The following is a 57,671-nucleotide window of genomic DNA, read 5'->3' on the forward strand; positions in this document are numbered from 1 at the left end:
GGCGCGGATCCCCGCGCCCGCCACCGCGCTCACCCCTTCACCAGGTCCTGGTAGTCGGGGTGCTTCTCGATCCACTTCTTGATGAACGGGCAGAGCGGCACGACCGGGTCGCCCTTGGCGCGGACGTCGTCCAGCGCCCCGCGGGCGAGGGCGCTGCCGACGCCCTTGCCCTCGAAGGCGGGATCGACCTCGGTGTGGGTGAACACGACCGCGCCGTCGCGCCGCTCGTACTCGGCGAACCCGGCGAGCCCGCCGTCCACCCGGATCTCGTAGCGGCCTTCCCCGGCATTGTCGGTGATCTCGGTGCTCATCCCCCGATCATGCCCCACGCCGGACGGGTTAGCCCGCTTCGTATCCCGCGTGCAGGAGGCAGTAGGTGACGGCCTCTTCGAGGGCCTGCCAGGACGCCGCGATGACGTTGTCCTCGACGCCGACCGTGCCCCACTCGCGCTCGCCGTCGGCGGACTCGATCAGCACGCGGGTGCGGGCGTCGGTGCCGTGCGCGCCCTCCAGGATGCGGACCTTGTAGTCGACGAGCTCCAGCCGCGCCAGCTCCGGGTACAGCCGGCCGAGCGCGATGCGCAGCGCGTTGTCCAGGGCGTTGACGGGGCCGTTGCCCTCGCCGGTCGCGATGATCCGCTCGCCCTTGGCGTGCAGCTTGACGGTGGCCTCGCTGACCATGGAGCCGTCCGGGCGGCGCTCCACGATGGACCGCCACGACTCGACCTCGAAGTGCCGCTGCCGGACGCCGGTCAGCTCCTCGCGCAGCAGCAGCTCGAACGAGGCGTCCGCGGCCTCGAAGGTGTAGCCGGTGGACTCCAGCTCCTTGACCTTGTCCACGACGGCCTTGGCCTTCTCCCCAGACAGGTCGTAGCCCAGCTCGCGGCCCTTCAGCTCGACGGACGCGCGGCCCGCCATGCTGGAGACCAGCATCCGCATGTCGTTGCCGACGGCGGCCGGGTCGATGTGCTGGTAGAGGTCCGGGTCGACCTTGACGGCGGAGGCGTGCAGCCCCGCCTTGTGCGCGAACGCCGACAGGCCCACGTAGGGCTGCTGGGAGCTCGGCGCGACGTTGGTGACCTCGGAGACCGCATGCGCGATCCGGGTCATCTCGGCCAGCTGCGCGTCCGATACCAGGTCCATGCCGCGCTTGAGCTGCAGGTTCCCGATGACGGTGAACAGGTTGGCGTTGCCGCTGCGCTCGCCGTAGCCGTTCGCGCAGCCCTGCACGTGGGTGGCGCCGGCCTTCACGGCGGCGAGCGAGTTCGCGACCGCGCAGCCGGAGTCGTCGTGGCAGTGGATCCCGACGCGGACGCCGAGCCCGACGACCTCGTCGACGACGTCGGCCAGCTCGTCGGGCAGCATGCCGCCGTTGGTGTCGCAGAGCGCGACGACGTCGGCGCCCGCCTCGGCGGCGGTCCGGACGGCCTCCAGCGCGTAGGCGCGGTTGGCCTTGTAGCCGTCGAAGAAGTGCTCGGCGTCCAGGAAGACTCGTTGGCCCTCCGCACGCAGGTGGGAGACCGTGTCGCGGATCATCGCGAGGTTCTCCTCCAGGGTCGTGCGGAGGGCCAGCTCGACGTGCCTGTCGTGACTCTTGGCGACCAGGGTCACGACGGACGCGCCGGATTCGCGCAGGGCGGCGACCTGGGGGTCGTCGGCCGCCTTCACCCCGGCCCGGCGGGTCGCGCCGAACGCGGTGAGCCGCGCGTGCCTCAGGTCGAGCTCTGTTCGGGCCCGCCTGAAGAACTCGGTGTCCTTGGGATTGGCTCCGGGCCAGCCGCCCTCGATGAAGCCGACGCCCAGGTCGTCCAGGTGGCGTGCGACGACGAGCTTGTCGGCCACGGAGAGGTTCAGCCCCTCCTGCTGCGAGCCGTCGCGGAGCGTGGTGTCGTAGACGTGGAAGTCGTCGCCGTGCATGGTGTGGGTCCCCCCAGGGATGGGCGATCAGCGCCAGGGCACAAAAAAGACCCCTCACGGACGTGAGAGGTCTGCGCGCCGGCGGTGTCCCGTTAGTTGCCGGCGCGCCAGCCGATAATGACGAGGCTGAGGCGCATGATGCGGTCCAGTCTGCCACACCCTCCGCCATGCATGGACACCCGTCTCGGATGCTGAGACGACCGGCCCGTGACCGCGGCCGCCGCCCCCCAATGCCGCGCACATCGTGAAGTCCACCGCCATTTCCCCCGAAAACGCTTTTTGGAAATGGGAGAAATGATCTCCCAAGGTTAAGTAAGGTTTTCATCGCGTAAACGCGCTTGCGCAAGGCTCGGTAAATGCCAGAGGATCGCGCTGTCCGCCGGAGGAGGGGATTGCGATGAGCGGTGATCCGGTTCGCGGAACGGTCGCGTCCTGGGACGACGAGAGCGGCTGGGGAGTCCTCGTCTCGCCGGACGTCCCGGGCGAGGTCTGGGCGCACTTCTCCGCCGTCCGCACCGTGCCCGGCGGCTTCGCCTCCCTGGATCCCGGTGAGAGCGTGCTGTTCACCTGGGAGGAAGCCGAGCAGGACGGCTACGCCTACCGCGCGCTGGACGTGCGGCGGGCCGAGCGGGACTGAGGGCCCGGGCCGGCGGACCCGGCACGGCCGCCCGCCGCTCCCGGCGGACGGCGACCATTTCCGAAGGGAATGCCTGTCATGCGCATGCACACATTCGGCCGGACGGCCGTGATCTCCGGAACGGCTCTGGCAATGGCGCTCGGCGCCGCCTCGGCCGCGTCCGCGGCGGGCCGTCCGGGGCACCACGCCCCCGCGGCCGCGGCCCATTACTTCGTGTTCACCAAACGGCATCAGGGCTTCGCGCACCGGGACCGGATCGGCGCGTTCCACGCGCAGGTGAAGCTCACCGGACGGTACTCGCGGCAGTACCCGATGCCGTGGTCGTTCCAGATCACGAGCAGCAAGCTCCGGGCGATCGCGCGGGGCCGGGCGGTCTGCACCGCCACCGGGCTGAACGGCCACTACCACGACCGGCACGTGATCCCCGTCGGCTACGTGTGGCACTCCACGGTCAAGCCGCACCGGGTCCGCAAGGTCTACACCCTCTCGGGCACGTGCACGTTCCCGGTGCAGGTCGGCGGCAAGCCCGGACGGGCCTTCGTCGGGTTCGCCTTCCACTACGCGATCAACCCGGACGCGCGCGGCGTGAGCCCGAAGACGGCCGGCTCCGCGATCACCACCACGGTGCGCTTCGGCCGCTGACCCGGCCGCACATAACGGCGCCCGATGGCGCGCACCCGGGGACGGGCGCGCCATCGGGCGCTTCCACCGATCAGACGATCTTGTGAACCCAGCCGTAGGGGTCGGGGCGGGTGCCGTACTGGATGCCGACGAGCTCCTGCCGCAGCCGCATCGAGATCTCGCCGGGCTCGCCGTCCCCGATCGTCCACTCCCGGTCGTGGCCCCTGACCCGGCCGACCGGGCTGATGATCGCGGCGGTGCCGCAGCCGAACACCTCGGTGATCTCGCCGGACGCGCAGCCGGCCTGCCACTCGTCGATGCTGATCTTGCCCTCCTCGGCCGGGATGCCGAGGTCGGGGGCCAGCTTGAGCATCGAGTCGCGGGTGACGCCGGCGAGCAGCGTGCCGGTGAGCGCGGGGGTGAGCAGCCGGGCCTGCGAGCCGGACCCGTAGACGAACATCAGGTTCATCGAGCCGACCTCCTCGACCCAGCGGTGCTCCACCGCGTCGAGCCAGACGACCTGGTCGCAGCCCTGCTCGACGGCCTCGGCCTGGCCGGCGAACGACGCGGCGTAGTTGCCGCCGAACTTGGCCTCGCCGGTGCCGCCCGGCGCCGCGCGGGTGTAGTCCTGCGACAGCCACACCGAGACGGGCTTGATCCCGCACGGGTAGTACAGCCCGGACGGGGAGGCGATGACCATGAACAGGAACTCGTTCGCCGGGCTGTTCACGCCGAGCGCGCGGGTCGTGGCGAACATGAACGGCCGCAGGTAGAGGCTGTGGCCCTCGGTGTCGGGGACCCACTCCTTGTCGGTGCGGACGAGCAGCTCGACGGCGTCGACGAACAGCTGCTCGGGGATCTCCGGCATGGCCATCCGCTTGGCGGAGCGGTTCATCCGGGCCGCGTTCATGTACGGCCGGAAGGTGACGATCGAGCCGTCCGGCTGCTTGTAGGCCTTGAGGCCCTCGAACAGCTCCTGGGCGTAGTGGAACACCTGGCTGGCCGGGTCCATCGGGATCGGCCCGTAGGGTTCGAGCTTGGCGTCGTGCCAGCCGCGGTCCGCCGAGTACCGGACCGTGACCATGTGGTCGGTGAAGTACCGGCCGAAGCCCGGATCGGCCAGGACGCGCTCGCGCTCGGCGGCCGTCGCGGGCCGCTCGGTCAGCGTGATCTCGAAGTCCAGGGTGTCGCTCATCGCCGTTCGTCCTCTCCCGATCGCCGGTGCGGCTCCATTGCCGCTGCGGCGTCCTTAGTCCCTATTGTCGTACTTCGTTCCTCGACCCCACTCCTCGTACGCGGCGCATACGGAAAACCGGGCGCGCCGCGAGGCGCGCCCGGAGTGTCCCTGCTCGTAGCCGGAGAGGCGCGCCCTCAGCCCGATACTCGCTTGGCGATCGCGTCGCCGATCTGCGCGGTCGACCGCGTCCCGAGCGCGCCGCGCTCGGCCAGGTCGTCGGAGACGGCCTGCTCGACCCGGCGGGCCGCGTCGCCGGCGCCGATGTGGTCGAGCAGCATCGCGACCGACAGGATCGTGGCGGTCGGGTCGGCCTTGCCCTGCCCCGCGATGTCGGGGGCGCTGCCGTGCACCGGCTCGAACATCGACGGCGCCGTCCGGTCGGGGTTGACGTTCCCGGACGCGGCGAGCCCGATGCCGCCGGCGATCGCGGCGCCGATGTCGGTGATGATGTCGCCGAACAGGTTGTCGGTGACGACGACGTCGAACCGCTGCGGCTGGCCGACGAAGAACATGGTGGCCGCGTCGACATGGCAGTAGTCGGTGCTGACCTGCGGGTACTCCGCGCCGACCTGCTTCATCACGCGCTGGTAGAGATCACCGGCGAAGGTCAGGACGTTGTCCTTGTGGACCAGCGTCAGCCTCTTGCGCGGCCGCGACGCGGCGACCTCGAACGCGTACCGGACGACCCGCTCGACGCCGAACGCGGTGTTGACGCTCTCCTGCGTGGCGACCTCGTGCGGGGTGCCCTTGCGCAGGACGCCGCCGACGCCCGTGTAGGGGCCCTCGGTGCCCTCGCGGACGACGACCATGTCGATGTCGTCCGGCGTGACGTCGGCGAGGGGGGTCTTCACGCCCGGGAACAGCTTCACCGGGCGGAGGTTGACGTAGTGGTCGAGCTCGAACCGGGTCCGCAGCAGCAGCCCGCGCTCCAGCGTCCCGCTCGGGACGCTCGGGTCGCCGACGGCGCCGAGCAGGATGACGTCCTGGCCGCGCAGCTCCTCCAGCACCGAGTCGGGCAGCGTCTCCCCGGTCCGGTGCCAGCGGGCGGCGCCCAGGTCGTAGGAGGTCTGCTCGAACGCGAGGTCGCTGGACGGGGCGACGGCCTCGAGGACCTTCAGTCCCTCGGCGACCACCTCGGGGCCGATCCCGTCACCGGGGATGACGGCCAGACGAATGCTGCGGGAAGCCATGGGCGTACTGTACTGCAAACGTCTCACTGCTTGGGCGTTCGTCTCATATCCCGGTACGCGGGTCTCGCCGCCGGCGACCCGGCGTCACCTTTGTCACTTTTCGCGGGGTTGACGGGCCGGGTGGGAGAAGGGACGCTCTCCTCGACAAGTTCACATCGAGGCGACGGTGCGCAGGAACCTGGTGCGAATCCAGGACGGTCCCGCCACTGTGACCAGGGAGTCTCCCCCCACCGCACGACCACGGCCGGGCCACCGGCGGGAAGGTCGGCGGGAGACGGCGATCTGGGAGTCAGGACACTGACCCGTCGTCCTCCCGCAACCGGGGCGAGTGCACCCCGTGAGGAGAACCCCGACATGGCCGAGTCCGCCGTACCGTCCGCCACGTCCCCGCAGGCCGAGCCGTCCGCGGCGCCGCTGCGCCTGCCGATCCGCGACATCGTGCCGTGGGCGGTGCTCGCCGTCGTGCTGGCCGCGATCCTGATCTACTTCGTCGGCGCCGAGCAGGGCGCCACGTCGATCTTCGGCGGCACCTGGGTGCACGAGTTCACCCACGACGGCCGCCACCTCCTCGGCTTCCCCTGCCACTGAGTTCCACGCAAGCCCGGCCCAAGGGCCTCGCCTGGCGGCTCGGCCCTTGACCGTGCTTGGGCGAGCGCGAACTCGCTTCGCGAGCTTCCCGGTGGACTCGCCTCCGGCGTCGTCCACCGGTCAGATAGCGCGCTCGCGCGGTGGCCGGGGATTCCGATTCGAGGAGATGTCGATGAGAGCACTGCTGGTCCGCGGGATGCTCGCGGGCCTGGCGGCGGCCGCCCTGGCCCTGGTCGTCGCCTGGCTGTACGGGGAGCCGCAGGTCGGGCACGCGATCGCATTCGAGGAGGCGCGGGCGCACGCCGAGCACGCGGGGCACGAACCGGAGGTCGTCGGCCGGGGCGTGCAGAAGACGGCCGGGCTGATCACCGCGATGGCCGTGTACGGGGTGGCGCTCGGCGGCCTGTTCTCGATCGCGTTCGCCTTCGCGGCGGGACGGCTCGGACGGCTCGGCGCGCGCGCCACGGCCGCCCTGGTCGCCCTGGCCGGGTTCGTCGCGATCGAGCTGGTGCCGTTCCTGAAGTACCCCGCGACGCCCCCGGCGGTCGGCAACCCGGCGACCATCGGGAGCCGGACGGCGCTGTACTTCTGCATGATGGCGCTGGGCGTCCTGGCGACGACCGCGGCGGTGATCGTGTGCCGCCGCCTCGTCCCCCGGCTCGGGGCCTGGAACGCGATCACGGTCACCGCGGTCGGCTACGCCGTCCTGCTGGCCGTCGTGTACCGGCTCACGCCGAAGCCCGACGCGATCCCGGAGCACTTCCCGGCGACGGTCCTGTGGAACTTCCGGATCGCCTCTCTGGGCGTCCAGCTCGTCCTGTGGGCCACGATCGGGCTGCTGTTCGGGTACCTGACCGAGCGTTCGGTCGCGCGGCGGCGCGCCGCCGTCCTGGTCTGAGGGCCGCGGGCCGTCGTCACGGGCGCCTCCGTGGCGACGGCGCGGCGCGGCGCGGCGGGCGGCGCAGGCCGCAGTCGCCGCACATCTCGCCGCCGGGCGGGACGCGGTAGTACAGGCAGCAGTTGCGCCGGGTGAAGCCGTGCGGGCCCAGCGTCCCGGTCCCCGCCAGGGGCGGGCGGGACAGCAGTTCGCGGACGATCGCGGTGCGGGCGCCGTCCGGCGGGCCGACGTTCAGGCCGCCGGCGAGCGCCGATGCCGCGTTCCCCCACAGCAGGCCGTCCGCGAGGCTCGTGAAGGTCAGCATCGTCGCGCGCAGCGGCTCCAGCTGGCCCGTGACGACCTGGCCGTGGACGAGGTCGGCGGCTTCGGCGGCGCCGCCGGCGCGGTGCCCGCGCGGCTCGGCCAGCCAGAGCGCTACGGGGGCGCCCGGCGCCCACCGCCAGTGCAGGCCGGCCAGGTCGGGCACGACGCCCAGCGCCGCCGCCGCGACGACGGGCGACCAGAGGCGCGACGCGAGGCCCTGGAACAGGATGGACGCGGCGACGCGCCGCTCGCCGGTGCCGAGCCGCTCCGCGTAGAGGCCGGTGAGGCCCGCGAGGCGTTCCGGGTCGCGTTCGGGCAGCGGCCGCCACGTCGGATCGGCCTCCTCGGCCGGATCGGTGGAGATCGCGAAGTACGGCCCGAGGCGCCCGGCGGCGCTCAGCGCCTCCCTGACCTCCCCGGGCCCGGCGGGCATCGGCGACGGCATGGCGTTCACCCTGCCATGCCCGTCCCGGCGCACGGCCGCGAGGCCGCCGCAGGGCCGGGAGGGCGGGGCGCGCTAGCGGGAGGGGTGGCCGCCGTTGTCGCGGCGGTCCAGGGCCGTCTGCAGGGCGCGGGCCGCCTCCTCGGCGGCGTCGTCCGCGGGCACGGTGGTACGGGTGGTGTCGTTCATGATCGCTCCGAATCGCTGAGGCTGGGTGCCGGGGCCGCCGGGACGCGTGGTTCGCACGGGTCCGGGCGCGGGATCGGGCTGATGGCCGGGCGAAACCTCCGCAGCGGTGCCGGCCCGCCGATGTCAGGCCCCGCTGCGGCAGCGAAGGATTACCGCGAAACGCCGCATGATTACTTGCGACGGTACCCGCCGTTCCGGCGACTGTCCCGACCCGTGGCGTAAAATCTCAACATGTGAGACGTGACGGTGGGCAGGAACGCGACGGGCGGGGGCCCGGCCGAAGCCGGACACCCGCCCGTCACGGTCGCCCAGAGATCAGTCGAGGTCGACGCGGCGGCCCATGTCGGCGCCCACCTCGGCGGTGATCGCGTCCACGAGCTGCGGCGGGATGCCGGAGTCGACGGTCAGCGCGATCAGCGCCTTGCCGCCCTTGGCGTCCCGGCCGACCTGCATGCCGGCGATGTTGACCTCGGCGTCGCCGAGCAGCTTGCCGACGGCGCCGACGATGCCCGGGCGGTCCACGTAGGAGAAGAACGCCATGTGCGCGGTCGGCACCAGCTCCATGTTGTAGCCGTTGATCTCGATGATCCGCTCGGCGTGCTTCGGGCCGGTCAGCGTGCCGGACACCGACACCACCGCGCCGTCGGCCATCGTGCCGCGCACCTGCACCACGTTGCGCCAGTCGGGGCTGTCCTCGCTGGTGGTCAGGGTGACCTCGACGCCCCGGTCGCGGGCCAGCAGCGGCGCGTTGACGAACGTCACCGACTCCTCGACGACGTCGGAGAACACGCCCTTGAGCGCGGCCAGCTCCAGCACCTTGACGTCGTGCTCGGCGATCTCGCCGCGCACCACCACGTCCAGCCGGACCGGCACGCCGCCGGCGAGGGCGGTGAAGATCCGGCCGAGCTTCTCGGCGAGCGGCAGGCCCGGCTTGACGTCCTCGGCGACCGCGCCGCCCTGGACGTTCACCGCGTCCGGCACGAACTCGCCGGACAGCGCCAGCTTCACCGAGCGGGCGACCTGCGTGCCCGCCTTCTCCTGCGCCTCGTGGGTGCTGGCGCCGAGGTGCGGGGTGACGACCACGTTGTCGTGGTGGAACAGCGGGCTGTCGGTGCAGGGCTCGCTGCTGAACACGTCGATGCCGGCGCCGGCGACCCGGCCGTCCTTCAGCGCGAGGTCGAGCGCCTCCTCGTCGACGATCCCGCCGCGCGCGGCGTTGACGATCCGCACGCTCGGCTTGACCTGGTGCAGCTCGCGGTCGCCGATGAGGCCGAGGGTCTCGGGGGTCTTCGGCAGGTGGACGGTGATGAAGTCGCTCTGCTGGAGCAGCTCGTCGAGGGTGACGAGCTTCACGCCGAGCTGCGCCGCGCGGGCGGCCTGCACGTACGGGTCGAACGCGATCACGTTCATGTCGAAGGCGGCGAGCCGCTGGGAGACCAGGACGCCGATGCGGCCGAGGCCGAGCACGCCGACGGTCTTGCCCTGCAGCTCGACGCCGGTGTACTTGGACCGCTTCCACTCGCCCTGCTTGAGGGCGGAGTGGCCCTGCGGAACGTTCCGGGCGGTGGCGAGGAGCAGCGCGATCGCGTGCTCGGCGGCGGTGACGATGTTGGAGGTCGGCGCGTTGACGACCATGACGCCGGCCTTGGTGGCGGCCTCCACGTCGACGTTGTCGAGGCCGACGCCGGCGCGCGCGACCACGCGCAGCCTCCCGGCGTGCTGGAAGACCTCGGCGGTGACCTTGGTGGCGCTGCGGACGATCAGGGCGTCGACGTCCGCGACGGCGGGCAGCAGCTTGGCCTTGTCGCTGCCGTCGACGTGACGGACCTCGAAGTCGGATTCCAGCACGGCGATGCCGGCCGGGGAGAGCTCTTCTGCGACGAGGACGACGGGCTTGCTCAAGGAAACAGTCCTTCGGAAGTCGGATGTTCGGCTGGTGTGCAGGTGAAGTCGCGAGTCACCTCGTCGTGCCCTCGCCCCCAGCGGCGAGTCTATCCCCCGGCGGGCGGCGGGGTCCGCGACAGGGAAGGACCGGCCGGTAACTCCGTTGTGTCCGCCGGGGCGGGGCCGTCCTCACCTCCCGGCCTCACCTCCGGCCTCACCCCCGGCCCCGGTCACGCGGCGTTCGGCTCGGGCATCGCGGCCAGCACGGCGGCGACCCGCTCGGCGTCGCCGACCCGGACGTGCGGGACGTCCACGAAGATCCGCAGCGGCCCGGCGGGCAGCCCGAGCTCCTCGGCCACGTGCAGCTGGACCTCGCGCAGCGGGATGTAGGCCAGGTAGCCGCGGAAGACGTCCTGGGACCGGAACATCCCGGTCATGATCAGCCGGTAGCCGCGGATGCGGAACGACAGCGCGGTCAGGCACGGCACGGCGGCGGCGTCCTCGCCCGGCAGCGTCAGCGAGATCCAGGCGCTGGTCGTCCACGGCCTCGCTCGCAGCAGGCCGACGACCCAGCGCAGCTGGTCGGCGCCGTCGAGGTCGCGGAGCCGGGGCAGGCACCGCCCGGTGGCCGCGTCCCGGGCTCGCTCGCGGGCGCGCTCCCTGGCCCGGCGCGCGAGCCGGGCCCGGTCGCCGTGCTCGCGGAGGATCGGGTCCTCCCAGCTCAGCGAGTCGATCTCGAACAGCAGCGGGGGCCCTTCGATGATGGGCCCCGCGTCCTCCATGCCGGCGACCCCGGCCGACCACACGTGCCGCAGGACGCCGATCCACGCCCTCCCGCAGGTCTCCCAGCGCCGGACGCCGTTGTCCTCTCGCGCCTGCACGTCATCTCTCCGCGCCATTGCCGGCCCGATCACCGCCAATGCGGGACGGGCGTTTCGCTGACCGCGGCATTGCCGCGCCGGTGAGGAATTGCGCCGCGCGCCCGGCCGGCCGTCCCGGGCCGGTCCTTGACAGCCTCTCACCACTCATGTACGCGCCCCAACGCCGCTCCGGCGGCGGTCACGTGAGTGTTCGCGCAGGTGCTCCCGCGCCGGCCGCGGCCGTCGCGACTTTCTTCAAGTATCGGGCAAGGTGGGCCAAAAGGATAGGTTCTTTTACCCTCGAAGCCATCTCCACCGGCATTCTGACCGCCCCGGCACGCAAAGGTCATTGGACAATCCGTCCAAACGATCGCCGCCATTCGGGCCCGGCCGGGCGAGGCCCTCACCAGGGGTCGGGGCCGGCCCGGTGGAGCACGACGTAGCCGTCCCGGGCGAACACCTCCAGGTACCCGGACGCCGTCAGCAGGGCGACCCGCCGCTGCTGCTCGGCCACCGACGGGAACGGGAACGTCCGCCGTTCCACGTCCGCGACGACCCACGGCGCGTCGCGCGGCTGCCAGTCCCACAGCAGGACGCGGGTCCGGCCGCTGAGCGCGGGCCCGACGCCGTTGGCGACCTCCACCAGCGCCCCGTCCGGGACCTTCGCGACCGCCGCGGCGGCGGCCGACGCGCGCTCGTTGCGGCTGTACAGCGCGGGATCGCCGAGATCGCCGAACGCGAAGAACGGCACGGTGACGATCGCCGCCGCCAGCAGGCCGGCCGCCGGGACCCAGGCCGCGCCCAGCCGATGCCCGAGCCGCCCGAGCCGCCGCACGCGCGAGCGCAGCCAGGCGTTCCGGCGCAGGCGCGCGGCCCCGTCCACCGCGGCCAGGACGAGCGCCGCGACGATGAACGCGTTGTAGTGGTAGTGGGGCGCCCACCAGTTGGCGAAGCGGTCGGCGAGCATCCGCTCGGCCAGCGGCGGCAGGACGACCAGCGTCAGCGGGGACGCCAGCGGGAGCAGCAGCAGGGGCAGGACGAGCAGGGCCATCATGGTGAGCTTGCCCGGCGGGGTGCCGATCGCCGCGACCGCGTCCCACGGGTGCAGCAGGACGTGCGCGGCGGCGTGCGGGAGGTCGCGGCCGAGCGAGGTGTACGCCCAGTAGTAGTCGTTGTCGCCGCCGAACGCCGCGATCGCGATCTTGGAGCAGACCGCGGTCGCGGCGACGCCCGCGGCGGCGTACGCCAGGCCCGCGCGCCGCTCGCCGCGGCGGGTCAGCAGGAACAGCCCGAACCCCGCGAGTAGCAGCCCCATGTCCTCCTTGACCAGCAGCAGGAGGAACGCGGCGAGCGCCGCCCGGCCGCGCCGCCCGGCGTCGTACCGCTCGATCATCAGCGCCGACAGCAGCGGGACGAACGCGACCTCGTGGAAGTCGAACGCGAGCGCCTCGGCGACCGGCCACGACAGGGCGTAGGCGCCCGCCGCGCAGTACGCGCCGCCCGCGCCGAGCCGGCGCTCGGTGAACCGCCAGACCGGCACGATCGCCAGCGCGAACAGCACGCCCTGCGCGACGAGCAGCGTCCCCGGGCCGTCGTGGATCCAGTACAGCGGCGCCAGCACCGCGAGGATCGGCGAGAAGTGGTCGCCGAGGACGGAGAAGCCCGGCCCGAACCCGTTGTGGACGCCCTTGACGATCGCGACCGGCGCGCCGAACCGGCTGTAGGACCGGACCGCCTGATCGAAGATCACGAGGTCGTAGGTGCTGGCCCGGAACGCGTGCAGCCGCAGCAGCGCGTAGGCGGAGTCGAGCACGGCGCTCGCGGTGACGAGCGCGGCGATCGCCCAGGCCCGCCGCCGCGCCCCCGCGCCCGGGCGCCCCCCGCCGCCGGCCGGCCCTTCCACCGCGACCGCCTCCGCCTCCGCCACGCGCCGGACGCTACCAGCCCCCCGCCACCACCTCGTCGCCTCGCGGCGGGTGTCAGCCGGCGGGGCGGTGGGTCAGCGGGAGGCCGCGGCGGGTGAACAGGGCCGCGGCCACCACCGCCATCAGCGGGACGGCCACGCCGACGGCCAGGAGGAGCGGCCACGGCACGTCGAGCGTCGGGCCGTGCCCGGGCACCGCGGGCGAGCCGTCCGGGCCGGCCGGGACCGTCGCGACCGCGGTGAGCGGGCGGGCGACCGCGACGCCCGGGACGAACCCCGCCGCGATGCCGAGCCAGCAGCCGAGCACCGCGACGAACCCGGCCTGGCCCATCGCGAGCAGCCGGCGGGTGCGGGGGCGGGCGCCGATCGCGGCGAGCGTCGCCAGGTCGGGCCGGGCGTCCGCGGCGGCCAGCCCCGTCGCGATCATCGTCCCGCCGAAGGCCAGCACGGCCCCGGCGATCGCGAGCGCGAACAGCATCGGCGAGGGGGAGCCGACGTGCCCGCGCTCGACGTAGACGCCGTCGTCGTTGTCGGTGAAGCCGGCGAGGACCTCGGTCAGCCGGGACTGCTCCGCCTTGGTGACCCGGTGGTCGGCCCGGTCGATGCCGAGCGCCTCGGTCCGCACGGGTACCCCGGCCCGCGCAGCGGCGGACGGCGGCACCAGGGCCTGGACGTGCGGATCCTCGCGGACGGCGAGCGCCGGCACGCCGCGCACCGTGCGCACCGTGTGCTGCTGGTCGTCCTTCCAGTAGGAGACCGTCAGCGTGGTCGTGCCGCCGGGCAGCGGCCCGGAGCCGAAGACGACGACCTTCCCGGCGGCGAGCGCGGCCGTCACCGCGGGGTCGTCGCGGCCGAGCAGCAGGCGCGCCTCGCGCGCGCCGCCGACGACGTTGTCGAGCACGATCGTCCTGCTCCGGGACGGTCCCGCCGCGAAGCCCACGGACGGGCATTTCGCGGTGTCGGCCTGGTCGCACTCCGAGCCCTCCCCCGGCAGCGTCCGCAGCGGGACGACGGGCACCCCTGGCAGTTCCCGCCCGATCGCGGCGCTGACGGCGTCCGCCCGGCCCGCGGGCGGCCTGACCAGCGTCGTCCCCATCGGCAGCCGGGGCTCGTACTCGGCGCGCTCCTGCCGGGCGTCGCTCGCGACGCCGATCGCGAACACGGTGATCCCGGCGACCGCCGCCATGATCGCGGCGACGACGGGGGCGGCGCGGCCCCGGTTGCGGGCCCCGTCCCGGACGGCCAGGCGCAGCGGCAGCGGGAGCCACCGGGCGCCCCGGCCCGCCGCGCCGACCAGCCACGGGGTGGCCATGACGCATCCGACGACGATCGCGGCGGCGCCGAGCGCGGCCCCGAGCTCGTGCAGCGCGCCGGTGCCGAACAGGCAGGCCGCGACGCCGAGCAGGACGAGGACCGCGCCCGCGACGGGCCAGCCGCGGCGCGCCCGGCCCGCGTCCCGGCGCCCGGCGAGCGCGGCGACGACGTCCATCCGCGCGGCCTGGACGGCCGGCACGAGGGCGGCGAGGACGCCGCTGCCCGCGCCGAGCAGCATCGTCACGGCGACCAGCGTCCACGGCACCTCGTACGGGCCGAGCACGACGCCGAGGAAGGTCCTGGACAGCGGCTTGGCCAGGGCCGCCGCGAGCAGGCCGAGCAGCGCTCCGGCCGCCGCGGCGGCGCCCCCGAGGACCAGGCCGCCGGCCAGCACGACGGCGCGCAGGTGCCGCGCGTCGCCGCCGCACGCGGCGACCAGCGCGAGCCGGTGCCGCTGCCGCCGCACGCCCACCGCGAACGCGGGGCCGGCGAGCAGCACGACCTCCAGCACGACCACGGCGACGGCCATCGCGACGACCGCGACGGCGGCGCCGTCCGGGCCGGACGCCGGGCCGGACGCCGCGCGGGCCCGCGGCGGCGGGGCGGACACGACGGCGCGGGACAGCACGGTGATCCCGCTTTTGTTGAGCGCGGTCACCTCGTCCCAGGTCACCGGGCCGGCGCCGGCGACCAGCCACTGCGGGCGGGGTGAGGGCGCGTCCGGCACCGCGCCGGGCAGGGTGAGGGCGACGGCCCTGCCGGGCTCGCGCGGGTCCCGGACGTGCCCCACGACGCGTCCGGTCGTCCCCGACCGGTCGATCTGGACGGTCGCGCCGATCGGGAAGCCGAGCGAGGGCGCGAGCGCGACCTCGCCGGGCCTCGCGGGCGCGCGGCCGCCGGTGACGTCGAGGATGCCGCGGGTCATGGGGTCGCGCAGGTCGAGGCCGATGTGGTCGGCGCCGCGGTAGCCGCGGGCGGTCCGGAGCGCGACGTGCCCGCCGGTCTCCAGCGGCTGGACGCGCGCCGACGGCCCGAACGCGGCGGCGACCCGCCGGGTGATCTCCGGTGTGGTCCAGGGCCGCCCGGCGTCGTCCCCGGACGCCCCCGGCCCGGTGATGATCTCCTGGTCGTCGGCCGTCTGCCCGATCGGGGCGTGCCCCGCGCCGGTGAGCCGGGCGTCGGCGGCGCCGATCTCGTAGGGCAGCGACTCCCGCGCCGACCAGGCGCTGGTCTCGTAGAGCACGGCCAGCGCGACGATCGCCATCACGGGCAGGCCGATCATGGCCACCACGAGCGCGGTGCGGCCCTTGGCGCGCAGCGCGTCCCGGCGGGCCAGCCGCAGCGCGGCGCCGTAGGCGCTCACCCGGCCTCCAGGAGCGTCTCGGGGCCGGTGCGGCCGGGGGTGGAGTCGACCATCCGGCCGTCCCGCAGGAACACGACCCGGTCCGCCCACGCGGCGTGCCGCGACTCGTGCGTGACCATCAGGCAGGCGGCGCCCTCGTCGCAGCGGGACCGCAGCAGCCGCATGATCTCCTCGCCGGCGTGGCTGTCGAGGGCGCCGGTCGGCTCGTCGGCGAGCAGGAGCCGGCGGTCGCCGATGATCGCGCGGGCGATCGCGACGCGCTGCTGCTGCCCGCCCGACAGCTCGTCGGGGAACCGGTCGGCCAGGTCGCCGGCACCGACGGAGGCGAGCGCCTTGTGCGCCTGGCGGCGGGCCCGGCGCGCGCGGGCGCCGTCGAGCTCGCGCGGCAGCATCACGTTCTCCGCCGCGGTGAGCGCGGGGATGAGGTTGAGGTCCTGGAACACGTAGCCGACGGCGCGGCGCCGCAGCGCCGACCGGGCGGCCGCGCCGAGCGCGCCGATGTCGGCGCCCGCGACGGTGATCCGGCCGGACGTCGGGGTGTCCAGCCCGCCGGCGAGCGTCAGCAGCGTCGACTTGCCGGAGCCGGACGGGCCCATCACCGCGACGAACTCGCCCTCGGCGACGTCCAGGCTGACGTTCCGCAGGGCGTGCACGAGCCCGGCGCCCGTCCCGTGGTCGCGGGACACGTCCCGCATCACCAGCACGCTCACCGGCTCGTCTCCTCGATCGGCGCGTCCTGCGGCGCGCCGGCCGGCGGGCCCGCGGGCGCGGCGGGGGCGGTCCGGACGACGAACGCCTCGCAGTGGTCGAGCCAGCGGACCTCGGCCTCCGTCTGGAAGATCATCGACTCCAGGACGAGCCGCCACGCGCGGTCGCCCTGGTCGGACGGGTCGGCGGGCGCGGCGGCCTTCACCCGGGTGAGGTCCTGCAGGGTGCGCAGGGTGGCGGTGCGCTGCGCCTGGACGACCTGCCGGACGTCCACGCCGGGCGTGGTGACGGCCATCGCGAGCTTGATCGCCAGCTCGTCGCGGGGGCGGTCGGCGCGGGCCACCGGGGTGGCGAACCACGCCCGCACGTCCGCCTCGCCGGCCGGGGTGATCCGGTAGACGAACCGGCCCTCGTCGTCGGCTCCGACGCGGGTGACCAGCTCGTCGCGTTCGAGGCGGGACAGCGTCGAGTACACCTGCCCGATGTTGAGCGGCCAGGACGATCCGGTGGACGCCTCGAACTCGGCGCGCAGCTGGTAGCCGTAGCGGGGGCCCTGGGACAGCAGGGCGAGCAGGCCGTGACGTATGGACATGGACACCGAGTATGCATACGCGGTATCCCTTGCGCAATACCGCGTATGCATCCCGAAGGACACGCTACCGGAATTTCACTGTGCGCAACCATCTCACGCCTTACCGTGACCATGTCCCCGGACGATCAGGAGAGAAGCGTGACCTCCGACAGCACGATCAGCGTCCTGCGCGACGTCCTGCGCGTGTACGACCACCGGTACCTCGACCTCGACCGCCGGCAGCGGGAGCGGCTCGTCGACGGCACCCGCCGGGTCATCGGCGACGAGGGCCTCAGCGACGCCGCCCGCGCCGCGCTGCCCGCCGCCGACCGGCTGCGCGCGTTCTGCATCCAGTACGGACTGCGCGACGAGCTGGAACGGCTGATCCGCGACGAGGTCGAGGGCAGCCCCGCGGGCGCCGTCGTGGTCGGCGGCCGGATCTACGCGATGTACCCCTACCTGCGCGGCGTCCCCCGGCAGGACGCCGACATCACCACCGAGGTCGGCGTCGAGCACCGCCTCGACGCCGTGTCCTGGCACGGCAGGCGGGTGCGGATCCGCGGCACCGCGATGCTGGAGCGCGTCGAGACGAACCGGACGGCCGTCGAGGTCGTCCTGCGCGAGCGGACCACCGGCAAGGAGCACGTGTTCCCCGCCGGCCCGCGCTCCGCGCCCGGCACCGGGACCGGCGGGTTCGAGGCGTTCGCCGACCCGGCCGGCGTCGAGCCCGGCCGCTGGGACGTGCACGTCGCCGCGACCGCGCACGGCGTCACCCGGGAGGCCCGCTTCGGCTCGCGCCGCGCCGACGGCCTGAAGACCGCGCCGCAGCGGCGCCCCGTGGGCGACCACCACGTCTCGGTGTACTTCACCAAGGGCGGCCACCTGGCGCTGGTCGTCCGCGAGGACGCCGGCGCCACGTCCCTGCGCGCCCGCCTCCGCCGCCGCCTGTCCCGCTCGCCCGCGCCGCGCTGAAAAGCGAGAACGGGGGCGGGCGCCGCGCGCCCGCCCCCGCCACGAACTCCTGCTAGTCGTTGATCCAGCTCATCATCGGGCGCAGCTCCGCACCGGTCTTCTCGATCGGGTGCTCGGCGAGCTGCTCGCGGTACTTGCCGAACTGGGCCTGGCCGCCCTCGAACTCCTCCACCAGCTCCTTGGCGTACTCGCCGGACTGGATCTCGCCGAGGATCTTCTTCATCGCGGCCTTCGTCTCCGGCGTGATCACGCGCGGGCCGCGGCTGTAGCCGCCGTACTCGGCGTTGTCGGAGACCGACCAGTACATCTTGGAGATGCCGCCCTCGTACATGAGGTCGACGATCAGCTTCAGCTCGTGCAGCACCTCGAAGTAGGCGACCTCCGGCTGGTAGCCGGCCTCGGTGAGCACCTCGAACCCGGCCTTGACCAGCTCGGACGCGCCGCCGCACAGCACGGCCTGCTCGCCGAACAGGTCGGTCTCGGTCTCCTCGGTGAACGTCGTCTTGATGCCGCCCGCGCGCAGGCCGCCGATGCCCTTGGCGTACGACAGCGCCAGCGGCCACGCGTTGCCGGTGGCGTCCTTCTCCACCGCCACGATCACCGGAACGCCGCGGCCCGCGACGAACTGGCGGCGGACGAGGTGGCCCGGGCCCTTCGGCGCGACCATCGCCACGTCCACGCCCTCCGGCGGCTGGACGAGCCCGTACCGGATGCTGAAGCCGTGCCCGAAGAACAGCGCGTCGCCCTCGACGAGGGCCGGCTTGATGTCCTTCTCGAAGATCTCGCGGTGGTGGTGGTCGGGGGCGAGCAGCATGACGAGGTCGGCCTCCTCGGCCGCCTCCGCCGGGGTGACCACGCGCAGGCCCTCGGCCTCCGCCTTCTCCCGGCTGGCCGACCCCTCGCGGAGCCCGACCCGCACGTCGACGCCGGAGTCGCGCAGCGACAGCGCGTGCGCGTGCCCCTGGCTGCCGTACCCGATGATCGCGACGTGCCGGCCCTGGATCACGCTCAGGTCGGCGGCGTCGTCGTAGAACATCTCAGCCACAGTGCTGTTACCTTTCTTCGATGTGGTTTTACGTCTCGGGCCGGGCCGCGCGCCCGGTCGGGCGCCGGTTCAGGCGCTGCGCTCGATCGCGCGCAGCGACCGGTCGGTGATGGACCGGGCGCCGCGTCCGATGGCCACCATGCCGGACTGGACCAGCTCCTTGATCCCGAACGGCTCGAGCACCTTGATGAACGCGTCCAGCTTGTCGCGGTTGCCGGTGGCCTCGATCGTGACCGCGTCGGGCGCGACGTCCACCACCTTGGCACGGAACAGCGTGACGGTCTCGAGGACCTGCGAGCGCGTCTCCGCGTCCGCGCGGACCTTGACCAGCACCAGCTCGCGCTGGACCGACGCCGGCTGCTCCAGCTCGACGATCTTCAGCACGTTGATCAGCTTGTTCAGCTGCTTGGTGACCTGCTCCAGCGGCAGCTCGGCGACGTTCACCACGATCGTCATCCGGGAGATGTCCGGGTGCTCGGTGGTGCCGACCGCGAGGGACTCGATGTTGAAGCCGCGGCGGGAGAACAGCGCCGCGACCCGCGCGAGGATGCCCGGCTTGTTCTCCACCAGGACCGAGAGGGTGTGCGAGCTCATCGGGGTCAGTCTCCGTTCTCCCACTCGGGCGCCATGTCCCGCGCGATCTTGATGTCGTCGTTGCTGGTGCCGGCGGCGACCATCGGCCAGACCATCGCGTCCTTGTGGACGACGAAGTCGATGACGACCGGGGCGTCGTTGATCTCCATCGCCTTCGCGATGACCGCGTCCACGTCCTCCGCCTTCTCGCAGCGCAGGCCCACGCACCCGTAGGCCTCGGCGAGCTTGACGAAGTCGGGGATCCGCTTGGCCGTGTGCTCGGCCTGGGGCTGCAGCACGGTGTTGGAGTAGCGGCCCTCGTAGAACAGCGTCTGCCACTGCCGGACCATGCCGAGGTTACCGTTGTTGATCACGGCGACCTTGACCGGGATGCCCTCGATCGCGCAGGTGGCGAGCTCCTGGTTGGTCATCTGGAAGCAGCCGTCGCCGTCGATCGCCCAGACCGTGGCGTCCGGGTCGCCGACCTTGGCGCCCATCGCCGCCGGGACCGAGTACCCCATCGTCCCGGCGCCGCCGGAGTTCAGGAACGCGCCCGGCCGCTCGTACTTGATGAACTGCGCCGCCCACATCTGGTGCTGGCCGACGCCCGCGACGTAGTAGGCGTCCGGGCCCGCGATCTCCCCGATCCGCTCGATGACGTACTGCGGGGACAGCGATCCGTCCTCGGGGACGTCGTAGCCGAGCGGGTAGGTGTCGCGCCAGGCGTTGAGCTGCCGCCACCAGTCCTCGTAGTCGCCCTTGCGGCCCGCCTCGTGCTCGTTCTGCACCGCGACGATCAGGTCCGCGATGACCTCCCGGGCGTCGCCGACGATCGGGACGTCCGCGTGCCGGTTCTTGGAGATCTCCGCCGGGTCGATGTCGGCGTGCACGACCTTGGCGTGCGGCGCGAACCCGTCGAGCTTGCCGGTGACCCGGTCGTCGAACCGGGCGCCGAGCGCGATCAGCAGGTCCGAGCGCTGCAGCGCGCCGACCGCGCCGACCGCGCCGTGCATGCCCGGCATGCCCATGTGCAGCGGGTGGCTGTCGGGCAGCGCGCCCTTGGCCATCAGCGTGGTGACGACGGGGGCGCCGGTCAGCTCGGCGAGCACCTTCAGCTCGGCGGCCGCGCCGGCCTTCAGCACGCCGCCGCCGACGTACAGCACCGGGCGCTCCGCCTCGACGATCAGCCGTGCCGCCTCGCGGACCTGCTTGGAGTGCGGCCGGGTGACGGGGCGGTACCCGGGGAGCTGGAGCTGGACGGGCCACTGGAACTCGACCGTGGCCTGCATCGCGTCCTTGGCGATGTCGACCAGGACGGGGCCGGGCCGGCCGGTGCCGGCGATGTGGAACGCCTCGGCGATGGTGCGGGCGATGTCCTCGGCCCGGGTGACCAGGAAGTTGTGCTTGGTGATCGGCATCGTGATGCCGGCGATGTCGGCCTCCTGGAAGCCGTCGGTCCCGATGAGGGACGTCGCGACCTGGCCGGTGATGGCGACCATCGGCACCGAGTCCATGTAGGCGTCGGAGATCGCGGTGACCAGGTTCGTCGCGCCCGGCCCGGAGGTGGCCATGCACACCCCGACCTTGCCGGTGACCATCGCGTAGCCCTGCGCGGCGTGGCCGGCGCCCTGCTCGTGGCGGACGAGGATGTGGCGCAGCTTGTTCGAGTCGAACAGCGGGTCGTAGGCCGGGAGGATCGCGCCCCCCGGGATGCCGAACACGGTGTCGACGCCGACGTTCTCCAGGGCGCGGACCAGCGCCTGGGCTCCCGTCATCTGTTCGGTCGTCATGATCCTGTTTCCTTGGGAGAGAAGTCTGGGGCTCGCCGGGCAACAAAAAACCCCCGCCGCCGGGAAGCGGTCGAGGGGAGGCGCGCAGGTCGGTGAGCTTGGTCAGCCTGCGCGCCGACCAAGTACTACGAGGATGATGGTGGTGTTCTGCACGGAGCCACTTTCGCCGAGATCCGGCCGCCGGTCAAATCCGTGGACAAGAAATCTCACCATATGAGACGGATTCCCGGCGGAACCGGTCCGGTCAGCCCGGCAGCGGAAGCGGCAGATCGCCTGGTAGATCCTGTGCCGCGAGGTTCGTCCGGACCAGCGACTCCACCCGCCCGGCCGCCATCGGACGCGCCACGAGGAAGCCCTGGCCGCGCGGGCAGTCCATCGCGCGCAGCAGCTCCAGCTGCTCCGGCCGCTCGATGCCCTCCGCCACCACGGTCAGCCCCAGGTCGCGGCCCAGCCGGACGATCGTCCGGGTCAGCAGCGACAGCGTCTCGTCCGAGCCGAGCCCCGCCACGAACGACGGGTCGATCTTGATGATGTCCACCGGGAGCTGGCCGAGGTAGGCCAGCGACGCGTACCCGGTGCCGAAGTCGTCGATCGCCAGCCGGACGCCGAGGTCGCGCAGCTCCGACAGCCGCGCCACGTTCTGCCCGCCGTCCTCGACGAGCACCTCCTCGCGGACCTCCAGCGTCAGCGCCTGCGGCGGCAGCCCCGTCTCCTCCAGCGCCGCCGCCACCGACTCCACGAACCGCGGCGCGGCGATCTGCCGGGCGGTGAAGTTCACCGACAGGCCGACGTCCCAGGAGTCGCGGCGCCACCGCGCCACCTCCCGGCACGCCTCCCGCAGCACCCAGTCGCCGAGCGGGATCATCAGCCCGGACTCCTCCGCCGGCCCGATGAACTCCTCCGGCGGCACCGACTCGCTCCCCCGCCACCAGCGCAGCAGCGCCTCCACCCCGGTCACCCGGGACGTCGCGAGGTCCACCACCGGCTGGAACTCCACCGCGAACTGCTCCTCGGCGAGCGCCCGCTGCAGGTCGCTGCCGAGCTCCAGCCGCCGCACCACGTCGGCGTGCATGTGCGGCGCGAACACCTCGACGCGCCCGCCGCCCAGCTCCTTCGCCCGCGCCATCGCCAGGTCGCCGTTGCGGATCAGGTCCGCGGCGGTCCGGCGCAGCCGCCGGCCCGCGTCGCCGCCCCGGTCCGTCGCCGGGCCCGCCGGCGCCTCCTCGTCCCCGGCGAACGCGATCCCGACGCTCGCCGTCAGCACGATCTGCTTGCTGCCCACCTGGTACGGGTCGACCGACAGCACCCGCAGCAGCCGCCCGGCCAGCTCCACCGCCGCGCGGGTCTCCCGGTCGTCGGACGGGAGCTGCACCAGCACCGCGAACTCGTCGCCGCCCCACCGCGCCACCGTGTCGTCGGCCTGCACGTTGGCGCGCAGCCGCCGCGCCGCCTGCGCCAGCACCTGGTCGCCGGCCGCGTGCCCCGCCGAGTCGTTGACGTCGGTGAACCCGTCCATGTCGACGAACACCACCGCGACCCGGCCGCCCGGACGCTGCTGCGCCAGCACCTCCCGGGTCCGCTCCTCGAAGTACGACCGGTTCGGCAGGCCCGTCAGCCCGTCGTGGAAGGTCAGGTGCGCGACCTGCCGCTGCAGCGCCGCCTGTTCGCTCAGGTCGCGGGTGGTGACCAGCAGCCGCCCCGGCGCCTCGCCCGTCCCCGCGTACCGGGAGATCGTCGACTCGGTCGGCAGCCAGGTGCCGTCCGCCGCGCGCACACGGCACGACACCCGCAGCGAACCGGTCGCGCCCGGACGGTCCCCGCCGGCGGCGTCCTCCTCGTCCAGGAACTCGGTGAACGCCTCCTGGACGCGCGGCAGGTCCTCCGGATGGATGATCTCGTGCAGCGGCCGCCCGAGCAGCTCCTCCGGCGTGTAGTGGTAGGTGCGCAGCGCGCCCGCGCTCGCGTACTGCACGGTCGCGTCGAGGTCGCAGATCAGCACCGCGTCGTTGCTGCTCTCCGACAGCGCCCGGAAGTGCTCCTCGCTCGCCTCCACCGCGCGGCGCAGCCGGTCGTTCTCCCGCAGCAGCCCCGCCAGCCGCGCCAGCAGCACCAGCGCCGCCGACCCCGCCACGATCGACACCACCGGCTCCAGCCCGTTGCGGCCGGTCAGCGAGTGCCCCGCGACGAACAGCGAGGCGGCCGCGGCGACCGCCGCCGGCGCCAGCCCCGGGCCGATCATCCGGCCGCGCTCGTCGGGCTCCGGCGCGCCGCCCGCCGGCCGCGCGTCCGCCGGGACGTCGTCGGACGGCCCGTCCGGCTCCGCCGCCGGCGCCGGACCGGTCCACGGCACGAGCAGGAGCAGCAGCAGCCCGGCGAGCCGCAGGATGTCGGACGGGTCGTCGGACGGGCCGCCGCCGTCCAGCCGGACGAACGTCGTCACCACGTCGGCGGTCGCGAACGCCATCAGCGCCCCGAACCCCATCCACGCCAGCCGCCGGCGCCCGCGCGCCGCGCCCAGCGCGAACGGCAGCGCCCCGCACACCAGCACCACGTCGATCAGCGGGTACAGCAGCTCCAGCAGGAACTCCGACGCCGACTCCCCCGACTGGTGGTACAGCGCGCTGAACAGCGCGACCCAGCCGAGCACGAACATCGCGCACGCGCACACGTAGGTGTCGGCCAGGTAGCGCAGCCACATCCCCACGTCGCGCGACAGCCGCACCGGCACGATCAGGCCGGTGACCAGCGCCACCGCCGCCAGCAGGTAGAACAGGTCCGGGACCGACAGGGACAGGGCGCTGCGCGAGACGTGCCCGTCCAGCGCGCTGCCGACCGCGCCCGCGAACCAGCCCGCGGCCGCCACGCCGTACCAGCGCCACGACGCCCGCCAGATCCCGCCGGACGACACCCGCCGGAAGATCCCGACGTCGCCGGCGTCCGCGGCGGCGCCCTTCGGCCGTCCCGCCGACATCAGCAGCGAGACCGCGGCGGCGCCCGCGGCGACCGCCTCCGTCCAGGCGATGAAGGCCGTGCCGCCCCAGCCGAGCAGCGACCCGGCGGCGTACAGCACGCCGACGATCGCGGCCATGGCGACCGGCACCGCCCGCGGCGGCATCCGCCTGGCGTTCTCGCCGCTCATCGCGCCGTGTCCCTTCCTGCCCCGCGGGGAGCTGTCCGTCCCTCGCGGTCGCGGCGGTGCGCCAGAGGGGACTTGGGTCCGGAGACCTCATCCGGTCGCAGAGTTAACGGCCGGAGGGTCGTGGATCGTGCCCCGCGCAGGGTCGGCGCGGGTCGGCGGCGCATCGGGATGCGCCGGCCGGAGATCAGCGACGTTGCTGCACTGCGGGATCACCGTGATGCTCAGAGTACGTTCCGTAGGTCACGGACCGATTGAGGCTGGGCGTCCTCATGGCGACGAACCGCCTCGTCGGCGATCCGTTTGGGACGGCCGAAACGCGATCGTCACCGAATCGGCGCCTTGCCCGGCATCACGCTGAGTGACCGCGTTCGGGGCCTGGAGCGGCCCGTGCGCCCGATGTCCGGCGCCGTCCGCCGTGGGCGCGGAGAGGGACGGTGTGATGCTCGCGACATCGGAGTGCCATGCTGGGGGGCGGGAGGCGTTCTCATGCGCAAGCACCTGATCGTCCTTACCGCGCTGGTCCTCGCGGGCTGCTCGTCGTCCCCGGCGAAGGACACGGGGGGTGCGCGGACCCCGCCGCCGCTGCCGTCCGGCGGCACCGCCGCGCCCGGCGCGCCCCGGGTTCTGGTCACGGGCCTGAAGATCCCCTGGGCCATCTCGTTCCTACCCGGCGGTGACGCGATTGTGACCGAACGTGACTCGGCGCGGCTGCTGCGGGTGACGCCGTCCGGTGCGGTGACGGTGATCGGGACCGTTCCGGGCGTCGACGCGGCGGGCGAGGGCGGGCTGCTCGGCGTCGCCGTCTCCCCCGGCTACGCCCAGGACCACCAGATCTTCCTGTACCACACGTCCTCGGCCGACAACCGCGTCGTGCGCGCCACCTACGACGGGCGGCTCGGCACGCCGCGCCCGATCGTCACCGGCATCCCCAAGGGCGAGATCCACAACGGCGGGCGCCTCGCGTTCGGCCCCGACCGCATGCTGTACATCACCACCGGCGAGACCGGCGAGGGCGGGAAGGCGCAGGACAGGAACTCCCTCGCCGGGAAGATCCTGCGCGTCACGCCCGACGGGAGGCCCGCACCCGGCAACCCGTTCGGCACCCGCGTCTGGACGTACGGCCACCGCAACGTCCAAGGCCTCGCCTGGGACCCGAAGGGCCGCCTCTACGCCACCGAGTTCGGCCAGGACCGCTTCGACGAGATCAACCTCATCCAGAAGGGCCGCGACTACGGCTGGCCCGCCGTCGAGGGCTTCGGGAACCGCAAGGGCTTCACCAACCCGTTGCTGACCTGGAAGACGTCCGAGGCGTCCCCGTCAGGGCTCGCCTACGCGAATGGCTCGCTGTGGGCCGCCGCGCTGCGCGGCGAGCGGCTCTGGCAGATCCCGCTGTCCGCCTCCGGCACGCCCGGCCGCCCCGTCGCCCGGTTCACCGGCGCCTACGGCCGGCTGCGCGCCGCCGTCCGCGCCCCGGACGGCTCGCTCTGGCTCACCACCAGCAACCGCGACGGCCGCGGCACGCCCGCCAGGACCGACGACCGCATCCTCACCGTCCCGCCGAAGTGAGCCGCCTCAGTACTCCAGCTCAGCCCAGTCGATCGTCATGGGGACCGGGTTGCTGATCTCCGGCGGCCCGCCCGCCTCGTCCTTCATCAGCGTGTCCAGGTGCTTGTACAGCATGGTGCTCCGGTCGAGCCGGTAACGCTCGATCGTCGAGACGCCCGAAAAGTCGAGCCGCACCACCCAGTAGTGGGGAATGCCGGCCTTCGCGTACTCGCCGAGCTTGTCCGTGGCATCCCGGGTCTCGGAGCCGGCGGACACGACCTCAACGACGAGAAGCGCGTGCTCCGCCCGCAGACGCTCCTTGTTCTCACGATCCAGGCAACGGTAGAGAATGACATCGGGACGCCGGTTGCACAGCGGAACATCGCTGATCCGTAGATCGACGTCGAGATTGACCTCGAGGCAGTCGTGCCCGCGCCGCATCGCTTCGCGAGCATGGCGCTCGAGCAGGTTGGCCAGCCGCCGACCTGCCGTCTGGTGCTCACGCGTCGGCGACTCGCAGAAGACGACGTAGCCGTCCACCACCTCGATCATCTTCGAGATGTCCTCGGGAAGTGCCTCGTACTCCTCCGCCGTCATCTGCTCGGGCTGGCGAGTGATGCTCAGCAGCCAGTAGTCGTCCGGCAGTGCCGTCATAGGACATCTCCTGAGATCGCGCCTGGGCTCGACGTGCCCAGCCTACGGCCCGGAAGTGACAGCGGGAGCAGCGTTCCGCGGTCGCGTCACTACTTTTCGTAGCACCGCTGGAAATGCCAGATGAGCATGGTGGGGACGGCGGCGTTCGCGGCGGCGGCCGCTTCGGGGATCATGGCGGCCAGGGACCAGGGCCACGTGTCCCATGGGCCCGGCCCCGTCGCCTTGGGCGGGGCGTCCTGGGCGGGCGGGACGGGCTCCTCGCAGCGGCGCGGCAGGAATCCGTGCGGCAGCGCGGCGCGCAGGTAGTCGCCCACGGAGTGGCGGTGCGAGACGATCCGCCCCGGCCTGCCCGCGGCGTCGCGCACCGACGGCACGGAGCCGCGCAGCACCCGCTCCGGATGGACGTCGGAGATCACCAGGTGCCCGCCTGGCCGCAGCACCCGGGCGAACTCCGCGAGGACCGGCCCGAGGGCCGGAACGTGCGTCAACGCCAGCGCGCAGAGGACGAGGTCCATGGACCCATCGGCCACCGGCAGGCGGGACAGGTCGCCCGTCCGGAACTCCGCGTCCGGCACCCGGGACCTCGCCCGGTCGATCATGTCGGGCGAGCCGTCGACGCCGACCACCCGGTGGCCGCGCTCGGCGAGGACCGCCGAGAAACGTCCCGTCCCGCACGCGGCGTCCAGTGCGTCGCCCGTGGGGAGCGTGTCGAGGATCTCCGCGACGATCGGTTCGTCGATGGCGAACGCGCCGTTCGGCTCGTCGTCGTAGGTGCGTGCCCAGGCGCGGTAACCCGGCACCGGGTCGACGCGCTCCGTGTGGACGGCGGCAGCGGCCAGCGACGGGTCGTCCAGCAGCGCGCGCACCTCGGCGATCCGGGCGTCGACGAACTCCCGGTCGTGCTCCCCGGCGAAGGCGCGCAGCAGCGCGACGCCTTCGAGGCCGAGCAGGTACGCCAGCGGATGCTCGTAGATCACCCGCGCGAAGCTAACAAGCCTGCGCCCCGGCGGCGACCGGATTTCCGCCGCCCCGCGAGCGTGCCCGCGAGGCGGCGGGAACCGTCAGGACGCGCCGAGCTTCTCGAGGATCAGCTCGCGGGCGCGGCCCGCGTCGGCCTGGCCGCGGGTGGCCTTCATCACCGCGCCGACGAGGGCGCCGGCGGCGGCGACCTTGCCGGACCGGACCTTGTCGGCCACGGCGGCGTTGTCCGCGATCACCTGGTCGATGATCGAGGCGAGCTCGCCCTCGTCGCTGACGACCTTCAGGCCGCGCGCCGCGACGACCTCGTCCGGACCGCCCTCACCGGCGAGGACGCCCTCGAACACCTGCCGGGCCAGCTTGTCGTTCAGCTCCCCGGCGGACACCATCGCCTGGATCCGCGCGACCTGCTCCGGCGTGATCGGCAGCTCGGCCAGCTCCACGCCCTGCTCGGTCGCGCGCCGCGACAGCTCGTTCATCCACCACTTGCGGGCCGCGCCGGCGTCCGCGCCCGCCGCGATCGTCGCCTCGATCAGGTCGACGGCGCCCGCGTTGACGACGTCCCGCAGCTCCAGGTCCGACAGGCCCCACTCCTGCTGGACGCGGCGGCGCCGCGCGGCGGGCAGCTCCGGCAGCGACGCCCGCAGCTCCTCCACCCACTCCCGGGACGGCGCCATCGGCACCAGGTCGGGCTCGGGGAAGTAGCGGTAGTCCTGCGCCTCCTCCTTGCTGCGCCCGCTCGTGCTGCGGCCGGTGTCCTCGTGGAAGTGCCGGGTCTCCTGGATCACCCGCCCGCCCGCGTCCAGCACGCCGCCCTGCCGCTCGATCTCCGACCGGACGGCGCGCTCCACCGAGCGCAGCGAGTTGACGTTCTTGGTCTCGGTGCGGGTGCCCCACTCCGACGCGCCGCGCGGCATCAGCGACACGTTCACGTCGCAGCGCATGGAGCCCTCCTCCATGCGGACGTCCGAAACCCCGAGCGAGCGGACCAGCTCGCGCAGCTCCGTCGCGTACGCGCGGGCCACCAGCGGAGCCTTGTCGCCCGTCGCGGCGATCGGCTTCGTGACGATCTCCACCAGCGGGATGCCGGCCCGGTTGTAGTCCACCAGCGAGTGGTCGGCGCCGTGGATGCGGCCGGTGCTGCCGCCGACGTGCAGCGACTTGCCGGTGTCCTCCTCCATGTGGACGCGCTCGATCTCGATCCGGTACGTCTCGCCGTCCACCTCGACGTCCAGGTGCCCGTCGACGCACAGCGGCTCGTCGTACTGCGAGATCTGGAAGTCCTTCGGCATGTCCGGATAGAAGTAGTTCTTCCGGGCGAACCGGCACCACTCCACGATCGTGCAGTTCAGCGCCAGGCCGATCTTGATGATGCCCTCGATCGCGGCGTGGTTGGTCACCGGCAGCGACCCGGGCAGCCCCAGGCAGACCGGGCAGACCTGGGTGTTCGGGTCCGCGCCGAACGTCGTCGGGCAGCCGCAGAACATCTTCGACGCGGTGCCGAGCTCGATGTGCGTCTCCAGGCCGAGGACGGGCTCGTACTTCGCGAGCGCCTCGTCGTACGGCATGAGTGTCGGGGTGCTCACTTCGCCTCCGCCAGTTCGGGGGCCTTGGCCAGCAGCGGGCCGCCCCAGCGCTCTTCCAGGGCCCGCTCGACGGCGGCGCCCACCCGGTAGACGCGGTCGTCGCCGAGGACGGGCGCCATGACCTGCAGGCCGACCGGCAGGCCGTCCGCGAGGCCGCACGGCACCGAGATCGCGGCGTTGCCGGTGAGGTTCGCCGGGATCGTGCACAGGTCGGCCAGGTACATCGCCATCGGGTCGTCCGCGCGCTCCCCGATCGGGAACGCGGTGGTCGGCGTGGTCGGCGAGACCAGCACGTCCACCTGCTCGAACGCCGCGTCGAAGTCCCGCTTGACCAGCGTGCGGACCTGCTGCGCCTTGCCGTAGTAGGCGTCGTAGTAGCCCGACGACAGCGCGTACGTGCCGAGCATGATCCGCCGCTTCACCTCGGGCCCGAAGCCCTCCGCGCGGGTCAGCGCCATGACCTCCTCGGCGCTGCGGGTGCCGTCGTCGCCGACGCGCAGCCCGTACCGCATCGCGTCGAACCGCGCCAGGTTCGACGACGCCTCCGACGGCGCGATCAGGTAGTAGGCGGGCAGCGCGTACGCGAAGTGCGGGCACGACACCTCGACGACCTTCGCGCCGAGCGACTCCAGCAGCTCCACGGCCTCGGCGAACCGCGCCGACACGCCCGGCTCGTAGCCGTCGCCGGCGAACTCCTTGACGACGCCGACCCGCAGGCCGTCCACGTCGCCGCTGCGCGCCGCCTCCACCACGCCCGGGACGGGCCGGTCGATCGAGGTCGAGTCCATGACGTCGTGGCCGCTGAACGCCTCGTGCAGCAGCGCCGCGTCGAGCACGTTGCGGGCGAACGGGCCCGGAGTGTCCAGCGACGACGCGAACGCGATGATCCCGTACCGGGACGAGCCGCCGTAGGTCGGCTTCGTCCCGACGATGCCGGTGACCGCCGCGGGCTGCCGGATCGACCCGCCGGTGTCGGTGCCGGTGGACAGCGGCGCCTCGTACGCCGCGACCGCCGCCGACGACCCGCCCGACGACCCGCCGGGGATGCGCGCCAGGTCCCACGGGTTGCGCGTCGTCTTGAACGCGCTGTTCTCCGTGGACGAGCCCATCGCGAACTCGTCCATGTTCGTCTTGCCGAGGATCACCAGGCCGGCCTCGCGCAGCCGCCTGGTCACCGTCGCGTCGTACGGCGGCCGCCAGCCCTCGAGGATCTTCGACCCCGCCGTGGTCGGCATGTCGGTGGTGGTGAACACGTCCTTGTGGGCGATGGGGACGCCGGCCAGCGGGCCGAGGTCCTCCCCCGCCGCGCGCCGCTCGTCCACCTTCCGCGCCTGCGCCAGCGTGGTCTCCGCGTCGACGTGCAGGAACGCGTCGACCTGCCCGTCCACGGCGGCGATCCGGTCCAGGTGCGCCTGCGCGACCTCGACCGCGGACACCTCCCCGGCGGCCAGCAGCTCGCCGAGCTCCGAGGCCTTCCTGCGGAACAGCTCGCCCATCACGCCTCCTCGTCCAGGATCCTCGGCACGCGGAAGCGCTGCTGCTCGCTGGCCGGGGCGCCGGCGAGGGCCTGCTCCGGCGTGAGGCACGGCCGGACCTCGTCCGGCCGGTACACGTTGGTCAGCGGCAGCGCGTGCGAGGTGGGCGGGATGTCCTCCGCGGCGACCTCCTGCACCCGCGCGACCGCGGAAATGATCTGGTCGAGCTGGGCGGCGAGATGGTCGAGCTCATCGTCGCCGAGCGCCAGCCGGGACAGCCGGGCGAGGTGCGAGACCTCGTCACGGGTGATGGCGGACATGATGAGAAACCGTTCCTGCGATCGATTGGGATACCCGCCATCCTATTGGCCGAGCCCCCGCCGCCCGAACGCTTTACCCCGCGCGCGGGCGGCGCGCCGTTTCAGATCGTGCTGCGGGGAACGCTGTTGACGTCCACCCCGGGACGACGAGAGGAGCCCGCCGTGACCATCGGCGGCAGCATCGCACTGATCATCATCGGCGCGATCCTGGCCTATGCGGTCAACTACCAGTTCAGCGGCATCGACATCCGGCTGGTCGGGGTGATCCTGATGATCGGCGGCCTGATCGGGCTGGTCGTCGGGATCGTCCGGATCGCCTCCGCGCGCCGGACCGTCGAGCGCCGTCCGCCGCCCGCGATCCGCGAAGAGCGCTACTACGAGGACCCCGACTACGAGACCCGCCGCCGGTACTGAGCCCCGGCACTGAGGTCTACGCGGCGGGTTCGGGGGCCCGCTGGACGTTGCGGCGGAGCCAGTCGGTGGCGGTGTCGGCGTCCATCGGGCGGCCGAAGTGCCAGCCCTGCGCGGCGTCGCAGCCCATCTCGCGGAGCATCCGCGCGGTCTGCGGGTCCTCGACGCCCTCGGCGACCGAGCGCAGGCCGAGGGTGCGGACGAGGTCGACGATCGAGCGGACGATCACCGCGTCGTCGGTGGACTCCGCGAGCCGCCCGACGAACGAGGAGTCGATCTTGATCTCCTCGACCGGGAGGCGCTTCAGCCGGACGAGCGAGGAGTAGCCGGTGCCGAAGTCGTCCAGGCTGAGCGGGATGCCGAGCTCGGCGAGCTTCGCGACGGTGTCGGAGGCGTAGGCCGGCTCGTTCATCAGGATCCGCTCGGTGATCTCCAGCTGCAGCGCGGCCGCGGGCAGGCCGCGGGCGAGCAGGCCCTCCTCGATGGTCTCGGTGAGGCCGGTGTCGAGGAGGTCGCGGCCGGAGGCGTTCACCGCCACCTGGACGGCGAGGTCCTCGCGCCACCACGCGGCGGTCTGCGCGAGGGCGGCCTCGACGACGTGGTGGGTGATCGAGCGCATCAGGTACGTCTGCTCGGCGATCGACAGGAACGCCTCCGGCTCGAGGAGGCCCTTGTCGGGGTGGCGCCAGCGCAGCAGCGCCTCCATGCCGACGAGCTGGCCGTCCCGCAGCGACACCTTCGGTTGGTAGAACAGCTCCAGCTCGGAGCGGTCGATGGCGCGGCGCAGGTCGCCGAGCATGGTGAGCCGCTCCGGGGAGTTGCGGTCGTTGGCGGGCGAGTAGACCTCGACGCCGGTACGGCCCTCCTTGGCGTTGTACATCGCGACGTCGGCGCGCTGCAGCAGCAGCTCGAAGTCGGGCGCGTGGTCGGGGAACAGCGCGATGCCGACGCTGGCCTCCAGGTCGAACGACATGCCGTCGAGCCGGACGGGTTCGCCGAGCGCGGCGCGCAGCCGGGCGGCGACCTCGCGGGCGGCGGCCTCGTCCCGGACGGACGGCAGCAGCACCGCGAACTCGTCGCCGCCGAGCCGGGCGACGAGGTCGCCGGGGCGGACGCTGTGGGTGAGCCGGTGCGCGACGAGCTGCAGCAGCCGGTCGCCGGTGGGGTGCCCGAGGGTGTCGTTGACCTCCTTGAACCGGTCGAGGTCGAGGAGGAACAGCCCGGCGCGCTGGTCGCGCTCCTCGGGCGAGGCGCCGCGCCGCGCCGGCCTGATCGCGACCGGCCCGCGTTTCGCCGCGCGCCCGGCCGCGCTGCGCTTCTCGGCGCCGCGGGCCTCGGCGAGGGCCTCCTCGGTCCGGACGATCAGCAGCTTGCGGTTCGGCAGGCCGGTGAGGCCGTCGTGCAGCGCCTGGTGCTCGCGCCGGACGGCGACGGAGGCGTTCAGGTAGACGGCGATGAACGGCAGCAGGATCAGCGGGACGAACAGCGCGGACCGGTCCATCGCGATGACCATCAGCGGGGCGAGGCCGAGCAGCGCCAGGTGCACCAGGACCTGGTAGCCGAGGTCGAAGCGCAGCGCCTTGACCAGCGAGACCCGCTCGTGCAGCGCGACGGCCGAGCCGACGAGGGTGTCGTTGCAGAGGAAGTAGACGGTGCCGGCGAGCGCGATGGCGGGCAGGTCGGCGCCGTCGGGGACCCAGGTGCTGGACGGGGTGGCGAGGTCGCCGGCGAGGGCGAGGACGAGCTGGGCGGCGCCGAGGCTGAGGGTGTACTGGGCGGCGTTGAACGCGATCCGGTGCGGGGTGCGGCCGCGGAAGACGCCGCAGGTGACGACGGCGATCGCCTGGAGCGCGGCGGCGACGGGCAGCCCGGCGTACAGCAGCGCGGCGAACGCGAACGTGGTGGAGGTGGTGGCGCCGTTGGTCTCGGTGGACCCCGGGGTGATGATCGGGCGCAGCTCGCCGAAGACGATGAAGCAGCCGAGGATCCAGAACACCGGGTTGCCGGCGAGCGCGTCGAGGTCGGCGCCGGTCAGCCCGGCGAACGCGGCGGCGCACGCGGCGACGCCGAGCAGGATGACGACGACGAAGTAGATCCACAACGGGGAGCCGCGGCGCGGGGCCGTGTTCCGCGTGTTGTTCGGGTCCTTCATCACATCCTCGGGGGGTTCGGGGGGCCGTCCCCCGGCACCGGGCGCGCCGGACTCCGGGGGACTCCCCCCGGGTGGTGCGTCCGGAGATTCAGGTGGGTCGTGATGTCAGGGAGAGTACGGCCTTTGCTCAACTTCGCGAAACCGATTGCGTACGTTCCGTTATGCCCCTTCCGTACCGGGCCCTCACCTGACGGTAGCTGAAGTGTACCCCTGAGTAACGCGACACTGGTGAGGGGCCGCTTAACCACGGCGGGTCATGCGTCCGCGCGCATAGTTACATTTTTGGCCGCATCTGGCCCATCGGCGAGGAGGACCCGGAAGCCCTCCTCCTCTAGGACCGGTACGCCGAGTTTGACGGCTTTGTCGTACTTCGACCCGGGGCTGTCGCCCACCACCACGAAGCCCGTTTTCTTCGACACCGACCCGGACACCTTCCCGCCGAGCCGCTGCACCGCCTCCGTCGCCGAGTCCCGGCTGAACCCCTCCAGCGACCCGGTGATCACCACCGTGACGCCCTCCAGCGGCCGCGGCCCCGCCGCGCCCTCGTCCTCCATCCGGACGCCCGCCGCCCGCCACTTGTCCACGATCTCGCGGTGCCAGTCGACCTCGAACCAGCGCCTGATCGACGCCGCGATCGTCGGGCCGACGCCGTCCACCGCCGCCAGCTCCTCCTCCGTCGCGTTCGCGATCGCGTCCATCGACCCCATCTCGCGGGCCAGGTCGCGCGCGGCGGACGGCCCGACGTGCCGGATCGACAGCGCCACCAGCACCCGCCACAGCGGCTGCCGCTTGGCCTTCTCCAGCTCCTGGAAGAGGATCTCGACCGTCTTCTTCGGCTCGCCCTCCTTGTTGGCGAAGAACGACACGATCTTGGGCTCGCCGGTCTTCGGGTCGGTCTTCGTCGTCCCGGTCCGCTGGTCGAGGACGTGGCTGCGGATCGGCAGCAGCTGGTCGACCGTCAGGTGGAACAGGTCGCCCTCGTTCCGCACCGGCGGGTCGCTCGGCTCCAGCGGCTGCGTCAGCGCCGTCGCCGCCACGTACCCGAGCGCCTCGATGTCCAGGGCGTTCCGGCTGGCCACGAAGAACAGCCGCTCCCGCAGCTGCCCCGGGCAGTACTGCGCGTTCGGGCAGCGGATGTCGGCGTCGCCCTCCTTCTCGTACGCCAGCTCCGTCCCGCACTCGGGGCACTCGGTGGGCATCTCGAACTCGCGCTCCGAGCCGTCCCGCAGCGCCGTCACCGGCGCGACGATCTCCGGGATCACGTCGCCCGCCTTGCGCAGCACGACCGTGTCGCCGATCAGCACGCCCTTGCGCTTGACCTCGCCCGCGTTGTGCAGCGTCGCCCGCTCGACCGTCGACCCCGCGACCTTGATCGGCTCCATCACGCCGTACGGGGTGACGCGCCCCGTCCGGCCGACGCCGACCTTGATGTCGAGGAGCCTGGTGTTGACCTCCTCCGGCGGGTACTTCCACGCGATCGCCCAGCGCGGCGCGCGGCTCGTCGACCCGAGCCGCCGCTGCAGCGAGAACTGGTCGACCTTCACCACCACGCCGTCGATCTCGTACGCCGGGTCGTGCCGGTTCTCGCCGTAGAAGTCGATGTACTCGCGGACCGCGTCCAGCCCGCCGACGACCTTGTACCGGTCGCTGACCGGCAGCCCCCAGCCGCGCATCAGCTCGTACGCCCCGGACTGGCTCTCCGGCCGCGTGCCGCCCTCCCACGCGCCGAACCCGTGGACGAGCATGCTCAGCGGGCGGTGCGCCGTGACGCGCGGGTCCTTCTGCCGCAGCGACCCCGCCGCCGCGTTGCGCGGGTTGGCGAACGGGTCCTTGCCCGCCTCCACCTGCACCGCGTTGACCTGCTCGAACCCCTCCACCGGCAGGAAGACCTCGCCGCGCACCTCCAGCAGGTCGGGCCAGCCCTCGCCCTCGAGCCGGTCCGGCAGCGCGTCGATCGTGCGGACGTTGTTGGTGACGTCCTCACCCGTCCGCCCGTCGCCGCGGGTCACCCCGCGCACCAGGCGGCCCTTCTCGTACGTCACCGCGATCGCCAGGCCGTCGATCTTCAGCTCGCACAGGTAGCCGGCGACCTCGCCGACCTCCTTGACCACCCGCTCGTCCCACGCCAGCAGCTCGTCCGCGCTCATCGCGTTGTCGAGGCTCTGCATCCGCTCCAGATGCTCGACCGTCGCGAAGTCGGTGGTGATCGGCGCGCCGACCCGCTGCGTCGGCGAGCTCGGCGTGACCAGCTCCGGATGCTCCGCCTCCAGCGCCTGCAGCTCGCGCATCAGCCGGTCGTACTCGGCGTCGGTGACCGTCGGCTGGTCGAGCACGTAGTAGCGGTAGTTGGCCTCGTCGATCCGCTCGCTCAGCTCCAGATGCCGCTGAGCCGCTTCCGTCGGCACGCCCTCGCTGGTGGTCATGCGCCTATTCTCGCCGCTACCACCGACAATATGACCAGCGGCACGCGCCTTACTCTGCGCCTTCGTACAGCATCCGGGCCGTGTCGCGGCAGCGTTTGAGGGCGGCGCGGACGTAGCGGGGCGACGCGCCCGCCATCCCGCACGCCGGCGTGATCACGACCTGCTTCGCCAGCTGCGCGGCCGGGAAGCCGAGCCGCCGCCACAGCTCCTTCACCGGTGCGGCGGTCGCCTGGAGCGACGGCAGCGCGGCGTCCGTCCCGGGCACCGCGCCGAGGAACAGGCCGACGCCCGCGTCGATCGTCTCGCCCACCGCGTCGTCGTCGCGCCGCGGGACGAGGCCGAGGTCGACCGAGATCGCCTTGGCGCCCGCCCCGCGCAGCAGCCCGTACGGGACGTTCCGCGCGCAGCAGTGCACGACCGGGTACGCGTCCGCCGCCTCGATCACCTGCCGCAGCGCGTCCTCGGCGACGGGCGCCTCGACGGCCCGCAGCCGCGAGAACCCGCTGGCCGTCGGGACCGTCCCGGCGAGCGCGGCGGGCAGGCCCGGCTCGTCGAACTGCACGACGACCCGTGCCGCCGGCAGCCGCCGCCGGACGTCCGCGACGTGCGCCGCGACGCCCTCGGCCAGCGACGCGACCAGGTCGCGGACGGCGCCCGGGTCCTTCAGCGCGCGGTCGCCGTGCCGCAGCTCGATCGTCGACGCGAGCGTCCACGGCCCGCACACCTGGATCTTGAACGGGCCGTCGTGGCCGCCCGCGACCTCCTCCAGGACGTCCAGGTCCCGGGCGAGGTGGTCATGGGAGCGCAGCGTGTCGCGGCCCGGCCGGTCGGAGAACCGCCAGCCGGACGGTTCCACCCGCACCGGCAGGTCCACCAGCAGCCCCGCCGTCCGTCCGGTCAGGTCGGCGCCCGGACCGCGCGCGGGCAGCTCCGGCAGGTGCGGCAGCTCGGGCAGCTCCCCCAGCACGATCCGCAGGGCCTCGGCCGGGTCGTCCCCCGGGTACGACCCGACCCCGGTCGCCGTGCCCGCCCGCCACGGGAAGTCGCTCGTCACGGACGGAACCCTACCGGCGGGACGATCAGAGGAGTTCCGCGAGCCGGTCGAGGCGGCGCAGCGTGTCGTCCTCCGGCTCGGTCGGCAGGTTGAACAGGACCTCGTCGACGCCGGCGTCCTTGAGCGCCTCGATCGCCTCGGGCTTCGGCGGGACGGCGAACAGCGTCACCGGGACCCGCCGCCCGGCCCGTTCGCGCAGCTCGGCGATCTGCGCGGCGAGCGCGTCGGTGCCCCGCCCGAAGATCGGCATCCAGCCGTCGCCGAACTCGATCACGCGGTCGAACGTCGTCGGGCCGGACCCGCCGATCAGCACCGGCGGGTGCGGGTCCTGCACCGGCTTCGGGTAGGAGAACACCGGGTCGAAGTCGACGAACTCGCCGTGGAACTCCGCCTCGTCCTTTGTCCACAGCTCCTTCACCGCGAGGACGCGCTCGCGCAGCAGCCGCATCCGGGTCGTCGGGTCGGTGCCGTGGTTGCGCATCTCCTCCCGGTTCCAGCCCGCGCCGACGCCGAGCACGGCCCGCCCGCCGGAGACGAGGTCGAGCGAGGCGACCTCGTTGGCCAGCACGATCGGGTCCCGCTGGACGATCAGCGCGATGCCCGTCCCGACCCGCAGCCGCTCGGTCGCCGCCGCCGCGGCGGTCAGCGTCACGAACGGGTCGAGCGTCCGGTAGTAGTGCCGGGGCAGCTCGGCGCCGCCCGGCCACGGCGTCTCCCGCTTCACCGGGATGTGCGTGTGCTCGGCCACGAACAACGACCCGAACCCCCGCTCCTCCAGCGCCCGCCCCAGCGCGCCCGGCCCGATCCCGTCGTCCGTCACGAAGGTCGAAACCCCGAACTCCACAGCACCCTCCATACAGCTCGTCGGCTTGCGGCGTGTTCGCCGCCATGAGCGCGCCATGGCGACGGCACGCCGCAAGTCAACGCATGATCAGGGGGTGCGCGTCAAGCGGGGACGCGGGCCGTCTCGGCGATCGTCGCCGAGGCGAGGACGCGGTCGCCGTCGTAGAGGACGGCGGCCTGGCCGGTCGCGACGCCGCGCGCCGGTGCGGCCAGGCGGATGCGCAGGCCGTCACCGTCGCGCTCGGCGGTGCAGGCGTGGACCTCGCCGTGCGCGCGCAGCTGGACGTGGCAGGTGAACGGCCCGGCGGGCGGCTCGCTCAGCCACACCGGCCGCTCGCCGACGATCTCGTGGACGTCCAGCTCCTCGCGCGGCCCCACCGTGACGGTGTTGGTGACCGGCGAGATGTCCAGGACGTAGCGGGGCTTGCCGTCCGGCGCGGGGACGCCCAGCCGCAGGCCCTTGCGCTGCCCGATCGTGTACGCGTAGGCGCCGTCGTGCTCGCCGACCCGCGTCCCGTCGGTGTCGACGATCGGGCCGGGCGCCGAGCCGAGCCGCTCGGCGAGGAACCCGCGGGTGTCGCCGTCCGCGATGAAGCAGATGTCGTGGCTGTCGGGCTTGTCGGCCACCTGCAGGCCGCGCCGCTCAGCCTCAAGCCGGATGTCGGCCTTGGTGGTGTCGCCGAGCGGGAACATCGCGTGGGCGAGCTGCTCGGGCGTGCACACCGCCAGCACGTACGACTGGTCCTTGCCCTCGTCGACGCCGCGGCGCAGGACGCCGCCGTCCAGCCGCGCGTAGTGGCCGGTGCAGACCGCGTCGAAGCCGAGCGCCATCGCCCGGTCCAGCAGCGCCGCGAACTTGATCTTCTCGTTGCAGCGCAGGCACGGGTTCGGGGTGCGGCCCGCCGCGTACTCGCTGACGAAGTCCTCCACGACGTCCTGGTGGAAGCGCTCGGCGAGGTCCCACACGTAGAACGGGATGCCGATCACGTCGGCGGCGCGGCGCGCGTCCCGGGAGTCCTCCAGGGTGCAGCAGCCGCGCGCGCCCGTCCGGTACGACTGGGGGTTGCTGGACAGGGCCATGTGGACGCCGGTGACGTCGTGCCCCGCCTCGGTGGCGCGGGCCGCGGCCACCGCGGAGTCGACGCCGCCCGACATGGCGGCGAGTACGCGCAGAGTCATAGTGCCTTCGAGCGTACGCGGCGTCCGAGGGTCGGTCGTTGCCGTTTCCGCGTACGATGAGGCGGGTTATGGGAATCTTCCGCCGCCCGCGCGAGTCCTCCGCCGCGACACCGCCCGCGATCAGCGATTTCTGGGAATGGTGGGCGCAGGCCCGCCCGACGATCGAGGCGTCGCTGGCGGCCTCGGGCGCCGGCTCCGAGGACGCCGGCGGGCCGGCGCCCGGCGAGGGCCTGTCGGCGGAGGCGATCGAGGAGCTGTCCCGGCGCGTCCACCGGATCCACCCCGACCTGCAGTGGGAGATCGGCGGCGCGGACGACCGGACGCCGTCGCTGACGATCACCGGCGGCGGCGACCCGGAGCTGCGCGGGCTGGCCGAGCGCTGGTTCCGCGCCGCCCCGTCCGGCGCGGCGGCCGGCGGCTGGACGTTCCACCCGGCCCGGCGGCCCGACCTGGAGATGCTGTCGCAGGACCTGGTCCTCGGCGACCACGAGTTCGACCTGGAGTACGTGCGGCTCGGCATGCGCGCCGACGCCGACCGGGCCCGGGTGCACATCACCGCCTACCACCCCGACTTCCTGTTCGTGTCCGAGGAGCAGCAGGTGGCGGTGGCCCTGCACGTGCTGGACTGGGCGCTCGGCGAGGACGACGTGGCCCGCTGGATCGGCGAGGTCTCCATCGCGACGGAGGCGCCGATCGACTCGCTGCCGCCGTCGATGCTGTCCGCGGTCGTCGAGCAGATCGCCGAGCCGTTCAGCGAGCCCGCCTGGCTCACCGGCGAGGGCCGCACGCCGCGCGGCCACCCGGCCCGGCTCGGCGCCCGGTTCCCGCTGCACCGGCAGGACTACCCGCTCTGCGACCTGCACGTGGCGATCACCGTCCCGTACGCGAACGCCAACCCCGACCGGCTCCCCGTCGAGCCGTCGGCGGGCGCGCTGCGCGCGTTCGAGAAGAAGCTGGCCAAGCTCGGCGACCGGGCGGTCCTCGCCGTCCGCGAGACGGGGGACGGGCTGCGCGTGTTCCACCTGTACGCCGACCCCGACTCCGGGGTGATCGCGGAGCTGGACCAGCTCGCCGCCGGGTGGAGCGAGGGGAAGGCGAAGGTCGCCTCGACCGCCGACCCCGGCTGGAAGGCCCTGGCGCCCTACCAGCCGTGAGCCGCTAGCCGATCCGGGGCAGCAGCCGGCGGCGGGTCCGGCCGCGCGAGCCGTCCCGGACGGCCTCGACCTTCCGCCAGCGCGCCTCGCAGAACGAGTAGGCGCCGAAGACCAGCAGCCCGGCGGCGACGACGACCAGCAGCCACGGTCCCGCCGGGGTGCCGGCGAACTGGCGCAGCGTCCCGTCGAGCCCCTTGGCCTTGCCGGGGTCGAACGTGATGGCCGCGTAGGCGAGGAAGACGCCGACGCCGCCGAAGACGATCCCGCGGGAGGCGCGGCCGACGACGCCGAGCGTCTTGACGACGCGGCGGGTGTTCGGGCCCATCCGGCCGGTGTTGAGGCGTTCGAGGAACTTGCGCCGGACGGCGCCGGCGACGCTCCCGATCCCCCAGGCGAGGAAGCCGACCCCGACCGCGAGGACGAGCCAGCGCCCGCCGGGGTGCTCCATCGCCCGCGCCGTGTAGGTCTTGGACTGCTCGTTGCTGGAGCTCCCGCCCTGGCCGAGCACGAAGTTCAGGACGGTGACGCAGCCGGCGGAGTAGAACAGGCCCCGGCCGAAGGACGCCAGCCGTTTGGTGGCCTTCCGCCCGTCCGCGACAGGCTGCCCGAAGGCCGCCTCCGCGAAGCGCCAGAGGGCCAGCCCGGCGAATCCCGCGGTGAGCAGCCACAGCATCGCAGTGCCGCCCGGCTTGTCCGCGACCGTCTGCAACGCTCCCTGCTTGTCGGCCTCGTGCCCGCCGTCGCCCAGCCCGATCTGGACGGCGAGCCAGCCGATCAGCAGGTACAGCACGCCCCGCGCCACCAGGCCGGACCGGCAGAAGATGTGGAACGCCGAGTGTCCCGCCACCCGGCGGCCGGCGCGCCGGACGCCGGCTCCGGCGACATTCGTGGTCATGCTCCGTCGTCCTTCCCGTCGCGAACGGCAGAGCTGTGCCCGGTAGCAGAACGGTCAAACTCCGGCAAAACGCAGCTCAGGCGTCGGCGGGCCGGTCGTCCCGCGGTTCGACGGCCTCGACCTTGCGGTACCGGACCTCGCAGAAGGAGTAGAGACCGAAGATCACCAGCCCGAGCGCGATCACGGCGAGGCCCCAGCCGCCGGCGGGCGTGGCGGCGAACTCGCGCAGCACGCCGTCCAGCCCCTCGGCCCGGTCCGGCGCGAAGGAGATCGCCGCGTAGGCCAGGAAGGCCCCGACGGCGCCGCCGATCAGGCCGCGCGCGACGTTGCCGATCGTCCCGAGGGGCTGGACGATCCAGTGCGCGACGGTCCCCATCGCGTCCGTGTCGAGCTCGTCGCGGAAGGCACGCCGCGCCGCGTTGACCAGCGTGACGACGCCCCAGACGACGAAGCCGGCGCCGACGGCGAGCACCGCCCAGCGGCCGCCGGGCTCGGCCATGGCGCGCGCCGACAGGGCCCGCGACTGCTGGTCGCTGGACGCGTGGCCCTGCCCGAAGAGGAAGCCGACCGTCCCGGTGCATCCGACGGCATAGGTGAGCCCGCGGAAGGCGGCCGGCAGCCGCATCCGCTTGCGCCGCCCGTTGGGGAGGGGCCGCCCGTACAGCGCCTCGGCGAACTGCCACAGGGCCAGCCCGGCGAACCCGGCGGCGAGCAGGCAGAGCACCGCCCACCCGCCCGGCCTGTCCGCGACGGTGCGCAGCGCGCCCTGCCGGTCGGCCTCCTCGCCGCCGTGCCCCGTCGCGATCAGCAGGGCCAGCCAGCCGATCAGCAGGTAGAGGACGCCGCGGGCGGCGAGGCCCGCGCGGGACAGGCCGTGGAACCAGGGGTGTCCGGCCGCACGCCGTCCGATCGCACGCGCCGCGTCCTTCGCCGTCATCGCCGCCTTTCGTGAACGGAAACGCTGTCCCCGTTCACGAACCGGTCAAACCCAGGCCGCCGGAGGCGCGCGCGGGCGGCTCGGGCTAGGACAGCCCGGCGCGGCGGGCGCGCTCGACGGCGGGGCCGATGGCGTCGGCGAGGGCCTTCACGTCGGCTTCGGTGGAGGTATGGCCGAGGGTGAAGCGCAGCGAGCCGCGGGCCCGTTCGGGGCCGGTGTTCATCGCGGTCAGGACGTGGCTGGGCTGGGACACGCCGGCGGAGCACGCGGATCCGGTGGAGCAGGCGATGCCGCGGGCGTCGAGGAGCATGAGCAGCGCGTCGCCCTCGCAGCCGGGGAACGAGAAGTGGGCGTTGCCGGGGAGCCGGTCGTCGGGGTCGCCGTTGAGGATCGCGTCGGGGACGGCGGCGCGGACCGCCTCGACCAGCTGGTCGCGCAGGTCGGCGAGGCGGCGGGCCTCGGCGTCGCGGCGGGCCACGGACGCCTGGACGGCGGCGGCGAACCCGGCGATGGCCGGGGTGTCGAGGGTGCCGGACCGGACGTCGCGCTCCTGGCCGCCGCCGTGCAGCAGCGGGACCGGGTCGAGGAACAGCGGCTCCTTCGGCTTGGCGAGCAGGAGCGCGCCGACGCCGACGGGGCCGCCGAGCTTGTGGCCGGTGATGGTCAGGGCCTGCGCGCCGCTGGCGGCGAACCGGACGGGCAGGTGCCCGGCGGCCTGGACGGCGTCGGTGTGCAACGGGACGCCGTGCTCGCGGGCGACGGCGGCCAGTTCCGGCACGGGCTGGACGGTGCCGACCTCGTTGTTGGCCCACATCACGGTGGCGAGGGCGACGTCGTCGCCGCTGCCGAGGGCGTCGCGGAGGGCGTCGGGGCGGACGCGGCCGAGGCCGTCCACCGGGATCCACTCGACGGTGGCGCCCTCGTGGTCGCCGAGCCAGGCGACGGCGTCGAGGACGGCGTGGTGCTCGACGGCGCCGGCGAGGACGCGGACGCGGGCCGGATCGGCGGCGCGGCGGGCCCAGTAGAGGCCCTTGACGGCGAGGTTGTCGGCCTCGGTGCCGCCGGAGGTGAACACGACCTCGCTCGGCCGGGCGTCGAACGCCTCGGCGATGATCTCGCGGGACTCCTCGACGACCCGGCGGGCGCGGCGGCCGGCCGCGTGCAGCGAGGAGGGGTTGCCGAGCTCGCGCAGCTCCGCGGTCATCGCCTCGATGGCCTCGGGCAGCATCGGGGTCGTCGCCGCATGGTCGAGGTAGGTCACCACGCGCTCAACAGTATCCGCGCGGCCGCTGTTCCCCGAGGGCGCCCGGGAGCCTGCGCGGGCGGCCCCGTGAGGGGCGCGGTGAGGGGCGCCGTGACCTGGGGAATAACGCCCGGCGGACCGCGGTTGGCGTGTATACCGTCCGGCCGGTACAGTGGAATGGTCATGAAACGTGAAGCCCTCCTGGACGCCGCGGAGTCCGTGCTGTTCGAGCACGGCACGCAGGCGCTGACGCTCGCCGCGGTCGCGGACCGCGCGGGGGTCAGCAAGGGCGGGCTGCTCTACCACTTCCCCACCAAGGAAGCCCTCGTCAAGGCCATGGTGGCGCGGGTCATCGAGGAGTTCGACGGCCTGATCGCCTCCTACGACGACGGGACGCCGGGGTCCTACACCCGCGCCTACGTCGAGGCCACGTTCGAGATCCTCGGCGGGGAGGCCCGCGCGTACCGGCGATGGTCGGCCATCACGGCCGCCGCCGCGGATCCGGAGCAGGCCGAGCCGCTGAACGAGGCGATGCGGCGCTGGCACGGCCGCGATCCCGGCGACGATCCGGACCCGGGCGCCGCGCAGGTGGTCCGGCTGGCGGCCGAGGGCCTGTGGGAAGTGGTGAGCCACGCGCCCGAGCTGTACGACGGGGAACAGCTCGCGGCACTGAAACGGCGGCTGCTGGCGCTCCTGCCGTAGCACGCCGCCGAACCGACGCGGGGCGCCGCATCCGGCGCCCGTCCGGCACCGTCCGAGGCACTCCCGGCCCCTTCCGGGTCTGGAGCGTTCCATGACGTCCGGATCCCCGTCACGGAAGACACGGCGCACACAGATGCGCGCAACCGACGCATGCGCGAATCGCATCCGCGACCCGCGCCCGCGACGAGCCGAGAAAGAGGTGAACCATGCTGTTCCGTGCCCGTTCGGGAACGTTCCTGACCTTCGCGCTGGCGGGCCTGCTCACCGGAGTGTGGGTGGCCAGGATGCCGGCGCTGGCCGGAAAGTTCGGGACGAACGAGGGCGAGATCGGCATCGTCGTCCTCATCTGGGGCCTCGGCGCGATCGTCGCGATGCAGGTCCTGCGCGGCGTCATGGCGCGGGCCGGCAGCCGGAGCGTGCTGCGGGTCGCGCTACCGCTGACCGCGCTGTCCTACGCGGGCGTCGCGCTCGCCCCGACCTACGGGCTGCTACTCGGGGCCGTCGCGCTGTTCGGCATGACCTTCGGGATCACCGACATCGCGATGAACGCCCAGGGCAGCGTGGTCGAGCAGGCGTACCGCCGGTCGATCATGAGCGGGATGCACGCCGGCTGGTGCGTCGGCGCGATGACCGGCGGCCTGTACGGCGTCGCGACCGCCGCGGCCGGGCTCGGCTTCACCGCCACGGTGCTGATCGCCGCGCTGGCCGCGGTGCCGCTCGGCCTGCTGCTCGGCCGCACCTACCTGCCCGACACCTACCCGGTGGACAGCGGCGCGGTGCCCGCCGCCGAGCTGCCCGCCGCGTCCGGGACGGGCCGGGCCGCCCGCCGGCTGCCCGCCGCCGTCTACCTCATCGGCGTGCTCGCGTTCATCGCGTTCATGACCGAGGGGTCGATCGCCGACTGGAGCGGCCTCCTGCTGCACGACGAGCTGCACGCCTCGCAGGCCCTCGCCGCGCTCGGCTACCCGATGTTCGAGCTGGCGATGCTGTTCGGGCGGCTGGTCGGCGACCGGGTGCGGATGCGGCTCGGCACCCGCCGGCTGCTGACCGGCGCCGGGATCGGGACCGCGCTCGGCATGACGGCCGTCGTGCTCGCGCCGTCCGCGCCCGTCGCGATCGCCGGGTTCTTCGTGACCGGGCTGGTGGTCTGCACGGTCGTCCCGACGACGATCTCGCTCGCCGGGACCGCCGCGCCGGGCCGCCCGGCCGCCGCGGTCGCGCAGGTCGGCGCGATGGGCTACGGCGGGCTGCTGCTCGGCCCGGTCGTGGTCGGGTTCCTGTCGGACGCGACGTCGCTGCGCGCCGGCGTCGGCGTGGTCGTCGTGCTGGCGCTGCTGATCGCGGCCGGCGCCCGGCTGCTGCCGCTGCGGTCGTTCGCCGACGTCTCGGCGCACTCCCCGGAGGCGGCCGTCGCCGCCGCCGAGGTCCCCGCGCCCGCGTCCGGTGACGACCCGAACGGCACCCGCCCGCAGCCCGTGGCCGCCTGACCGTCCCACGGGGCCGCTGATCCGGTATAACGCCCTGTAAAACCAGAGACAGGGCGGCGCATGGGCGACTGGCGGGTTCCGGGGTACAGCGAGCTGCGGACCCTCGGCGAGGGGGCGCAGGGCCGGGTCGTCCTCGCCCGGCACGACGGCACGGGACGGCCCGCCGCGATCAAGTACCTCGCCGGAGCGCTCGCGGACGACGCGGAGTTCCGCGAGCGCTTCCGCGGCGAGGCGGACCTGCTACGGCGGCTGCACCACCCGTTCGTCGCCCGGCTGTACGGGCTGGTCGAGACGCCCGGCGGCGCGGCGATCGTGATGGAGGCGGTGGACGGGGCGTCGCTGAAGGCGGTGCTGGCCGAGAGCGGCCCGCTGGCGCCGGAGGCCGCGCTCGCGGTGCTGAAGGGCTCGCTGCTCGGCCTGGCCGCCGCCCACGACCTCGGCATCGTCCACCGCGACTACAAGCCCGCCAACGTGATCGTGCGCGGCGACGGGCTGAGCAAGCTGATCGACTTCGGCATCGCGGTGGAGGCCGGGGAGGCCGGGCGGTCCGGGACGCCGGTCTACATGGCGCCCGAGCAGTGGCGCGGCGAGCCCGCGTCCCCCGCCACCGACGTGTACGCCGCCGCGTGCGTGTTCTTCGAGTGCGTGACGGGGCGGCGCCCCTTCACCGCCGAGGACCAGGCCGGGCTGATGGGCCGCCATCTCACCGCGCCCATTCCGGTCGCCGGCGTCCCCGAGCCGCTGCGGCCGCTGATCGAGCGCGGGCTGGCGAAGAGCGCCTGGGACCGTCCGCTCGGCGCGGCCGCGTTCGTGACCGAGCTGGAGGCCGCGGCGGCCAACGCCTACGGGCCCGACTGGGAGGCGCGCGGCGTCCGCACGCTCGCGGGCGCCGCCGCCGCGCTGTCCCTGCTGTTCCCGCTCACCGCGCTGGGCCTCGGCACGGGCGGCGCCGGGGCCGGGGCCGCGGCGGGCGGAGCAGGCGCCGCGGCCGGGACGGCGGGCGCCGCGGGCGGGTCCGGCGCGGGCGCGGGCACCGCCGGGACGGCCACCGCGGGCAAGGGCGTCCTCGGGGCGCTCGGCGCGAAGGGCGCGGCGGCCGCGGTGGGCGGCGCGGCCGTCGTCGCGGCGGCCGGCGGCGCGGCCGTCTACGTCGCCGAGGCCAAGGAGAAGCCGAAGCCGAAACCGGTCGTGGCCGCGCTGACCGCGCTGAACGAACCGCAGCGGGATTTCGGCAACGGAGTGACGTTCCGGGCGCAGGGGCAGGTCGTGACGGTCACGGGCGGGCGGCCCGCGCTCGTCCGGAAGATCGACGCGGCGCTGCGCGCGCCGCTCGAAACGCGGTGGGCGAAGACCCGCAAGGGCCTGGCCGGGATCGGCAGGGGCGGCTACACCGACGTCGTGAAACCGGCGATCCTGATGCGCAACGACCGGCTCCTGTCGGTCTGGTACACCGTCTCCCTGCAGGGCGAACGCGGCACCGGCTGGGACCACTCGGAGGCCGTGACCGTCGACCTGCGGACCGGCGCCGCCTACCACCCGCTCGACCTGTTCCGCGTCCCGACCGCTCAGGGCCTCGCGCCGCTGGACGAGAAGATCAAGGCGCACCTGCCCCACGGCACCTACTGCTACAGCGACGTCGACCCCGGGACCGGGCCGATCCAGCCGCACGGCACCGACAACCCGTCCGCGTTCGTCAGGACCGGGGACGTCAGCATGGCGCTCACGCCGACCGGCGTGCGCGTCGCCTTCTACGGCGCGCTGCTCGGCTACGCGTCCGCGTGCGGCGAGGAGGACACGACCGTCCCCTACGCCGAGGTCGCGGGCATGCTCAAGCCGGAGCTGCTGAAGGCCGTCCCGTATCCGCGGCCCGCGCGCTCCTGAGACGCCGGAACGCCCCGCCCCCGGAGCGTTCCGGGGACGGGGCGTCCGCGCGAGATCACTTGCGCTTGTTGATCTCTTCGGTGAGCTGCGGCGCGACCTGGAACAGGTCGCCGACGATGCCGTAGTCGACGAGCTCGAAGATCGGCGCCTCGGGGTCCTTGTTGATGGCGACGATGGTCTTCGAGGTCTGCATGCCGGCCCGGTGCTGGATGGCGCCGGAGATGCCGACCGCGACGTACAGCTGCGGCGACACGGTCTTGCCGGTCTGGCCGACCTGGAACGAGTGCGGGTACCAGCCGGCGTCGGTCGCGGCGCGGGACGCGCCGACGGCCGCGCCGAGCGAGTCGGCCAGCCCCTCGATGATCTTGAAGTTCTCGGCGCCGCCGACGCCGCGGCCGCCGGAGACCACGATCGCGGCCTCGGTCAGGTCCGGGCGCTCGCCCTTCTCCTGGACGACCTTCTCCACGATCTTCGTGCCCTTGTCGGCGTCCGACAGCGTCACCGAGACGGCCTCCTCGGCCGGGGTGGCCGGGGACGCCTCGGGGGCGACGGAGTTCGGCCGCACGGCGATGATCGGCGTGCCGGTCTTCACCTTGGCGTGCGCGATGATCCCGCCGCCGAAGATGGAGTGCTCGGCGACGAAGCCGTCGGTGACGTCCACCACGTCGGTGAGCACGCCGGAGCCGGTCTTGACCGCCAGGCGGCCCGCGATCTCCTTGCCCTCCGCGGTCGCGGACACCAGCACCGCGGCCGGCGACTTGTCGGCGACGAGCTGCGCCAGCAGCGCGGCCTTCGGCGCGACGACGTAGGAGGTGAGCTCCTCGTCGGCGGCGACGTAGAGCTTCGCGGCGCCGTACTCGCCGAGCTTGTCCTTGGCGCCGTCGGCACCGGGGCCGATCCATACCGCGGAGGCCTCGCCCAGCTTGTTCGCCAGCGTCAGCAGCTCGAGGGCGACCTTCTTGACCTCACCGTCGACGTGGTCGACGAGGACGAGAATCTCAGCCATTGTCCTCTAATCCCCTTCCTCGGTCAGACGAACTTCTTCGACGCGAGGAACTCGGCGATCTTCACGCCGCCGTCGCCCTCGTCGGTGACGATCTGACCCTGCGCGCGCGGCGGGGCCTCGGCGAAGTCGACCACCTCGGTGGCCGCGTTCGCCAGGCCGACCTGCGCGGCGTCGATGCCGGCGTCGGCGACGCCGAGCGTCTCGACCGGCTTCTTCTTGGCCGCCATGATCCCCTTGAACGAGGGGTAGCGCGGCTCGTTGATCTTCTCGACCACGGAGACCACCGCGGGCAGGGTCGCCTCGACGCGGTCGAAACCGTAGTCGGTGACCCGCTGCGCCTTGATGGACGAGCCGTCGATCTCGACCTTGTTGGCCAGCGACACCTGCGGCACGCCGAGCCGCTCGGCGAGCATCGCGGCGAGCACGCCGGTGCGCGCGTCCGTCGACTCCGAGCCGAGGATGACCAGGTCGAAGCCGGTGCGGCCGAGGGCCTGCTGGATCGCGTAGGAGGTCTGCAGCGCGTCGGAGCCGGCGAGGGCGTCGTCCACGAGGTGGACGGCCTTGTCGGCGCCCATCGCCAGCGACTTGCGGATGGAGTCGGTGGCCTTGTCCGGGCCCATGGTCAGAACGGTCACCTCGCCGCCCTGGGCCTCCTTGATGCGCAGCGCCTCTTCGATGGCGTACTCATCGAGCTCGTTGATGACACCGTCCGCGGCAGCCCGGTCGAGCGTGCTGTCATCGGACTTCAGCTTGCGCGGGCTCTCCGTATCGGGAACCTGCTTCACCAGGACGACGATGTTCATGGCCGGTGGCCGACCTCCCTGCACTCAGTTGGCCGCTGGGGTAAGCGGACAGAGGGGCGCCGCCCATGACGGGTCGACGCGACATGCGGTTTCGCAGTCACAGCCTGCCAAACACCCGAACGTGCTTCGGAGCCGGGTCCCCGGTTCGGCCGTGCACGACAAATGTTACTCATCGGTAGCCTACTGGCAAATCCCAGTTCGTGAGACCTTACCCACGCGACCCCCCGGTTTACGGGACGGGACCCGTCCGGATGGCGGCGTGACGCAGTTCATACTCACCAGCGGTCCACGGCGTTCTGCAGCCGGTCCATCGCGCGCTCCAGCGTGCTCTGCAGCCCGTACATCGGCGCGAAGCTCGGCGTCAGCGACATCGCCCCGACCACCGCCAGCAGCGCCAGCACGCCGAGCGCCACCCCCGCGACCGCGATCCGCCGCGGGCTCCCCGCGACCGCCGCGAACATCCGCTCCAGCTGCCGGCGCGGCGCGCTGACCCCCGGCGCCGTCCACAGCACCGCCGCCCCCGCCCCCGCGCCGAACGAGCACGCGCCCAGCGAGTCGATCTCCCCGCCGATCACCGACGCCGCCGCCAGCCCCAGCGGCACCGCCACCGCCAGCGCCGCCGCGTACGGGACGGTCAGCGCCGTCCGGCCGAGCGCCCACGCCCGGCCCGCGACCGTGTCGGACGTCGCCGCCCGCAGCACCGTCACCGCCGCGAGCGTCAGCAGCAGGCCCGCGATCGGCATCATCACCGCGACGCCGACCCCGATCACCACCACCGTCGCCGCGAGCAGCCGCGCCCACGCCTGCGCCACCGCCGGCTCGCCCGTCCGGGCCACCGGCTCCGCGGCGGCGGGCTCGGCAGCGGGCGGCGGCGCCACCGGCGGCGCGGCCTCCTCCACCGCCGGCGCGGGCGCCGGAACGGGCCGCGCCGGCCGGGGCACCAGCCGGGACGCCTCGTCCGCGAGGCGCTCCGCGTCCGGCCGGGCCGCCGGATCCGGGTCCGCGGCCATGGCCACCAGCGGGCGCAGGTCGGCGGGCAGCGCGTCCGGCGGCACCTCGAACCGCCCGGTCGCCGCGAACGTCACCGTCGCCGCCCACGCGCGCACGTCGCCGGGCCCGTGCGCCCCCGCGGCCAGCCCGAAGTCCACGACGACGGGCGAGCCGTCCACCACCAGCACCGTCCCGGGCCCCAGTTCGCCGTGCGCCAGCCCCGCTCGGTGGACCGCGGCCAGCGCCTTCGCCAGCCCGGCCGCCATCCGCCGCAGCGCATCACCCGGCATCGGCCCCTGCTCCGCGACGACCTCCGCCAGCGGACGGCCCGGCACGAACCGCGACACCACGTACGGCCGCCGCACCCCGGACTCGCCGTCCAGCACGTCCGCCGCGTAGGGGCTGGCCACCGCCCGCATCCGCTCGATGTCGGGGGCGGCGCCCGGCGGGAGCAGCCGGATCGCCACGTCGCGCCCGTCCGGCCCGGTGGCCCGGTGCACGCCGGTCCCGCCGGCCGGCCGCGACAGCAGCCGGTACGGCCCGATGTGCTCCTGGTGGCTCGTCTCGCCGCTCATATGGCCCGCCACCCTACCCACCGCCCCACCTCGCCCGCAGCGATCCGGACTAGAGGTAGCCGGTGCGGCGGAGTTCGGTCTCGAGGGCGGCGAGGAAGGCGTCGACCTCGTCCTTGTCATAGGTCTCGCGGAGGCGCCGCAGGGTGAACGAGCGGGCGCGGACGTCGTCGGCGCCGACCACCTCGGCGAGACCGCGGCGGTCGCCCGCCAGCCAGTCGCGGACGCGGGCGACGAACCCGTCGACCTCGGCGGGGTCGTACCCCTCCTTGAAGCGCGCGCGGGTGAAGCGGGCGGTGCCGAGCAGCGCCATGACGCGGCGGACGTCGGCGAGCTGCCCCGGCATCACCGGACGGCCCTGGAGCAGGCCCTGCGCGTGCCGCGCGTACAGGCTCGCCGCCTGGTAGATCTCGGCGAGCCGGGGGCCGTTGGCGGGGACGCCGGTGCCGGTCCGCGCGTCGCGGGCCGCGCGGGTCGCGGCGTCGAGGGACTTGCGGGCGTGGCCCGCGGCGTGCTCCGACCAGGTCCCGCCGATGGCGTGGCTGCGCTCGGCGGCGACCAGCTCCCGCTTGGCCTCGGCGAGCGACACCTCGATCACCGAGACCGTCAGCGCGAAGCCCGCCTGCGCGAACGCGGCGCGGCCCGCGACGACCCGGTCCGCAGGCGGCTTCGGCTTGGGCGGCGGGGGCGGCTCCGGCTTCGGCGCGGGCTTCAGCCGCAGCCGCGGCGCGATCGACCCGGGGTTGGCGAACCGCGCCGCCAGCTCCGCCGCGTCGGGCCGCTGCTCCGGGTCGCGGGCCAGCGCGTCCTCCAGCACCTCGCGCAGGTCCGGGTCGATGCCGGCGAGGTCCGGCCAGCCGGTCAGGACACGGCGGACGAACGCCGCCGGGCTCGTCGCCTCGTAGGTGCGGCGCCCGGTCGCGGCGTAGGCGATCGTCGCGGCCCAGCCGAACACGTCGGTGGGCGGGCCGGCGGGCTTGCCCTCCAGCACCTCCGGCGAGACGTAGCCGGGCGTGCCGACCGGCCCCTGGGTCAGCCGCGACGCCCCGGAGAGGTAGGCGATGCCGAAGTCGATCAGGATCGGGTCGCCGGACACCAGCATCACGTTGCCCGGGTTGACGTCGCGGTGGACGCTCTCGGCCTCGTGGACGGCGGCGAGCGCGTTGGCGAGGCCGCCCGCCAGCCGCAGCAGCCCGTCGCGGGGCAGCGGGCCGCGGCCCTTGACCGTCTCCAGCAGCGAGGTGCCCTCGACGTAGCGGGTGACGATGTACGGCGGGTCGCCGTCCACGTCGTGGTCGACGAGCTCGACGACGTTGCGGCTGCGGATCCGGCGCATCGCCTCGACCTCGCGGCTCAGCCGGTCCTTCGCCTGGAACTCGGCGGGCAGGAACGGGTGCAGCGTCTTGATCGCGACCATCCGGCCGTCGTCGGCGCGGGCGAGGAAGACGTCGCCCATGCCGCCGCGGCCGAGCCGCTGCAGCGGGCGGTACGGGCCGATCGGCGCGAGGGGGCGGGGGCGCCCGTCCGGCACGCGGCCGCCGGTGGAGACGGCGGGACCGCTGCCGCTGGACACCCGCAGCCCGGCGGAGTCGGGGCGCAGCGCCCGCAGCCGCTTCACCAGCGCCTCCGCGGACGGGCGGGCGGACGGGTCGGCGGCGAGCGCGTCGGCCAGCAGCGGGCGCAGCTCGTCGGGGACGCCGCTCAGGTCGTGGTCGCCGCGGATGATCCGGACGCAGACCGCCGCGTCGTTCGGCGCGTCGTACAGGTCGACGCCGGTCGCCGCGAACGCGACGGTCGCGGCCCACGCGAACACGTCCGCGGCGGGGCCCGCGTCGGCGCCTTCCAGCAGCTCGGGCGCGAGGTACCGCCAGGTGCCGGACCGGCCGCCGCCGGTGTGGGTGAGGCGGGTGTCGTCGACGCCCTGCGAGATGCCGAAGTCGATCACGACCGGCTCGCCGGCCTCCAGCAGCACGTTGCCGGGCTTGATGTCGCGGTGCACGACCCCCGCGCGGTGCACCGCTTCGAGGGCCTCGGCGGTGCCGACGGCGATCCGCCACAGCGCGGCGCCGGTGATCGCGCCGCCGGTGCGGACCTCGTCCAGCAGCGGCCGCCCCTCGACGTAGCGGGTGACGATGTAGGGGACGCGGGCGTCGACGTCGAACTCGACGATCTCGGCGACGCGGGGGCTGGTGACGCGGCCCATCGTCTCGACCTCGCGGCGCAGCCGGGCGCGCGAGTCGGCGGCGTCGACCAGGTGCGGGTGCAGGGTCTTGACGGCGAACGTGCCGCCGCGCGGGTCGCGGGCGCGGAACACCTGCCCCATGCCGCCGGAGCCGATCAGCTGCACCGGGCGGTACGGGCCGATCATCTCGGCCTGCTCCCCCGCCTCCTCCTGCTCGACCGCGGCAGGCGGCTCGGCCGCAGCGGGCCGCTCGGCGGGCGGCTCAGCCGCGGCGGACTCGGGCGCGGCGGGCGGGGCGGGCGGGGCGGGGACGGGAGGATCGGCGGGGAGCGCGTCCTGCGGGAGCGGGGGCGCGGGGACCGGCGCGGCGAACGGCGGGGGGCCGCCGGGCGCCCCGTCCGGCGGCGGAGGGACCCAGGCTCCGTCAGACGAACGGGAACCCGGTGACGAGGTCGTGGACATCGCTGCGCAGGCTCTCCAGGTTCTGGCTCATGCCGTCCAGCGGGGTGGTGTCGGGGGGCTGCTTCTGGGAGAGGCCGACCAGCACGGCGGCGAAGATCCCGAGGATGAGGGCGGCGGCGAGCGCCGCCTCCGTGCGCGGGAGCAGCGCCCCCCAGATCCGGGCGAGCTGGCGGCGCGGCGCGCCGCTGCCCGGTGCCAGGCAGAGCAGCCCGATCACCGCCATCGCCGAGTAGGCGATCGCCCGGGACGCCGTCATGTCGGACTTGGCGAAGATCAGCACGCCGAGCAGGACGAGCCCGGCGAACAGGCTGAGCGCCGACAGCAGCGCGGTCACCATCACCGCGCCGGGCAGGTGCAGCGGCGTCCGGAACGCGGCCGCGACCACGTCGCCCGAGCGGGGGCCGCGCCGGGTCCGCTTGCCCTCCATGCCCTGCGCGGCCTTGTCGGCGCTGCGCAGCACCAGCACGCCCACGATCGTCACGCCGACGGCGAGCAGCGGCGCGATGTTGGCGAAGCCGAGCAGCGCCACCAGGACGATGAAGCCGAGCACCCGGTACCAGCCGTAGGGCTTGCGGGCGTCCTTGTCGCGGTCGTCGCGGGCGGGCTCGGGACGGCGGTGCGGCGCGTCCCGCTGCTGCGGGTCGTAGGGGCCGCCCTGCTGCGGGCCGCGCTGCAGCGCGTTCGGCGGCGGCTGGTTCGGCTGGTTCGGCTGGTTGTAGGGGCCGTAGTTCGCCGGCGGGTACGTCCCCTGCGGGCCGTAGTTCGGCTGCGCGTAGCGCGGCGCGGCGTCGTAGGGGCCGGGCGCGGGCGGCGGGACGGGCGGCGGCGCGGCGGGCGGCAGCTGGCCGACGAAGTCCTTCGGCTGCGCGGGGACGGGCGCGGGCGCCGGGAGCGGCGCCGGCGGCGGCGTGGCGGTGCGCCCGCCGGCGCGGCCGTCCGTGCGGCCGTCCGTGCGGCCGGTGGTCTCGCCCGGCGGCATGGCGAACTGCCGGGCGTGGTCGGGCGCCGGCTGCTCGACCGGCGGGACCGTCCCGTCCGGGCGGGTGTAGTGCTGGTCGACGCGGGTCTGGTCGGTGATCGTCGCTTCGAGGTGGATGCGCCGCGCGAGCTGGACGAGGTTGACCGCGGTGGGCCGCTCGGCCGGGTTGCGGGCCATCGCCGAGCGCAGCAGCGGCAGCAGCGCGTCCGGGACGCCGTCCAGGTCCGGCGTGCCCTGCATGATCTTGTAGAAGATCGACTCGAAGGTGCCGGAGCCGAACGGCGGGCGGCCGGTCGCGGCGTAGGCGACCGTGCCGGCGAGCGCGTGCACGTCGGACGGCGGCCCCGCGTCCTCGCCCTCGATGATCTCCGGGGCGAGGTAGCCGGGGGTGCCGATGACCATGCCGGTGGCGGTCAGCCGGGTCGCGTCCGCGCCCTGCGCGATGCCGAAGTCGATCACGACCGGCTCGCCGTCGACGATCATGACGTTGCCGGGCTTGAGGTCGCGGTGCACGATCCCGGCGCCGTGGATCGCCGACAGCGCCGACGCCAGCCCGACGGTCAGCCGCTGCAGGCCCGGCCCGTAGATCGGGCCGCCCTCCTCGACGACCTCCTCCAGCGTGCGGCCGGGCACGTACTGGGTGACGATGTAGGGCTGGTCGGCGGTGACGTCGGCGTCGAGGATCTCCGCGACGTGGGGGCTGTGCACGCGCCGCATCGAGTCGACCTCGCGGGCCAGCCGGCGGCGCGCCGTGGCGTCGCCGGCCACCGCCGGTCGCAGCACCTTGATGGCCACGTTGCGCCCCTCGGGGTCGGCGCCGAGGTAGACGACGCCCATGCCCCCTTCCCCGAGGGTCTGGAGCACGCTGTAGTGGCCGATACGGTCCCCGGACGTGACTGCTCCCTCCATCGTTTCCGAAACCCTACCTTCGTCGCCCCCGCGAGAAGGATCCAACGGTCATCTCAGGCCGCCGCGATCCGGCCGCGATCCGTGATAGGGTCGTCACTTTGCGCGAGCGCCCCCGCGATCCAGCGGGCGGACGGGCGGTCCGCCGGGTCCCGCGAGAGCGCGCGGCGCACCACGCCGAGCAGCGGTTCCGGCACCCCGTCCAGGTCGGCCTGGCCGCGCAGGATGCGGAAGCACACCCCGTGCAGCGAGCCGCGGCCGAACGGCGGGCGGCCCGTCGCCGCGAACGCCGCGGTCGCCGCCCAGGAGAACGCGTCCGACGCGGTCGTGGCGCGCTCCCCCTCGATCAGCTCGGGCGCCAGGTAGGCGGGCGTCCCCACGACCATCCCGCGGCGGGTGATCTGCTCCATCCCCGCCTGGTGCGAGATGCCGAAGTCGATCAGCGTCGGCCGGTCGCCGAGCACGATCACGTTGCCGGGCGAGACGTCCCGGTGCAGCACGCCCGCGTCGTGCACGTCGGCGACGGCGAGGGCCAGCCGCCGCGCGAACCGGACGAGCCGGTCCCCGCCCAGCGGTCCGTACGCCTTCACCAGGTCGTTCAGCGGGCAGCCCGGGACGTACTGCATCACGACGTACGGCCGTTCCGCCGACACCCGCCCGTCCAGCAGCCGCGCCACGTACCGGCTGTTCACCCGGGCCTGCACGGCGAGCTCGCGGGCCAGCCGCGCCAGCGCCTCCGGCTCGCCGGCGACCTGCGGGCACAGCTCCTTGACCGCGACCTCGCGGCCCTGGGAGTCCAGGGCCAGGTGCACCACCGCGGTGCTCCCCCGGCCGATCTCGTCCAGCAGCCGATACTCACCAAGGCGCCGATGAGTCCCCATGAACACTGAGACGCCGGAAACCGCGATCACGTTCCGGCGAAACCCGATCGGACGCCGGCGGGCGCGCGGCCGTTCCCGCGGAAAGATCACGAAACGGCCGCGGCGCGTGACGAGCGCGAGGCGAACGCGGGCGGGCGCGCGAGCGGCCGCGGCGCGGGGGCTCAGCCCTTGCGGGCCGCCTGGCGGGCGCGGCGCTCCTCGCGGCGGGTCTCGAACTTGGTGGCGGCGTCGTCGAGCCCCTCCAGGAACTCGGCGAGCTCCTCGCGGGCCTTGTCGCCGTCGCCGGTGAGGTCGGTGCGGTCGAAGACGCCCCACTTGCGCAGCACCGGGGTGAGCACGTCGTCGTGGTGCAGGCGCAGGTCGTAGATGCCGGCGTTGGCGATGACGACGGACTTGCGCAGGAACCCGTCGATGCTGTGGCCGGGCATCTGGAACGCCTTGACGACGTCGGTGATCGCCCGCATCGTCTCGTTCGGGGCGGCGTCCAGCGCGGCGGCCATCAGGTTCCGGTAGAAGATCATGTGCAGGTTCTCGTCGGCCGCGACGCGCGCCATCATCTGCTCGCAGAGCGGGTCGCCGGACGCCTTGCCGGTGTTGCGGTGCGACACGCGGGTGGCGAGCTCCTGGAACGACACGTAGGCGGTGCCGTGCAGGAACGACTCGCCGTGGTCGGCCTCGTAGCCCGCCTCCATGTGGTGCATCCGGGCGCGCTCCAGCGCGACGGGGTCCACGGCGCGGGTGACGGTGAGGTAGTCGCGGATGACGATGCCGTGCCGGTTCTCCTCGGCCGTCCACCGGTTGACCCAGGTACCCCAGGCGCCCTCGCGGCCGAAGACGGTCGCGATCGCGCGGTGGTAGCCGGGCAGGTTGTCCTCGGTGAGCAGGTTGACGATGAGGGACTCGCGCGCCTCCGGGGTCACCTTCGACTGCTCGATCGACCAGGGCTCGCCGTCCAGCGGCCCGTCGAAGTCGCGGCCCTGGCCGTACGGCACGTACTGGTGCGGGAACCACTCCTTGGCCATGGACAGGTGCCGGTCGAGCTCCTTCTCGACCACCGGCTCGAGGTCGAGCAGGAGGCCGGTCTGGAACTTCTCTTCGGGGGTCACGGTCATGCGCTTCCTTCGCTGGACGTGTCGGGATGCCGGACGGTGCCGCCGCGCCCGCGGCACGGAATGGGGCGCCCAGCAGGCCGTTCTAACCTACTCAAGCGTAGGTTCGATGGTCGCCAGTCGGCACGACCCGCGTCAAGTCACCCCCGTGACAATCAGGGCCGGGAGTGTTTTGTAGATCTGAGCGAAACCCGTCGTCCGCTTTTGTCACTGCGTGTCGGCCGCCTGGTGCCACATCCGGTTCACGGCGGCCCTCAGCAGCGGGCGCGGGACGAGCTTCAGCGCGGGCAGCGCCGCCTTGTACTGCGCGCCGGGGACGCAGAGCGCGCGTCCGGCCGCGACCGCGTCCAGCCCGGCCCTGGCCACGTCGTTGCGGCGCAGCCACAGCAGGTTCGTCGGCGCGTCGTCCTCGGTGCGGGTGAAGCCTGGGCACAGCGCCGTCACGTGGACGCCCTTGGACGCGACCTCCGCGTGCAGGCTCTCGGAGAAGGACGCGACGTACGCCTTCGTCGCGCCGTAGGTGGCGCTGCCGGGCGACGGCGTGAAGCCGGCCATGGACGCGACGTTCAGCACACCGCCGCGCCCGCGCAGGATCATCCCGGGGAGCGCCGCGTGGGTGAGCCGCACCAGCGCGGTGACGTTCAGCTCCAGCTGCCGGAGGTGATCTTCCACCGGCAGGTCCGCGAACGCTCCAAAC

47 protein-coding genes and 1 riboswitch (1 of these 48 running past the window's edge) are annotated in these 57,671 nt (G+C 73.7%); of the genes, 11 read left to right on the forward strand and 36 right to left on the reverse strand.

The features are described from left to right. Positions 1-29 precede the first annotated feature (29 nt). Positions 30-311, reverse strand: coding sequence for a GNAT family N-acetyltransferase (locus AB0C78_RS38470; RefSeq protein WP_151545042.1), 282 nt, complete (start codon positions 309-311; stop codon positions 30-32). Positions 312-339: 28 nt separating this feature from the next. Further along, positions 340-1,917 carry a citramalate synthase gene (cimA, locus tag AB0C78_RS38475; protein ID WP_151545043.1) on the reverse strand — a complete coding sequence of 526 codons (1,578 nt, stop codon included), beginning with the start codon at positions 1,915-1,917 and terminating at the stop codon, positions 340-342. A 397-nt stretch (positions 1,918-2,314) separates the two neighbouring features. Between cimA and AB0C78_RS38480 the strand changes: the two genes are divergently transcribed. Further along, complete coding sequence (locus AB0C78_RS38480; RefSeq protein WP_151545044.1) at positions 2,315-2,554, forward strand: cold shock domain-containing protein; 240 nt, start codon at positions 2,315-2,317, stop codon at positions 2,552-2,554. 78 nt (positions 2,555-2,632) lie between these two features. Next, positions 2,633-3,196, forward strand: coding sequence for a hypothetical protein (locus tag AB0C78_RS38485; protein WP_360758077.1), 564 nt, complete (start codon positions 2,633-2,635; stop codon positions 3,194-3,196). A 70-nt stretch (positions 3,197-3,266) separates the two neighbouring features. Here AB0C78_RS38485 and AB0C78_RS38490 read toward each other — a convergent pair whose 3' ends face one another. Together AB0C78_RS38490 and AB0C78_RS38495 are read right to left on the reverse strand one after the other, a co-directional pair. Beyond that, positions 3,267-4,370 carry a branched-chain amino acid aminotransferase gene (locus tag AB0C78_RS38490; RefSeq protein ID WP_360758080.1) on the reverse strand — a complete coding sequence of 368 codons (1,104 nt, stop codon included), beginning with the start codon at positions 4,368-4,370 and terminating at the stop codon, positions 3,267-3,269. Between the two features lie 176 nt (positions 4,371-4,546). Then, positions 4,547-5,602, reverse strand: a complete 1,056-nt coding sequence (locus AB0C78_RS38495) for a 3-isopropylmalate dehydrogenase (RefSeq protein WP_360758083.1) — start codon at positions 5,600-5,602, stop codon at positions 4,547-4,549. A gap of 129 nt (positions 5,603-5,731) precedes the next feature. Further along, positions 5,732-5,923, forward strand: a riboswitch (cobalamin riboswitch). A 33-nt stretch (positions 5,924-5,956) separates the two neighbouring features. Between AB0C78_RS38495 and AB0C78_RS38500 the strand changes: the two genes are divergently transcribed. Both AB0C78_RS38500 and AB0C78_RS38505 read left to right on the forward strand, forming a co-directional pair. Further along, a complete protein-coding gene (locus AB0C78_RS38500) occupies positions 5,957-6,190 on the forward strand; it encodes a CbtB domain-containing protein (RefSeq protein ID WP_151545048.1) in 234 nt (77 codons plus the stop codon). A gap of 172 nt (positions 6,191-6,362) precedes the next feature. Further along, positions 6,363-7,088 (forward strand): CbtA family protein, encoded by a 726-nt coding sequence (locus AB0C78_RS38505; RefSeq protein WP_360758086.1) that lies wholly within the window; start codon positions 6,363-6,365, stop codon positions 7,086-7,088. Between the two features lie 16 nt (positions 7,089-7,104). Here the strand turns inward: AB0C78_RS38505 and AB0C78_RS38510 are convergent, their stop codons facing one another. The 7 genes from AB0C78_RS38510 to AB0C78_RS38540 form a co-directional block, all read right to left on the reverse strand. Further along, positions 7,105-7,836, reverse strand: a complete 732-nt coding sequence (locus tag AB0C78_RS38510; RefSeq protein WP_360758089.1) for a (2Fe-2S)-binding protein — start codon at positions 7,834-7,836, stop codon at positions 7,105-7,107. Between the two features lie 501 nt (positions 7,837-8,337). Then, positions 8,338-9,924, reverse strand: coding sequence for a phosphoglycerate dehydrogenase (serA, locus tag AB0C78_RS38515; RefSeq protein ID WP_360758092.1), 1,587 nt, complete (start codon positions 9,922-9,924; stop codon positions 8,338-8,340). A 212-nt stretch (positions 9,925-10,136) separates the two neighbouring features. Next, positions 10,137-10,787, reverse strand: coding sequence for a hypothetical protein (locus tag AB0C78_RS38520; protein WP_360758095.1), 651 nt, complete (start codon positions 10,785-10,787; stop codon positions 10,137-10,139). Positions 10,788-11,169: 382 nt separating this feature from the next. Then, positions 11,170-12,693 carry a DUF2079 domain-containing protein gene (locus tag AB0C78_RS38525; protein WP_360758098.1) on the reverse strand — a complete coding sequence of 508 codons (1,524 nt, stop codon included), beginning with the start codon at positions 12,691-12,693 and terminating at the stop codon, positions 11,170-11,172. Positions 12,694-12,745: 52 nt separating this feature from the next. Further along, a complete protein-coding gene (locus AB0C78_RS38530) occupies positions 12,746-15,367 on the reverse strand; it encodes an FtsX-like permease family protein (RefSeq protein ID WP_360758101.1) in 2,622 nt (873 codons plus the stop codon). After that, positions 15,364-16,077 (reverse strand): ABC transporter ATP-binding protein, encoded by a 714-nt coding sequence (locus AB0C78_RS38535; protein ID WP_225992035.1) that lies wholly within the window; start codon positions 16,075-16,077, stop codon positions 15,364-15,366. Before AB0C78_RS38535 ends, AB0C78_RS38530 begins: the two co-directional genes overlap by 4 nt. Continuing rightward, the gene (locus tag AB0C78_RS38540; protein WP_360758104.1) at positions 16,074-16,667 is read right to left on the reverse strand and encodes a PadR family transcriptional regulator; all 594 of its coding nucleotides are present in this window, start codon (positions 16,665-16,667) and stop codon (positions 16,074-16,076) included. The genes AB0C78_RS38535 and AB0C78_RS38540 overlap by 4 nt, the downstream gene beginning before the upstream one ends. 138 nt (positions 16,668-16,805) lie before the next feature. Here AB0C78_RS38540 and AB0C78_RS38545 point away from each other — a divergent pair, with 138 nt between their 5' ends. Further along, the gene (locus tag AB0C78_RS38545; protein ID WP_360758107.1) at positions 16,806-17,618 is read left to right on the forward strand and encodes a hypothetical protein; all 813 of its coding nucleotides are present in this window, start codon (positions 16,806-16,808) and stop codon (positions 17,616-17,618) included. A gap of 52 nt (positions 17,619-17,670) precedes the next feature. Here AB0C78_RS38545 and ilvC read toward each other — a convergent pair whose 3' ends face one another. The 4 genes from ilvC to AB0C78_RS38565 form a co-directional block, all read right to left on the reverse strand. After that, entirely contained in the window at positions 17,671-18,654 is a 984-nt protein-coding gene (ilvC, locus tag AB0C78_RS38550; RefSeq protein ID WP_151543425.1) for a ketol-acid reductoisomerase, read from the reverse strand. 78 nt (positions 18,655-18,732) lie between these two features. Further along, complete coding sequence (gene ilvN / locus AB0C78_RS38555) at positions 18,733-19,257, reverse strand: acetolactate synthase small subunit (protein WP_151543426.1); 525 nt, start codon at positions 19,255-19,257, stop codon at positions 18,733-18,735. A gap of 5 nt (positions 19,258-19,262) precedes the next feature. Continuing rightward, the gene (locus AB0C78_RS38560; RefSeq protein WP_360758166.1) at positions 19,263-21,029 is read right to left on the reverse strand and encodes an acetolactate synthase large subunit; all 1,767 of its coding nucleotides are present in this window, start codon (positions 21,027-21,029) and stop codon (positions 19,263-19,265) included. Positions 21,030-21,270: 241 nt separating this feature from the next. Then, positions 21,271-24,165, reverse strand: coding sequence for an EAL domain-containing protein (locus AB0C78_RS38565; protein ID WP_360758109.1), 2,895 nt, complete (start codon positions 24,163-24,165; stop codon positions 21,271-21,273). 486 nt (positions 24,166-24,651) lie between these two features. Between AB0C78_RS38565 and AB0C78_RS38570 the strand changes: the two genes are divergently transcribed. After that, on the forward strand, positions 24,652-25,731 hold the full coding sequence (locus AB0C78_RS38570; RefSeq protein WP_360758112.1) for a PQQ-dependent sugar dehydrogenase: 1,080 nt from the start codon (positions 24,652-24,654) through the stop codon (positions 25,729-25,731). Positions 25,732-25,737: 6 nt separating this feature from the next. On the opposite strand, the gene AB0C78_RS38575 is transcribed toward AB0C78_RS38570, so the two are convergent. The 5 genes from AB0C78_RS38575 to gatC all read right to left on the reverse strand — a co-directional run bounded on the left by AB0C78_RS38575 (position 25,738) and on the right by gatC (position 30,723). Continuing rightward, a complete protein-coding gene (locus AB0C78_RS38575) occupies positions 25,738-26,364 on the reverse strand; it encodes a Uma2 family endonuclease (RefSeq protein ID WP_360758114.1) in 627 nt (208 codons plus the stop codon). A gap of 89 nt (positions 26,365-26,453) precedes the next feature. Next, on the reverse strand, positions 26,454-27,341 hold the full coding sequence (locus tag AB0C78_RS38580; protein ID WP_360758117.1) for a class I SAM-dependent methyltransferase: 888 nt from the start codon (positions 27,339-27,341) through the stop codon (positions 26,454-26,456). 84 nt (positions 27,342-27,425) lie between these two features. Then, positions 27,426-28,910, reverse strand: coding sequence for an Asp-tRNA(Asn)/Glu-tRNA(Gln) amidotransferase subunit GatB (gatB, locus tag AB0C78_RS38585; protein WP_360758168.1), 1,485 nt, complete (start codon positions 28,908-28,910; stop codon positions 27,426-27,428). A gap of 14 nt (positions 28,911-28,924) precedes the next feature. Continuing rightward, entirely contained in the window at positions 28,925-30,424 is a 1,500-nt protein-coding gene (gene gatA, locus AB0C78_RS38590; protein ID WP_360758120.1) for an Asp-tRNA(Asn)/Glu-tRNA(Gln) amidotransferase subunit GatA, read from the reverse strand. Next, complete coding sequence (gatC, locus tag AB0C78_RS38595; protein WP_151543432.1) at positions 30,424-30,723, reverse strand: Asp-tRNA(Asn)/Glu-tRNA(Gln) amidotransferase subunit GatC; 300 nt, start codon at positions 30,721-30,723, stop codon at positions 30,424-30,426. Before gatC ends, gatA begins: the two co-directional genes overlap by 1 nt. Before the next feature lie 162 nt (positions 30,724-30,885). Here gatC and AB0C78_RS38600 point away from each other — a divergent pair, with 162 nt between their 5' ends. After that, positions 30,886-31,137, forward strand: a complete 252-nt coding sequence (locus AB0C78_RS38600) for a DUF6458 family protein (RefSeq protein WP_151543433.1) — start codon at positions 30,886-30,888, stop codon at positions 31,135-31,137. A gap of 16 nt (positions 31,138-31,153) precedes the next feature. Here the strand turns inward: AB0C78_RS38600 and AB0C78_RS38605 are convergent, their stop codons facing one another. The 5 genes from AB0C78_RS38605 to mnmA all read right to left on the reverse strand — a co-directional run bounded on the left by AB0C78_RS38605 (position 31,154) and on the right by mnmA (position 38,785). Continuing rightward, on the reverse strand, positions 31,154-33,286 hold the full coding sequence (locus tag AB0C78_RS38605; protein ID WP_360758123.1) for an EAL domain-containing protein: 2,133 nt from the start codon (positions 33,284-33,286) through the stop codon (positions 31,154-31,156). 254 nt (positions 33,287-33,540) lie between these two features. Beyond that, positions 33,541-35,709: an NAD-dependent DNA ligase LigA gene (gene ligA / locus AB0C78_RS38610; RefSeq protein ID WP_360758125.1), complete on the reverse strand. Its 2,169-nt coding sequence runs from the start codon at positions 35,707-35,709 to the stop codon at positions 33,541-33,543. Positions 35,710-35,758: 49 nt separating this feature from the next. After that, positions 35,759-36,763 (reverse strand): methionine synthase, encoded by a 1,005-nt coding sequence (locus AB0C78_RS38615; protein ID WP_360758128.1) that lies wholly within the window; start codon positions 36,761-36,763, stop codon positions 35,759-35,761. Between the two features lie 25 nt (positions 36,764-36,788). After that, positions 36,789-37,607 (reverse strand): LLM class F420-dependent oxidoreductase, encoded by an 819-nt coding sequence (locus AB0C78_RS38620; protein WP_360758131.1) that lies wholly within the window; start codon positions 37,605-37,607, stop codon positions 36,789-36,791. A 101-nt stretch (positions 37,608-37,708) separates the two neighbouring features. After that, on the reverse strand, positions 37,709-38,785 hold the full coding sequence (gene mnmA, locus AB0C78_RS38625) for a tRNA 2-thiouridine(34) synthase MnmA (RefSeq protein WP_360758134.1): 1,077 nt from the start codon (positions 38,783-38,785) through the stop codon (positions 37,709-37,711). Between the two features lie 68 nt (positions 38,786-38,853). Here mnmA and AB0C78_RS38630 point away from each other — a divergent pair, with 68 nt between their 5' ends. Continuing rightward, a complete protein-coding gene (locus AB0C78_RS38630; protein WP_360758137.1) occupies positions 38,854-39,939 on the forward strand; it encodes a DUF695 domain-containing protein in 1,086 nt (361 codons plus the stop codon). A 4-nt stretch (positions 39,940-39,943) separates the two neighbouring features. Here AB0C78_RS38630 and AB0C78_RS38635 read toward each other — a convergent pair whose 3' ends face one another. From AB0C78_RS38635 to AB0C78_RS38645, 3 genes are all read right to left on the reverse strand, one after another. After that, the gene (locus tag AB0C78_RS38635; protein ID WP_360758140.1) at positions 39,944-40,834 is read right to left on the reverse strand and encodes a DUF1206 domain-containing protein; all 891 of its coding nucleotides are present in this window, start codon (positions 40,832-40,834) and stop codon (positions 39,944-39,946) included. Positions 40,835-40,910: 76 nt separating this feature from the next. Continuing rightward, positions 40,911-41,771 carry a DUF1206 domain-containing protein gene (locus tag AB0C78_RS38640; protein ID WP_360758143.1) on the reverse strand — a complete coding sequence of 287 codons (861 nt, stop codon included), beginning with the start codon at positions 41,769-41,771 and terminating at the stop codon, positions 40,911-40,913. 85 nt (positions 41,772-41,856) lie between these two features. Next, a complete protein-coding gene (locus AB0C78_RS38645) occupies positions 41,857-43,032 on the reverse strand; it encodes a cysteine desulfurase family protein (RefSeq protein ID WP_360758171.1) in 1,176 nt (391 codons plus the stop codon). Between the two features lie 165 nt (positions 43,033-43,197). On the opposite strand from AB0C78_RS38645, the gene AB0C78_RS38650 reads away from it, so the two are divergent. The 3 genes from AB0C78_RS38650 (at position 43,198) to AB0C78_RS38660 (ending at position 47,084) form a co-directional block, all read left to right on the forward strand. After that, complete coding sequence (locus tag AB0C78_RS38650) at positions 43,198-43,716, forward strand: TetR/AcrR family transcriptional regulator (RefSeq protein ID WP_173099427.1); 519 nt, start codon at positions 43,198-43,200, stop codon at positions 43,714-43,716. Positions 43,717-43,922: 206 nt separating this feature from the next. Further along, positions 43,923-45,203 carry an MFS transporter gene (locus AB0C78_RS38655; protein WP_360758147.1) on the forward strand — a complete coding sequence of 427 codons (1,281 nt, stop codon included), beginning with the start codon at positions 43,923-43,925 and terminating at the stop codon, positions 45,201-45,203. A gap of 60 nt (positions 45,204-45,263) precedes the next feature. Next, positions 45,264-47,084, forward strand: a complete 1,821-nt coding sequence (locus tag AB0C78_RS38660; protein WP_360758149.1) for a serine/threonine-protein kinase — start codon at positions 45,264-45,266, stop codon at positions 47,082-47,084. Positions 47,085-47,139: 55 nt separating this feature from the next. On the opposite strand, the gene AB0C78_RS38665 is transcribed toward AB0C78_RS38660, so the two are convergent. The 8 genes from AB0C78_RS38665 to AB0C78_RS38700 all read right to left on the reverse strand — a co-directional run. After that, positions 47,140-48,090, reverse strand: coding sequence for an electron transfer flavoprotein subunit alpha/FixB family protein (locus AB0C78_RS38665; protein ID WP_360758152.1), 951 nt, complete (start codon positions 48,088-48,090; stop codon positions 47,140-47,142). 23 nt (positions 48,091-48,113) lie between these two features. Continuing rightward, positions 48,114-48,893, reverse strand: a complete 780-nt coding sequence (locus AB0C78_RS38670) for an electron transfer flavoprotein subunit beta/FixA family protein (protein WP_151547247.1) — start codon at positions 48,891-48,893, stop codon at positions 48,114-48,116. A 275-nt stretch (positions 48,894-49,168) separates the two neighbouring features. Further along, positions 49,169-50,458: a hypothetical protein gene (locus AB0C78_RS38675; RefSeq protein WP_360758156.1), complete on the reverse strand. Its 1,290-nt coding sequence runs from the start codon at positions 50,456-50,458 to the stop codon at positions 49,169-49,171. 49 nt (positions 50,459-50,507) lie between these two features. Next, positions 50,508-53,099 (reverse strand): protein kinase, encoded by a 2,592-nt coding sequence (locus AB0C78_RS38680; protein ID WP_360758158.1) that lies wholly within the window; start codon positions 53,097-53,099, stop codon positions 50,508-50,510. Then, a complete protein-coding gene (locus tag AB0C78_RS38685; RefSeq protein ID WP_360758160.1) occupies positions 53,062-54,987 on the reverse strand; it encodes a serine/threonine-protein kinase in 1,926 nt (641 codons plus the stop codon). The genes AB0C78_RS38680 and AB0C78_RS38685 overlap by 38 nt, the downstream gene beginning before the upstream one ends. Positions 54,988-55,040: 53 nt before the next feature. Then, positions 55,041-55,865 carry a serine/threonine-protein kinase gene (locus AB0C78_RS38690; protein WP_151544898.1) on the reverse strand — a complete coding sequence of 275 codons (825 nt, stop codon included), beginning with the start codon at positions 55,863-55,865 and terminating at the stop codon, positions 55,041-55,043. 161 nt (positions 55,866-56,026) lie between these two features. Beyond that, positions 56,027-56,977 (reverse strand): acyl-ACP desaturase, encoded by a 951-nt coding sequence (locus tag AB0C78_RS38695; protein ID WP_151544899.1) that lies wholly within the window; start codon positions 56,975-56,977, stop codon positions 56,027-56,029. Between the two features lie 204 nt (positions 56,978-57,181). Beyond that, on the reverse strand, positions 57,182-57,671 hold the 3' portion of the coding sequence (locus tag AB0C78_RS38700) for an SDR family oxidoreductase (protein ID WP_360758163.1). Its footprint extends 278 nt past the window's final position; only the last 490 of its 768 coding nucleotides appear in the window; the start codon falls outside the window, past its right edge; it ends in the stop codon at positions 57,182-57,184.

It is taken from the genome of Actinomadura sp. NPDC048394 (assembly GCF_040651755.1).
GTDB classification, from domain to species: Bacteria; Actinomycetota; Actinomycetes; order Streptosporangiales; family Streptosporangiaceae; genus Spirillospora; species Spirillospora montaniterrae.

Coding starts and splice junctions, on each gene's coding strand:
- AB0C78_RS38470 (WP_151545042.1), bottom strand. CDS start 311: ATGAGCACCGAGATCACCGACAATGCCGGGGAAGGCCGCTACGAGATC.
- AB0C78_RS38565 (WP_360758109.1), bottom strand. CDS start 24,165: ATGAGCGGCGAGAACGCCAGGCGGATGCCGCCGCGGGCGGTGCCGGTC.
- AB0C78_RS38500 (WP_151545048.1), top strand. CDS start 5,957: ATGGCCGAGTCCGCCGTACCGTCCGCCACGTCCCCGCAGGCCGAGCCG.
- AB0C78_RS38510 (WP_360758089.1), bottom strand. CDS start 7,836: ATGCCGTCGCCGATGCCCGCCGGGCCCGGGGAGGTCAGGGAGGCGCTG.
- AB0C78_RS38695 (WP_151544899.1), bottom strand. CDS start 56,977: ATGACCGTGACCCCCGAAGAGAAGTTCCAGACCGGCCTCCTGCTCGAC.
- AB0C78_RS38675 (WP_360758156.1), bottom strand. CDS start 50,458: ATGAGCGGCGAGACGAGCCACCAGGAGCACATCGGGCCGTACCGGCTG.
- gatC (WP_151543432.1), bottom strand. CDS start 30,723: ATGTCCGCCATCACCCGTGACGAGGTCTCGCACCTCGCCCGGCTGTCC.
- AB0C78_RS38635 (WP_360758140.1), bottom strand. CDS start 40,834: ATGACCACGAATGTCGCCGGAGCCGGCGTCCGGCGCGCCGGCCGCCGG.
- AB0C78_RS38490 (WP_360758080.1), bottom strand. CDS start 4,370: ATGAGCGACACCCTGGACTTCGAGATCACGCTGACCGAGCGGCCCGCG.
- AB0C78_RS38670 (WP_151547247.1), bottom strand. CDS start 48,893: ATGAACATCGTCGTCCTGGTGAAGCAGGTTCCCGATACGGAGAGCCCG.
- AB0C78_RS38685 (WP_360758160.1), bottom strand. CDS start 54,987: ATGGAGGGAGCAGTCACGTCCGGGGACCGTATCGGCCACTACAGCGTG.
- AB0C78_RS38690 (WP_151544898.1), bottom strand. CDS start 55,865: ATGGGGACTCATCGGCGCCTTGGTGAGTATCGGCTGCTGGACGAGATC.
- AB0C78_RS38650 (WP_173099427.1), top strand. CDS start 43,198: ATGAAACGTGAAGCCCTCCTGGACGCCGCGGAGTCCGTGCTGTTCGAG.
- AB0C78_RS38485 (WP_360758077.1), top strand. CDS start 2,633: ATGCGCATGCACACATTCGGCCGGACGGCCGTGATCTCCGGAACGGCT.
- gatB (WP_360758168.1), bottom strand. CDS start 28,910: ATGCCGTACGACGAGGCGCTCGCGAAGTACGAGCCCGTCCTCGGCCTG.
- ilvC (WP_151543425.1), bottom strand. CDS start 18,654: ATGTTCTACGACGACGCCGCCGACCTGAGCGTGATCCAGGGCCGGCAC.
- AB0C78_RS38640 (WP_360758143.1), bottom strand. CDS start 41,771: ATGACGGCGAAGGACGCGGCGCGTGCGATCGGACGGCGTGCGGCCGGA.
- ligA (WP_360758125.1), bottom strand. CDS start 35,709: ATGACCACCAGCGAGGGCGTGCCGACGGAAGCGGCTCAGCGGCATCTG.
- AB0C78_RS38505 (WP_360758086.1), top strand. CDS start 6,363: ATGAGAGCACTGCTGGTCCGCGGGATGCTCGCGGGCCTGGCGGCGGCC.
- gatA (WP_360758120.1), bottom strand. CDS start 30,424: ATGGGCGAGCTGTTCCGCAGGAAGGCCTCGGAGCTCGGCGAGCTGCTG.
- AB0C78_RS38605 (WP_360758123.1), bottom strand. CDS start 33,286: ATGAAGGACCCGAACAACACGCGGAACACGGCCCCGCGCCGCGGCTCC.
- AB0C78_RS38680 (WP_360758158.1), bottom strand. CDS start 53,099: ATGTCCACGACCTCGTCACCGGGTTCCCGTTCGTCTGACGGAGCCTGG.
- AB0C78_RS38495 (WP_360758083.1), bottom strand. CDS start 5,602: ATGGCTTCCCGCAGCATTCGTCTGGCCGTCATCCCCGGTGACGGGATC.
- mnmA (WP_360758134.1), bottom strand. CDS start 38,785: ATGACTCTGCGCGTACTCGCCGCCATGTCGGGCGGCGTCGACTCCGCG.
- AB0C78_RS38665 (WP_360758152.1), bottom strand. CDS start 48,090: ATGGCTGAGATTCTCGTCCTCGTCGACCACGTCGACGGTGAGGTCAAG.
- AB0C78_RS38570 (WP_360758112.1), top strand. CDS start 24,652: ATGCGCAAGCACCTGATCGTCCTTACCGCGCTGGTCCTCGCGGGCTGC.
- AB0C78_RS38630 (WP_360758137.1), top strand. CDS start 38,854: ATGGGAATCTTCCGCCGCCCGCGCGAGTCCTCCGCCGCGACACCGCCC.
- cimA (WP_151545043.1), bottom strand. CDS start 1,917: ATGCACGGCGACGACTTCCACGTCTACGACACCACGCTCCGCGACGGC.
- AB0C78_RS38480 (WP_151545044.1), top strand. CDS start 2,315: ATGAGCGGTGATCCGGTTCGCGGAACGGTCGCGTCCTGGGACGACGAG.
- AB0C78_RS38655 (WP_360758147.1), top strand. CDS start 43,923: ATGCTGTTCCGTGCCCGTTCGGGAACGTTCCTGACCTTCGCGCTGGCG.
- ilvN (WP_151543426.1), bottom strand. CDS start 19,257: ATGAGCTCGCACACCCTCTCGGTCCTGGTGGAGAACAAGCCGGGCATC.
- AB0C78_RS38575 (WP_360758114.1), bottom strand. CDS start 26,364: ATGACGGCACTGCCGGACGACTACTGGCTGCTGAGCATCACTCGCCAG.
- AB0C78_RS38660 (WP_360758149.1), top strand. CDS start 45,264: ATGGGCGACTGGCGGGTTCCGGGGTACAGCGAGCTGCGGACCCTCGGC.
- AB0C78_RS38540 (WP_360758104.1), bottom strand. CDS start 16,667: ATGTCCATACGTCACGGCCTGCTCGCCCTGCTGTCCCAGGGCCCCCGC.